Source organism: Burkholderia puraquae (assembly GCF_002099195.1).
Classification (GTDB): Bacteria; Pseudomonadota; Gammaproteobacteria; order Burkholderiales; family Burkholderiaceae; genus Burkholderia; species Burkholderia puraquae.
In genome coordinates this window covers 1-55,640 of the sequence record NZ_NBYX01000020.1, presented here as the reverse complement: position 1 = coordinate 55,640, position 55,640 = coordinate 1, and the positions used below count along the sequence as shown (strand labels likewise).

General features: G+C 67.2%; 53 protein-coding genes (1 of these 53 running past the window's edge). 39 read left to right on the top strand and 14 right to left on the bottom strand.

The window, feature by feature from the left end:
- From B7G54_RS29525 to B7G54_RS29490, 8 genes are all read left to right on the top strand, one after another.
- Positions 1–749, top strand: partial view of an SDR family oxidoreductase gene (locus B7G54_RS29525; RefSeq protein ID WP_085042310.1) — the 3' portion only. Its footprint begins 31 nt before the window's first position; the window shows 749 of its 780 coding nt (coding positions 32–780); the start codon falls outside the window, past its left edge; the stop codon is at positions 747–749.
- A 102-nt stretch (positions 750–851) separates the two neighbouring features.
- Positions 852–1,847, top strand: coding sequence for an arabinose ABC transporter substrate-binding protein (locus tag B7G54_RS29520; RefSeq protein WP_085042241.1), 996 nt, complete (start codon positions 852–854; stop codon positions 1,845–1,847).
- A gap of 67 nt (positions 1,848–1,914) precedes the next feature.
- A complete protein-coding gene (gene araG, locus B7G54_RS29515; protein ID WP_085042240.1) occupies positions 1,915–3,426 on the top strand; it encodes an L-arabinose ABC transporter ATP-binding protein AraG in 1,512 nt (503 codons plus the stop codon).
- Positions 3,427–3,495: 69 nt separating this feature from the next.
- Complete coding sequence (araH, locus tag B7G54_RS29510) at positions 3,496–4,512, top strand: L-arabinose ABC transporter permease AraH (RefSeq protein WP_085042239.1); 1,017 nt, start codon at positions 3,496–3,498, stop codon at positions 4,510–4,512.
- A gap of 29 nt (positions 4,513–4,541) precedes the next feature.
- Positions 4,542–5,357: an SDR family NAD(P)-dependent oxidoreductase gene (locus B7G54_RS29505; protein WP_085042238.1), complete on the top strand. Its 816-nt coding sequence runs from the start codon at positions 4,542–4,544 to the stop codon at positions 5,355–5,357.
- 49 nt (positions 5,358–5,406) lie between these two features.
- Complete coding sequence (locus B7G54_RS29500) at positions 5,407–6,468, top strand: aldose 1-epimerase (protein ID WP_085042237.1); 1,062 nt, start codon at positions 5,407–5,409, stop codon at positions 6,466–6,468.
- Between the two features lie 39 nt (positions 6,469–6,507).
- Complete coding sequence (pyrF, locus tag B7G54_RS29495) at positions 6,508–7,335, top strand: orotidine-5'-phosphate decarboxylase (protein ID WP_011350899.1); 828 nt, start codon at positions 6,508–6,510, stop codon at positions 7,333–7,335.
- 221 nt (positions 7,336–7,556) lie between these two features.
- A complete protein-coding gene (locus B7G54_RS29490; RefSeq protein ID WP_085042236.1) occupies positions 7,557–8,615 on the top strand; it encodes a phosphorylcholine phosphatase in 1,059 nt (352 codons plus the stop codon).
- Between the two features lie 38 nt (positions 8,616–8,653).
- Here B7G54_RS29490 and B7G54_RS29485 read toward each other — a convergent pair whose 3' ends face one another.
- Genes B7G54_RS29485 through thiL form a run of 3 tightly spaced genes read right to left on the bottom strand, consistent with a single transcriptional unit; the run spans position 8,654 to position 10,761 of the window.
- Positions 8,654–9,154, bottom strand: a complete 501-nt coding sequence (locus tag B7G54_RS29485) for a CinA family protein (RefSeq protein ID WP_085042235.1) — start codon at positions 9,152–9,154, stop codon at positions 8,654–8,656.
- 31 nt (positions 9,155–9,185) lie between these two features.
- The gene (locus B7G54_RS29480) at positions 9,186–9,740 is read right to left on the bottom strand and encodes a phosphatidylglycerophosphatase A family protein (RefSeq protein ID WP_085042234.1); all 555 of its coding nucleotides are present in this window, start codon (positions 9,738–9,740) and stop codon (positions 9,186–9,188) included.
- Entirely contained in the window at positions 9,730–10,761 is a 1,032-nt protein-coding gene (gene thiL / locus B7G54_RS29475; protein WP_106409043.1) for a thiamine-phosphate kinase, read from the bottom strand. Before thiL ends, B7G54_RS29480 begins: the two co-directional genes overlap by 11 nt.
- 100 nt (positions 10,762–10,861) lie before the next feature.
- Here thiL and B7G54_RS29465 point away from each other — a divergent pair, with 100 nt between their 5' ends.
- The 3 genes from B7G54_RS29465 to B7G54_RS29455 all read left to right on the top strand — a co-directional run bounded on the left by B7G54_RS29465 (position 10,862) and on the right by B7G54_RS29455 (position 14,592).
- Positions 10,862–13,204: an NADP-dependent malic enzyme gene (locus B7G54_RS29465; RefSeq protein WP_279628092.1), complete on the top strand. Its 2,343-nt coding sequence runs from the start codon at positions 10,862–10,864 to the stop codon at positions 13,202–13,204.
- 376 nt (positions 13,205–13,580) lie between these two features.
- Positions 13,581–14,012 carry a guanyl-specific ribonuclease gene (locus tag B7G54_RS29460; protein WP_031398890.1) on the top strand — a complete coding sequence of 144 codons (432 nt, stop codon included), beginning with the start codon at positions 13,581–13,583 and terminating at the stop codon, positions 14,010–14,012.
- A 16-nt stretch (positions 14,013–14,028) separates the two neighbouring features.
- Positions 14,029–14,592 (top strand): barstar family protein, encoded by a 564-nt coding sequence (locus B7G54_RS29455; protein WP_085042231.1) that lies wholly within the window; start codon positions 14,029–14,031, stop codon positions 14,590–14,592.
- Here B7G54_RS29455 and B7G54_RS38800 read toward each other — a convergent pair.
- From B7G54_RS38800 to speE, 4 genes are all read right to left on the bottom strand, one after another.
- Positions 14,577–15,002 carry a hypothetical protein gene (locus B7G54_RS38800; protein WP_133059232.1) on the bottom strand — a complete coding sequence of 142 codons (426 nt, stop codon included), beginning with the start codon at positions 15,000–15,002 and terminating at the stop codon, positions 14,577–14,579. The two genes, B7G54_RS29455 and B7G54_RS38800, sit on opposite strands and share 16 nt — an antisense overlap.
- 37 nt (positions 15,003–15,039) lie before the next feature.
- Positions 15,040–15,807, bottom strand: a complete 768-nt coding sequence (locus B7G54_RS29445) for a 16S rRNA (uracil(1498)-N(3))-methyltransferase (RefSeq protein ID WP_085042229.1) — start codon at positions 15,805–15,807, stop codon at positions 15,040–15,042.
- A gap of 17 nt (positions 15,808–15,824) precedes the next feature.
- Positions 15,825–16,241, bottom strand: a complete 417-nt coding sequence (locus B7G54_RS29440) for a VOC family protein (RefSeq protein ID WP_085042228.1) — start codon at positions 16,239–16,241, stop codon at positions 15,825–15,827.
- A gap of 162 nt (positions 16,242–16,403) precedes the next feature.
- Positions 16,404–17,261 (bottom strand): polyamine aminopropyltransferase, encoded by an 858-nt coding sequence (gene speE, locus B7G54_RS29435; RefSeq protein ID WP_085042227.1) that lies wholly within the window; start codon positions 17,259–17,261, stop codon positions 16,404–16,406.
- Between the two features lie 216 nt (positions 17,262–17,477).
- On the opposite strand from speE, the gene tkt reads away from it, so the two are divergent.
- A complete protein-coding gene (gene tkt, locus B7G54_RS29430) occupies positions 17,478–19,550 on the top strand; it encodes a transketolase (protein WP_085042226.1) in 2,073 nt (690 codons plus the stop codon).
- A gap of 88 nt (positions 19,551–19,638) precedes the next feature.
- Positions 19,639–20,649 carry a type I glyceraldehyde-3-phosphate dehydrogenase gene (gene gap, locus B7G54_RS29425; RefSeq protein WP_010091320.1) on the top strand — a complete coding sequence of 337 codons (1,011 nt, stop codon included), beginning with the start codon at positions 19,639–19,641 and terminating at the stop codon, positions 20,647–20,649.
- 90 nt (positions 20,650–20,739) lie between these two features.
- Here the strand turns inward: gap and B7G54_RS29420 are convergent, their stop codons facing one another.
- Entirely contained in the window at positions 20,740–21,642 is a 903-nt protein-coding gene (locus B7G54_RS29420) for a LysR family transcriptional regulator (protein WP_085042225.1), read from the bottom strand.
- A gap of 151 nt (positions 21,643–21,793) precedes the next feature.
- Here B7G54_RS29420 and B7G54_RS29415 point away from each other — a divergent pair, with 151 nt between their 5' ends.
- Both B7G54_RS29415 and B7G54_RS29410 read left to right on the top strand, forming a co-directional pair.
- The gene (locus B7G54_RS29415; protein ID WP_085042308.1) at positions 21,794–22,567 is read left to right on the top strand and encodes an SDR family NAD(P)-dependent oxidoreductase; all 774 of its coding nucleotides are present in this window, start codon (positions 21,794–21,796) and stop codon (positions 22,565–22,567) included.
- 13 nt (positions 22,568–22,580) lie between these two features.
- A complete protein-coding gene (locus B7G54_RS29410; RefSeq protein WP_085042309.1) occupies positions 22,581–23,639 on the top strand; it encodes an L-idonate 5-dehydrogenase in 1,059 nt (352 codons plus the stop codon).
- A gap of 107 nt (positions 23,640–23,746) precedes the next feature.
- Here B7G54_RS29410 and B7G54_RS29405 read toward each other — a convergent pair whose 3' ends face one another.
- Complete coding sequence (locus B7G54_RS29405; RefSeq protein ID WP_085042224.1) at positions 23,747–24,946, bottom strand: MFS transporter; 1,200 nt, start codon at positions 24,944–24,946, stop codon at positions 23,747–23,749.
- 305 nt (positions 24,947–25,251) lie between these two features.
- Between B7G54_RS29405 and cynR the strand changes: the two genes are divergently transcribed.
- Entirely contained in the window at positions 25,252–26,142 is an 891-nt protein-coding gene (gene cynR / locus B7G54_RS29400; protein WP_085042223.1) for a transcriptional regulator CynR, read from the top strand.
- 44 nt (positions 26,143–26,186) lie between these two features.
- Here cynR and B7G54_RS29395 read toward each other — a convergent pair whose 3' ends face one another.
- Positions 26,187–26,909, bottom strand: a complete 723-nt coding sequence (locus tag B7G54_RS29395) for a FadR/GntR family transcriptional regulator (protein WP_085042222.1) — start codon at positions 26,907–26,909, stop codon at positions 26,187–26,189.
- A gap of 211 nt (positions 26,910–27,120) precedes the next feature.
- On the opposite strand from B7G54_RS29395, the gene B7G54_RS29390 reads away from it, so the two are divergent.
- The 3 genes from B7G54_RS29390 (at position 27,121) to B7G54_RS29380 (ending at position 30,089) form a co-directional block, all read left to right on the top strand.
- Positions 27,121–28,443 carry a C4-dicarboxylate transporter DctA gene (locus B7G54_RS29390; protein ID WP_085042307.1) on the top strand — a complete coding sequence of 441 codons (1,323 nt, stop codon included), beginning with the start codon at positions 27,121–27,123 and terminating at the stop codon, positions 28,441–28,443.
- Positions 28,444–28,548: 105 nt separating this feature from the next.
- Positions 28,549–29,556 (top strand): allantoicase, encoded by a 1,008-nt coding sequence (gene alc / locus B7G54_RS29385; protein ID WP_085042221.1) that lies wholly within the window; start codon positions 28,549–28,551, stop codon positions 29,554–29,556.
- Positions 29,557–29,570: 14 nt separating this feature from the next.
- On the top strand, positions 29,571–30,089 hold the full coding sequence (locus B7G54_RS29380; protein ID WP_085042306.1) for an ureidoglycolate lyase: 519 nt from the start codon (positions 29,571–29,573) through the stop codon (positions 30,087–30,089).
- A 177-nt stretch (positions 30,090–30,266) separates the two neighbouring features.
- On the opposite strand, the gene fur is transcribed toward B7G54_RS29380, so the two are convergent.
- Complete coding sequence (gene fur / locus B7G54_RS29375; RefSeq protein WP_034182711.1) at positions 30,267–30,695, bottom strand: ferric iron uptake transcriptional regulator; 429 nt, start codon at positions 30,693–30,695, stop codon at positions 30,267–30,269.
- A gap of 142 nt (positions 30,696–30,837) precedes the next feature.
- Here fur and B7G54_RS29370 point away from each other — a divergent pair, with 142 nt between their 5' ends.
- From B7G54_RS29370 to B7G54_RS29330, 9 genes are all read left to right on the top strand, one after another.
- Positions 30,838–31,656, top strand: coding sequence for an outer membrane protein assembly factor BamE (locus B7G54_RS29370; RefSeq protein ID WP_085042220.1), 819 nt, complete (start codon positions 30,838–30,840; stop codon positions 31,654–31,656).
- 62 nt (positions 31,657–31,718) lie between these two features.
- Positions 31,719–32,516 (top strand): 4-hydroxy-tetrahydrodipicolinate reductase, encoded by a 798-nt coding sequence (gene dapB, locus B7G54_RS29365; RefSeq protein ID WP_085042219.1) that lies wholly within the window; start codon positions 31,719–31,721, stop codon positions 32,514–32,516.
- 17 nt (positions 32,517–32,533) lie between these two features.
- Positions 32,534–33,202 carry a MotA/TolQ/ExbB proton channel family protein gene (locus B7G54_RS29360; protein ID WP_085042218.1) on the top strand — a complete coding sequence of 223 codons (669 nt, stop codon included), beginning with the start codon at positions 32,534–32,536 and terminating at the stop codon, positions 33,200–33,202.
- 24 nt (positions 33,203–33,226) lie between these two features.
- On the top strand, positions 33,227–33,688 hold the full coding sequence (locus B7G54_RS29355) for an ExbD/TolR family protein (RefSeq protein WP_085042217.1): 462 nt from the start codon (positions 33,227–33,229) through the stop codon (positions 33,686–33,688).
- Positions 33,689–33,980: 292 nt separating this feature from the next.
- Positions 33,981–36,575 (top strand): leucine--tRNA ligase, encoded by a 2,595-nt coding sequence (leuS, locus tag B7G54_RS29350; protein WP_085042216.1) that lies wholly within the window; start codon positions 33,981–33,983, stop codon positions 36,573–36,575.
- A 38-nt stretch (positions 36,576–36,613) separates the two neighbouring features.
- Entirely contained in the window at positions 36,614–37,168 is a 555-nt protein-coding gene (locus B7G54_RS29345; RefSeq protein ID WP_085042215.1) for an LPS-assembly lipoprotein LptE, read from the top strand.
- 18 nt (positions 37,169–37,186) lie between these two features.
- Positions 37,187–38,281, top strand: a complete 1,095-nt coding sequence (holA, locus tag B7G54_RS29340; protein ID WP_085042214.1) for a DNA polymerase III subunit delta — start codon at positions 37,187–37,189, stop codon at positions 38,279–38,281.
- Positions 38,282–38,419: 138 nt separating this feature from the next.
- A complete protein-coding gene (locus B7G54_RS29335; protein WP_085042213.1) occupies positions 38,420–39,691 on the top strand; it encodes a glutamate-5-semialdehyde dehydrogenase in 1,272 nt (423 codons plus the stop codon).
- Positions 39,692–39,710: 19 nt separating this feature from the next.
- Entirely contained in the window at positions 39,711–40,133 is a 423-nt protein-coding gene (locus tag B7G54_RS29330) for a CopD family protein (protein WP_089483427.1), read from the top strand.
- A gap of 98 nt (positions 40,134–40,231) precedes the next feature.
- On the opposite strand, the gene B7G54_RS29325 is transcribed toward B7G54_RS29330, so the two are convergent.
- On the bottom strand, positions 40,232–41,080 hold the full coding sequence (locus B7G54_RS29325) for a MurR/RpiR family transcriptional regulator (RefSeq protein WP_085042212.1): 849 nt from the start codon (positions 41,078–41,080) through the stop codon (positions 40,232–40,234).
- A 282-nt stretch (positions 41,081–41,362) separates the two neighbouring features.
- On the opposite strand from B7G54_RS29325, the gene edd reads away from it, so the two are divergent.
- The 4 genes from edd to B7G54_RS29300 all read left to right on the top strand — a co-directional run bounded on the left by edd (position 41,363) and on the right by B7G54_RS29300 (position 45,965).
- Positions 41,363–43,219: a phosphogluconate dehydratase gene (gene edd, locus B7G54_RS29320; protein WP_085042211.1), complete on the top strand. Its 1,857-nt coding sequence runs from the start codon at positions 41,363–41,365 to the stop codon at positions 43,217–43,219.
- A gap of 19 nt (positions 43,220–43,238) precedes the next feature.
- Entirely contained in the window at positions 43,239–43,865 is a 627-nt protein-coding gene (eda, locus tag B7G54_RS29315; RefSeq protein ID WP_011350938.1) for a bifunctional 4-hydroxy-2-oxoglutarate aldolase/2-dehydro-3-deoxy-phosphogluconate aldolase, read from the top strand.
- A gap of 221 nt (positions 43,866–44,086) precedes the next feature.
- Positions 44,087–45,448 (top strand): GntP family permease, encoded by a 1,362-nt coding sequence (locus B7G54_RS29305; protein WP_085042210.1) that lies wholly within the window; start codon positions 44,087–44,089, stop codon positions 45,446–45,448.
- Positions 45,449–45,461: 13 nt separating this feature from the next.
- Positions 45,462–45,965, top strand: a complete 504-nt coding sequence (locus B7G54_RS29300; protein ID WP_085042209.1) for a gluconokinase — start codon at positions 45,462–45,464, stop codon at positions 45,963–45,965.
- Between the two features lie 80 nt (positions 45,966–46,045).
- Here B7G54_RS29300 and B7G54_RS29295 read toward each other — a convergent pair whose 3' ends face one another.
- Positions 46,046–46,693: a TetR/AcrR family transcriptional regulator gene (locus tag B7G54_RS29295; RefSeq protein WP_085042208.1), complete on the bottom strand. Its 648-nt coding sequence runs from the start codon at positions 46,691–46,693 to the stop codon at positions 46,046–46,048.
- Between the two features lie 277 nt (positions 46,694–46,970).
- Between B7G54_RS29295 and B7G54_RS29290 the strand changes: the two genes are divergently transcribed.
- Positions 46,971–48,392 (top strand): NAD(P)/FAD-dependent oxidoreductase, encoded by a 1,422-nt coding sequence (locus B7G54_RS29290; protein ID WP_085042207.1) that lies wholly within the window; start codon positions 46,971–46,973, stop codon positions 48,390–48,392.
- A 76-nt stretch (positions 48,393–48,468) separates the two neighbouring features.
- Here B7G54_RS29290 and purB read toward each other — a convergent pair whose 3' ends face one another.
- Positions 48,469–49,857, bottom strand: coding sequence for an adenylosuccinate lyase (gene purB / locus B7G54_RS29285; protein ID WP_085042206.1), 1,389 nt, complete (start codon positions 49,855–49,857; stop codon positions 48,469–48,471).
- A gap of 231 nt (positions 49,858–50,088) precedes the next feature.
- Between purB and B7G54_RS29280 the strand changes: the two genes are divergently transcribed.
- The 6 genes from B7G54_RS29280 to B7G54_RS29255 form a co-directional block, all read left to right on the top strand.
- The gene (locus B7G54_RS29280; protein WP_085042205.1) at positions 50,089–51,042 is read left to right on the top strand and encodes a LysR substrate-binding domain-containing protein; all 954 of its coding nucleotides are present in this window, start codon (positions 50,089–50,091) and stop codon (positions 51,040–51,042) included.
- 277 nt (positions 51,043–51,319) lie between these two features.
- Entirely contained in the window at positions 51,320–52,606 is a 1,287-nt protein-coding gene (locus B7G54_RS29275) for a Glu/Leu/Phe/Val family dehydrogenase (protein ID WP_085042204.1), read from the top strand.
- A gap of 218 nt (positions 52,607–52,824) precedes the next feature.
- Positions 52,825–53,718, top strand: a complete 894-nt coding sequence (locus B7G54_RS29270) for a glutamate/aspartate ABC transporter substrate-binding protein (RefSeq protein WP_085042304.1) — start codon at positions 52,825–52,827, stop codon at positions 53,716–53,718.
- 84 nt (positions 53,719–53,802) lie between these two features.
- Entirely contained in the window at positions 53,803–54,543 is a 741-nt protein-coding gene (locus B7G54_RS29265; RefSeq protein WP_027788374.1) for an amino acid ABC transporter permease, read from the top strand.
- The gene (gene gltK / locus B7G54_RS29260) at positions 54,543–55,220 is read left to right on the top strand and encodes a glutamate/aspartate ABC transporter permease GltK (RefSeq protein ID WP_085042203.1); all 678 of its coding nucleotides are present in this window, start codon (positions 54,543–54,545) and stop codon (positions 55,218–55,220) included. Before B7G54_RS29265 ends, gltK begins: the two co-directional genes overlap by 1 nt.
- Positions 55,217–55,640 (top strand): ATP-binding cassette domain-containing protein (locus tag B7G54_RS29255; RefSeq protein ID WP_133059231.1); only part of this gene is annotated, 424 nt, incomplete at its 3' end. The genes gltK and B7G54_RS29255, both read left to right, overlap by 4 nt.

Here is a 55,640-nt window from a genome sequence, read left to right as displayed (position 1 = left end):
TGACGGGCGCGGGCCGAGGCATCGGCGCCGCGATCGCCCGCGCGTTCGTTCGCGAGGGCGCGGCCGTCGCGCTCGTCGATCTCGACTTCCCGCAGGCGCAGCGCACGGCCGCCGAGATTGCACGTGACATCGCCGGTGCGCGCGTGTTGCCGCTGCAGGCGGACGTCGCGCGGCAGGATGCGGTGCGCGATGCACTTGCGCAGACCGAGGCGGCATTCGGCCCGCTCGACGTGCTCGTGAACAACGCGGGCATCAACGTGTTCGCCGATCCGCTGACGATGACCGACGACGACTGGCGCCGTTGCTTCGCGGTCGACCTCGACGGCGTATGGCACGGCTGCCGCGCGGCGCTGGAGGGGATGGTCGAACGCGGCCGCGGCAGCATCGTGAACATCGCGTCGACGCACGCGTTCAGGATCATCCCGGGCTGCTTTCCGTACCCGGTCGCGAAGCATGGTGTGCTGGGTCTCACGCGCGCGCTCGGCATCGAATACGCAGCGCGCAACGTGCGCGTGAACGCGATCGCGCCGGGCTACATCGAGACGCAGCTCACGCGCGACTGGTGGGACGCGCAGCCTGACCCGGCCGCCGCGCGCGCCGAGACGCTCGCGCTGCAGCCGATGAAGCGCATCGGCCGGCCGGAGGAGGTCGCGATGACGGCCGTGTTCCTCGCGTCCGACGAGGCGCCGTTCATCAATGCCGCGTGCATCACCGTCGATGGCGGGCGCGCGGCGCTGTATCACGACTGACGCAACGATTCGAAAGACCGCACGTGCGACGGCCGCGCGCACGCTGCGTCGAAACCAACAAGCGGCTGCATCCTGTTCGATGAAAACAAGGAGACACTGGAGATGAAACGCAGAACGTTCGTAACGCTGGCCGCCGCGGCCGCAGTGGTGATCGGGAGCCCGGTCGTGCACGCGGCCGATCCGGTCAAGATCGGCTTCCTCGTGAAGCAGCCGGAAGAGCCGTGGTTCCAGGACGAGTGGAAGTTCGCCGAGATGGCGGCGAAGAGCAAGGGCTTCACGCTCGTGAAGATCGGTGCGCCGTCCGGTGAAAAGGTGATGAGCGCGATCGACAACCTGTCTGCGCAAAAGGCGCAGGGCTTCATCATCTGCACGCCGGACGTGAAGCTCGGGCCGGGCATCGTCGCGAAGGCGAAGTCGCACAACCTGAAGATGATGACGGTCGACGACCGCCTCGTCGACGGCGCGGGCAAGCCGATCGAGTCGGTCCCGCACATGGGGATCTCCGCGTACAACATCGGCAAGCAGGTCGGCGACGGCATCGCGGCCGAGATCAAGAAGCGCGGCTGGGACATGAAGGACGTCGGCGCGATCGACATCACCTACGAGCAGTTGCCGACCGCGCACGACCGCACGAGCGGCGCGACCGACGCGCTGGTGGCCGCCGGCTTCCCGAAGGCGAACGTGATCGCGGCGCCGCAGGCGAAGACCGACACGGAAAACGCGTTCAACGCGGCGAACATCGCGCTCACGAAGAACCCGCAGTTCAAGCACTGGGTTGCGTACGGCCTGAACGACGAGGCCGTGCTCGGCGCGGTGCGCGCGGCCGAAGGGCGCGGCTTCAAGGCGGACAACATGATCGGCATCGGCATCGGCGGTTCCGACTCGGCGCTGAACGAGTTCAAGAAGCCGCAGCCGACGGGCTTCTACGGCACCGTGATCATCAGCCCGAAGCGCCATGGCGAGGAAACCTCGGACCTGATGTACACGTGGATCACGCAGGGCAAGGCCCCGCCGGCGCTGACGCTGACGACGGGCATGCTCGCGACGCGCGACAACGTGTCGAAGGTGCGCGACGAGATGGGGCTCGCGTCGAAGTAAGCGGCCCGCCGGCTGCTGCGGCGATGCGGCGGCCGGCGGTCGATCGATTTGGAAGTGGGGAGACGACGTGTCAGCGGCACTGCGTTTTGACAATATCGGCAAGGTCTTTCCCGGCGTGCGCGCACTCGACGGCATCTCGTTCGACGTGCATGCGGGCGAGGTGCATGGCCTGATGGGCGAGAACGGCGCGGGCAAGTCGACGCTGCTGAAGATTCTCGGCGGCGAATACCAGCCCGATGCGGGCAGCGTGCTGGTCGACGGCCAGTCCGTGCAGTTCGCGAGTGCGGCCGCGTCGATCGCGGCCGGCATCGCGGTGATTCACCAGGAGCTGCAGTACGTGCCCGACCTGACGGTCGCGGAAAACCTGCTGCTCGGCCGCTTGCCGAATGCGTTCGGCTGGGTGAGAAAGCGCGAGGCGAAGCGTTACGTGCGCGAGCGCCTCGCTGCGATGGGCGTCGATCTCGATCCGGACGCGAAGCTCGGGCGGCTGTCGATCGCGCAGCGGCAGATGGTCGAGATCTGCAAGGCGCTGATGCGCAATGCGCGCGTGATCGCGCTCGACGAACCGACCAGCTCGCTGTCGCATCGCGAGACCGAAGTGCTGTTCAAGCTCGTCGACGACCTGCGTGCGCAGGGCCGTGCGCTGATCTATATCTCGCACCGGATGGACGAGATCTATCGGCTGTGCAATGCCTGCACGATTTTCCGCGACGGGCGCAAGATCGCATCGCACGAATCGTTGGCCGACGTGCCGCGCGAGCGGCTCGTCGCCGAGATGGTCGGGCGCGAGATTTCGGATATCTACCATTACGCGCCGCGCGCGCTCGGCAACGTGCGGTTCACCGCCGAAGGCATCGATGGCCCGGCATTGCGCGAACCCGCGAGCTTCTCGGTGCGCGCGGGCGAGATCGTCGGTTTCTTCGGGCTCGTCGGCGCGGGTCGCAGCGAGCTGATGCGGCTCGTGTACGGCGCGGATCACCGGCGCGCGGGCGTGTTGACGCTCGACGGCGCGCGCATCGACGTGAAGCGCACCGGCGACGCGATCCGCCACGGCATCGTGCTGTGTCCGGAGGACCGCAAGGAAGAAGGGATCATCGCGATCGCGTCGGTCGCGGAGAACATCAACATCAGCTGCCGCCGCCATTCGCTGCGCGCGGGGCTGTTCATCAACCGCAAGGCCGAAAGCGAAACGGCCGACCGCTTCATCCAGCGGCTGAAGATCAAGACGCCGAACCGGCGCCAGAAGATCCGCTTCCTGTCGGGCGGCAACCAGCAGAAGGCGATCCTGTCGCGCTGGCTCGCCGAGCCCGACCTGAAGGTCGTGATCCTCGACGAGCCGACGCGCGGGATCGACGTCGGCGCGAAGCACGAGATCTACGACGTGATCTACCGGCTCGCGGAGCGCGGCTGCGCGATCGTGATGGTGTCGTCGGAACTGCCGGAAGTGCTCGGCGTATCCGACCGCATCGTCGTGATGCGCGAAGGCCGGATCGCCGGCGAGCTGCCGCGCGAACAGGCGAACGAACACGCGGTGCTGAACCTCGCGCTGCCGCAGACGAGCGCGGTCGAGGCGGCCTGACGCGAGACACGACATTCGAATCGAACACGCGCGGCGCGGGCCGCGCGATGCAGGAGCAGGAGAACCATCATGCAAGCCAACGAAAACCTGGCCAGCGCCGCCGTGAAGCCCACGGCCGACGCGCTGGTTCCGCAGCAGAGCGACCGCCAGAAGTGGTGGCAGCACCTGACCGAATACAGCCTGATCGCGATCTTCGCGGTGATGTTCATCACGATGTCGCTGACGGTCGATCACTTCTTCTCGATCGACAACATGCTCGGCCTCGCGCTGTCGATCTCGCAGATCGGCATGGTCGCGTGCACGATGATGTTCTGTCTCGCGTCGCGCGATTTCGACCTGTCGATCGGCTCGACCGTCGCGTTCTCCGGCGTGCTGTGCGCGATGGTGCTGAACGCGACCGACAACACGTTCGTCGCGATCGTCGCGGCGGTTGCGGCCGGTGCGGCGATCGGCTTCGTGAACGGTGCGGTGATCGCGTACCTGCGCATCAATGCGCTGATCACGACGCTCGCGACGATGGAGATCGTGCGCGGGCTCGGCTTCATCGTGTCGAAGGGGCAGGCGGTCGGCGTGTCGTCGGATACCTTCATCGCGCTCGGCGGGCTGTCGCTGTTCGGCGTGTCGCTGCCGATCTGGGTCACGTTGCTGTGCTTCATCGCGTTCGGCGTGCTGCTGAACCAGACGGTATACGGCCGCAACACGCTCGCGATCGGCGGCAACCCCGAGGCATCGCGGCTCGCGGGGATCAACGTCGAACGCACGCGCGTGTACATCTTCCTGATCCAGGGCGCGGTGACGGCACTCGCAGGCGTGATCCTCGCGTCGCGCATCACGTCGGGCCAGCCGAACGCCGCGCAGGGCTTCGAGCTGAACGTGATCTCCGCGTGCGTGCTCGGCGGCGTGTCGCTGATGGGCGGCCGCGCGACGATCTCGGGCGTCGTGATCGGCGTGCTGATCATGGGCACCGTCGAGAACGTGATGAACCTGCTGAACATCGATGCGTTCTATCAGTACCTCGTGCGCGGCGCGATCCTGCTCGCGGCCGTGCTGCTCGACCAGCTGAAGAACCGCGGCGTCCGCGACTGACCCGATCCGCACTCACGGAGACGAACCGCATGACCATCGACACTTCCGCACACGACCCGCGCACCGCGAGCCACGCGCGCTACGCACGCTACCCGAGCCTCGAGGATCGCGCGGTGCTGATCACGGGCGGCGCGACCGGCATCGGCGCAGCGTTCGTCGAACACTTCGCCGAACAGGGCGCGCGCGTCGCGTTCGTCGACCTCGACGCGGCCGCCGGCGCCGCGCTGGCAGAAAGCCTCGCGCGCGCGCCGAACGTGCGTCACGCGCCGCTGTTCCTCTCGTGCGACCTGACCGACATCGGTGCGCTGCGGCATGCGATCGATGCGATCCGCGCGCGCATCGGCGCGATCGCGGTGCTCGTGAACAACGCGGCGAACGACGCGCGCCACGCGATCGGCGACGTGACGCCCGAATCGTTCGATGCAGGCATCGCGGTGAACCTGCGTCACCAGTTCTTCGCCGCGCAGGCGGTGATCGACGACATGAAGCAGCAGGGCGGCGGCGCGATCATCAACCTCGGCTCGATCAGCTGGATGCTGAAGAACGGCGGCTATCCCGTCTACGTGATGGCGAAGGCGGCCGTGCAGGGGCTCACGCGCGGTCTCGCGCGCGACCTCGGCCCGTTCGGTATCCGCGTGAATTCGCTGGTGCCAGGCTGGGTGATGACCGACAAGCAGCGCCGGCTGTGGCTCGACGACGCGGGCCGCGCGTCGATCAAGGCCGGCCAGTGCCTCGATGCCGAACTGCTGCCCGCCGATCTCGCACGGATGGCGCTGTTCCTCGCGGCCGACGACAGCCGGATGATCACTGCGCAGGACGTGATCGTCGACGGCGGCTGGGCCTGACCGTTCGCACGACCCGCATCGTTTCTTCGACGAAGGAAAGGAGTTCACCATGACCGCCACGTCCTCGCGCGCATCGTCGTCCACCAGCCAGTCGCGCCGCGCGCGCCTGGCCGCCGCCGCGCAGCCGGTCAGCCCCGGCCCGCAGACGGCCGCGTTCGCGCAGGGCGTCGGCGCCGCGCATGGGGCGGCCGTCACGCTGTCGAACGCATCGCTGCGGCTCGACGTGCTGCCGCATCTTGGCGGCGGCATCGCACGCTTCGACTGGCGCGGCGACAACGGCGCGCTGATGCCGGTATTCCGCCGCTGCGAGCAGCCGGAGACGGCAACGGACCCGAACGAGCTCGCATGCTATCCGTTGCTGCCTTACTCGAACCGGATCGGCGACGGTCGTTTCGAATGCGACGGGCGCCGCGTCGCGGTGCCGCGCAATCGCCGCGACGAGCCGCTGCCGATCCACGGCGACGGCTGGCTCGCGCCGTGGCAGGTGGACGAGGCGACCGGCACGTCGCTGCAACTGTCGCTCGATCGCACCGCCGGCGCGCCGTATGCATTCCGCGCGATCCAGTCGTTCGAACTCGACGACACGACGCTGTCGATCGCGCTGACGATCGAGAACGCGGGGCGCGCGCGGCTGCCGTTCGGGCTCGGCGTGCATCCGTTCCTCGTGCGCGATGCCGCAACCGAACTGGCCGCGGCCGCCGGCGGGCTGTGGCTGTCGGGCGCCGATTTCCTGCCGGTGCGGCACGTGAGCGTACCGCCGGCCTGGCAGTTCGGCGTCGCGTATCCGCTGCCGGCCGCGCTCGTCAATCATGCGTTCACCGGCTGGGGCGGCCACGCGACGGTGAGCTGGCCGCGCCGCGGGCTGTCGCTGACGGTGGCGGCCGACGCCGACGCGTACGTGCTCTATACGCCGCCCGGCGAGGATTTCTTCTGCTTCGAGCCGGTCGATCATCCGATCAATGCGGTGAACCTGCCGGGCGGCGCGGCCGCGCACGGGATGACGCTGCTCGCGCCCGGCGAGCGGCTCACGCGGCGTTTCGCGTTCACCGTCGAGCGCGCCGATGCGCGCGGCAATGCCGCTTCGCGCGAGGAGCGCCGGCGACGCGGGTAAAATACGCGGTCTACCAACGGTTTGCCGCGAGTACCCGCCATGTCTTCCCCGCTTACTTTCATCGAATCGCTGCGCGCCGCGTGGCAGCGCACCAACTCGCTGCTGTGCGTCGGCCTCGATCCCGAGCCGTCGCGCTTTCCCGTGCAGTTCGACGGCCAGCCCGACGCGATCTTCGAATTCTGCCGGCAGATCGTCGACGCGACTGCGCAATACGCGAGCGCGTTCAAGCCGCAGATCGCCTACTTCGCCGCGCATCGCGCGGAAGACCAGCTCGAGCGCCTGATCGCGCACATCCACCTCCAGCATCCGGGCCTGCCCGTGATCCTCGACGCGAAGCGCGGCGACATCGGCAGCACGGCCGAGCAATACGCGCGCGAAGCGTTCGAGCGTTATCGCGCGGACGCGGTCACCGTGAACCCGTACATGGGCTACGACTCGGTCGAGCCGTACTTCGAGCACGAAGGCAAGGGCGTGATCGTGCTGTGCCGCACGTCGAACCCGGGCGGTTCCGACCTGCAGTTCCTCGACACGAACGGCCGGCCGCTGTACCAGGTCGTCGCCGACCTCGCGGCGAACAAGTGGAATGCGAAGAACGGTCAGCTCGGCCTCGTGGTGGGCGCGACGTTCCCGAAGGAAATCGAGATCGTGCGCGGGATCGTCGGCGACATGCCGCTGCTGATTCCCGGCATCGGTGCGCAGGGCGGCGACGTGCAGGCGACCGTCAACGCGGGCCGCACGGCCGACGGCACCGGCATGATGATCAACTCGTCGCGCGCGATCCTGTACGCGAGCAAGGGCGAGGATTTCGCCGAAGCCGCGGCGCTCGCCGCGCAGAAGACCCGCGACACGATCAACGCGCATCGCTGATCGGTTGCAATGGCGGTCCGGGCAGGCGCCCGTTGGGGCGGCCGGCTCCGGCGGGCCCCCATGCGCGGGCCCGGCCGCTTCCCTTCGTTATTTCCGCTCCCCCGCACTGGCGCTCGCGGACAACTTCCGGTCGCTTCCGCACCGCATCCCCGCGTGCCAATCGCGCGATGCTGCCGCTTGTCATCGATCCGTAACGAAAATGTCAAGAAAGGAGCGACGCCATGCCCAAGCTGTCCCGACGTCTTCTGAGCGCGCTTGCCGCATCGCTGTGCATGAGCTTCGCCCATGCGGCGGACCTCTCGCACTGGCCAGCCGACAGCGCGAAGGCGCTGAACGCGATGATCGCCGCGCACGCGCACCGCGGCGACTACGCGGTGTTCGACGCCGACAACACGACCTACCGCTACGACCTCGAGGAGTCGCTGCTGCCGTACCTCGAGAACCGCGGCGTGCTGACGCGCGACACGCTCGATCCGTCGCTGAAGCTGATCCCGTTCAAGGATTCAGCCGACTACAAGGAATCGCTGACCAGCTATTACTACCGGCTGTGCGAGATCGACGACCTGGTCTGCTACCCGTGGATCGCGCAGGCGTTTGCCGGGCAGTCGCTCGCCGACCTGAAGCGCCACGTCGACGCGATGCTCGCCGACGGCAAGCCGATCCCGATCCGCTACTGGCAGGGTGACAAGGTGGTCGACGGCACGGTGAACCCCCCGCGCTTCTTCCGCGGGATGCAGGAGCTGTACAACGCGCTGCGCGAGAACGGGATCGACGTCTACGTGATGACGGCCGCGCACGAGGAGCTCGCGCGGCTCGTGCTGTCCGACCCGAAGTACGGCTACAACGTGAAGCCGCAAAACGTGATCGGCGTGACGACGCTGCTGCGCAACCCGGCGACCGGCGCGCTGACGACGTCCCGGCTGCAGATCAAGGCCGGCAAGTACGACGAGGCTGCGAACCGCAGCCTGGTGATCACGCCGTTCCTGATGAACCCGATGACGTGGTACGAAGGCAAGCTCGGCTCGATCGTCGGCTGGATCGACCAGTGGAAGAAGCCGGTGCTCGTCGCGGGCGACACGCCGACGTCCGACGGCTACATGCTGCTGAACGCGACCGACGTCGCGCGCGGCGGCGTGCGCGTGTGGGTGAACAAGAAGGACAAGCAGATGGCGCAGATCCGCGCGTGGTCGGATGAATCGGCCGCGCAGCAGAAGGCGCTCGGCCTGCCGGTGACGGCGGACAAGAACTGGATCGTCGTGAAGCCCGACGCGATCCAGTAAGCGGGCAAGCGGGGGCGCGGCGCGCGCCCCCGGCTCGCTCAGCCCTCGCGCTCGTCGAGCAGCTTCAGCAGCCCGCGCAGCGCATGCGCGGCCGCCTGCGTGCGGATCTGTTCGCGGTCGCCCTTGAACACGAGCGTCTCGACGTCGGTATGGAGCCGGTTGCTCCAGCCGAACGACACGGTGCCGACCGGCTTCTTCTCGCTGCCGCCGGCGGGGCCTGCGATGCCGGTGACGGACAGCGCGACCTGCGCACGGCTGTTGCGCAGTGCGCCTTCGGCCATCGCACGCGCAACGGGCTCGCTGACGGCGCCGTGCTTGTCGATCAGGTCGGACGGCACGCCGATCATCTCGATCTTGGCCTGGTTCGAGTACGTGACGAAGCCGCGCTCGAACCACTGGCTGCTGCCGGAGATGTCGGTGATCGCCGCGGCGATCATGCCGCCGGTGCAGGATTCGGCGGTGGCGAGCGTCAGGTGCTCGTCACGCAGCTTGTTGCCTGCGCGGATCGCAAGCTGGTGGACGACGGAATCGGTTGGCATGCGCGTCGGGAAACGGGAGTCGGGAAATCGGTCAGCCGACGACGGAGCGCCACAGGGCGATCACGAGCAGCGTCATGAACGCGGCGACCAGGTCGTCGACCATGATGCCGAGCCCGCCTTTCAGGCGGCGGTCGAAATAGCGGATCGGCGGCGGCTTGAGCATGTCGAAGCAGCGGAACGCGACGAACGCCCACAGCTGGCCGACGAAGGTCGCGGGCGTGACGAACAGCATCACGAGCCAGATCGCGACGATCTCGTCCCAGACGACGGCGCCCGGATCGGCCGTGCCCATCTTCCTCGCGGTGAAGCCGGTGAGCCACGTGCCCGCCACGAAGCCGGCCGCGATCAGCGCCCACCATTCGGGCACCGTCAGGTAGCGGCTGAACACGACGAACGTGAGCCAGCCGAACAGCGAACCGAACGTGCCGGGCATGATCGGCGCGAGCCCGCTGCCGAAGCCGAGCGACACGACGTGCGCCGGGTGCGACAGCATGAAGCGCGCGGTCGCGCGCTGCGGTGGTGTGTTGCCGCCAGGTGTGGCGCCGGGCTCGGCCGCGGCGTGCGCGGGCGTCGGGTCAGTCTGCATGGAAGTGGTCGAAGCCGTGCAACGTGAGAGCGAGGGGCGCGCCGGCGGCGTCGCGCCACGCGATCGCGGGCTGCTCCGACGGGGCGGACAACGCGCGTATTGTACCGATTCGCGTGAGCGCCACGCCGGCCTTCACACCGGCCGCTTCGACCGTCGCGCGGGCCGCCGCCGGCGCGGTGAAGCACAGTTCGTAGTCGTCGCCGCCGGCCAGCGTGCAGCGGCGCTGCACGTCGGGCGGCAGTGTCGCGAGCGCGGCCGAGCGCGGCACTGCGTCGGCATCGATTTCGGCGCGCACGTTCGAGCGCGCGAGGATGTGCTGCAGGTCGCCGGCGAGGCCGTCCGAGATGTCGAGCGCCGCGTGCGCGACGCCCGCGAGCGCCAGGCCGAGCGCGATGCGCGGCTCGGGGTACTCGAGCGCGTGCCGGAACGCGGCCGCTTCGTTTGCGCCGGCCGTCCATTCGCCGCGCGCGACGCCGAGGCCGGCGCGCGCGTCGCCGAGCGTGCCGGATACCCAGACGTCGTCGCCGTCGCGCGCGGCATCGCGCCGCAGCGCCGCGTCGGGCGCGACTTCGCCGAATACGGTCACGCACAGGTTCAGCGGGCCGCTCGTCGTGTCGCCGCCGATCAGCTCGCAGCCGTAGCGCTCGGCGAGCGCGAACAGCCCGTTGCTGAACGCTTCCAGCCACGCCGCGTCGGCACGCGGCAGCGCGCACGCGAGCGTGAACGCGCGCGGCTCGGCGCCCATCGCCGCGAGGTCGGACAGGTTGACCGCGAGCGTCTTGTGGCCGAGCGCGCCGGGCGCGACGTCGGGGAAGAAGTGGCGGCCTTCCACCAGCATGTCGGTCGAAATGGCCAGCAATTTCCCGGATCGCGGCGCGATCAACGCGCAATCGTCGCCGATGCCGAGCGTCGACGCACGTGCGCCCTGCGCGGCGCGGCGCGTGAAGAAGCGTTCGATCAGCGAAAACTCGGAGAGGGCGGCTGGCACGGCGGGTATCCGAAACGGTTGAAGGAACGGCATTGTACGAGGCGAACGGCGGCGTTCCTGCACCATCCAGTACATTTTTGTCGCGGCTGTTGCACCCGAATCGCCGGTCTGGCGGCCGATGATTGGCGCTACAATGCCGTCGAAGAGTTATTCTAATCCGCCCGTCAAGAGACACATGTCCACCCAAGCCTCCTCCAAAGCCAAGCTCCGCGAAGCCGCGCTCGACTATCACGAATTCCCGACCCCCGGGAAAATCGCGATCGCCCCGACCAAGCAGATGATCAACCAGCGCGACCTCGCGCTCGCGTACTCGCCGGGTGTGGCGTATGCGTGCGAGGAGATCGTCGAGAATCCGCTCAACGCGGCGCGCTTCACCGCGCGCAGCAACCTGGTCGGCGTCGTCACGAACGGCACGGCGGTGCTCGGTCTCGGCAACATCGGCCCGCTCGCGTCGAAGCCGGTGATGGAAGGCAAGGCGGTACTGTTCAAGAAGTTCGCAGGCATCGACGTGTTCGACATCGAGCTGAACGAGTCGGACCCGCACAAGCTCGTCGACGTGATCGCCGCGCTGGAGCCGACCTTCGGCGGGATCAACCTGGAAGACATCAAGGCGCCGGACTGCTTCATCGTCGAGCGCGAAGCGCGCAAGCGGATGAAGATTCCGGTGTTCCACGACGACCAGCACGGCACCGCGATCGTCGTGGCCGCTGCCGTCACGAACGGGCTGAAGGTCGTCGGCAAGGACATCAAGAAGGTGAAGCTCGTCGCGTCCGGTGCGGGTGCCGCCGCGCTCGCGTGCCTCGACCTGCTGGTCGACATCGGCCTGCCGATCGAGAACATCCTGGTGACCGACCTGGCCGGCGTGGTCTACAAGGGCCGTACCGAACTGATGGATCCGGACAAGGAGCGTTTCGCCCGCGAAACGGAAGCGCGGACGCTGGCCGAAGTGATCGACGGCGCGGACATCTTCCTCGGCCTGTCGGCCGCCGGCGTGCTGAAGCAGGAGATGGTGAAGGGCATGGCCGAGCGCCCGCTGATCCTCGCGCTCGCGAACCCGACGCCGGAAATCCTGCCGGAACTCGCGCTCGAAGTGCGGCCGGACGCCGTGCTGGCCACGGGCCGCACCGATTACCCGAACCAGGTCAACAACGTCCTGTGTTTCCCGTTCATCTTCCGCGGCGCGCTCGACGTCGGCGCGACGACGATCACGCGTGAAATGGAAATCGCGGCCGTCAACGCGATCGCCGAGCTCGCGCAGCACGAGCAGAGCGACATCGTCGCGACCGCGTACGGCATCCAGGATCTGTCGTTCGGGCCCGAATACCTGATTCCGAAGCCGTTCGATCCGCGCCTGATCGTGAAGATCGCACCGGCCGTCGCGCAGGCCGCGATGGACGGCGGCGTCGCGACGCGTCCGATCGAGGACATGGAAGCGTACCGCGTCCACCTGCAGCAGTTCGTGTACCACAGCGGCACGACGATGAAGCCGATCTTCCAGATCGCGCGCGCCGCGCCGGAAGAGAAGAAGCGTGTTGTCTTCGCGGAAGGCGAAGAAGAGCGCGTGTTGCGCGCCGTTCAGATCATCGTCGACGAAAAACTCGCGAAGCCGATCCTGATCGGCCGCCCGTCGGTGATCGAGCACCGTATCCAGCGCTACGGCCTGCGCCTCACGCCGGGTACCGATTTCACCGTCGTCAACACCGAGCACGACGAGCGCTACCGCGACTTCTGGCAGACGTACCACAAGATGATGGCGCGCAAGGGCATCAGCGAGCAGCTCGCGCGCGTCGAGATGCGCCGCCGCACGACGCTGATCGGCTCGATGCTGGTGAAGAAAGGCGAAGCGGACGGGATGATCTGCGGCACGATCAGCACCACGCACCGCCACCTGCACTTCATCGACCAGGTGATCGGCAAGCGCCCGGGCTGCAGCGTGTACGCGGCGATGAACGGCCTCGTGCTGCCAGGCCGCCAGATTTTCCTTGTCGACACGCACGTGAACGTCGATCCGACCCCGGAAGAGTTGGCCGAGATCACGATCATGGCCGCGGAAGAAGTGCGCCGTTTCGGCATCGAGCCGAAGGTCGCGCTGCTGTCGCATTCGAATTTCGGCACGAGCAATGCGCCTTCGGCGAAGAAGATGCGCGATACGCTCGCGATCCTGCAGGAAACCGCGCCGGAACTGAAGGTCGACGGCGAAATGCACGGCGACGTCGCGCTCGACGCGGCGCTGCGCAAGGAAATCCTGCCGGAATCGACGCTGGAAGGCGACGCGAACCTGCTGATCCTGCCGAACATCGACGCCGCGAACATCGCGTACAACCTGCTGAAGACGGCCGCCGGCAACAACATCGCGATCGGGCCGATCCTGCTGGGCGCCGCGGAGCCGGTGCACGTGCTGACCGAATCGGCGACCGTTCGTCGCATCGTCAACATGGCGGCGCTGCTGGTCGCCGACGTGAACGCCGCGCGCTGAGCGAAAACGAACGCGCCAGGCCGGTCGAACCGGCGTGGCGCGTCGGGAAAATTGTAAACAAAAGCAAAAAGAGGCGTGCCCGCAATGGGCACGCCGCGGGCAGGGCGCAAACGCGCTTCCCTCAAGGAACATCAGCATCTCTCTCCACTCAGCGTAGCAGCGTGGCAAGGAGGCAGAGTCTTGCCATGGCAGAGATGCCGCTCGTATTTTATCCCATGTAAGATAAATGTAGTGTGATTTCGGTAAAAAATACGCAATTCCGAGTATCGGGAGACTTTCGATTCCCAAACGGACATTGATTCGCGCGGCCAATAACGCTACGCTAACGCCTTTGTTGGTCGTCAACTACTTGATTTAACAGCGGGAACCCTGGTTCATGGCACGCAAGTGGCTCCGCAACGGCGCGCTCGCGTCCGTCTTCGCGATGTTCGCGATGGGTATCGTCGGCACGCCGACGGGCAGTCTGGTTTCCGCCGCTTACGCACGGGAGGCCGTTCCGGCCGACGTGGCGGCGAGCGGGCTCGATACGATTCCGACCGCCCGTCTTCCGCGCGAGGCCGTGACCACGCTGGGCCTGATCGGCGCCGGCGGCCCCTATCCGTACGAGAAAGACGGCGTCGTGTTTGGCAACCGCGAGCGGATCCTGCCAAAAGCGAAGCGCGGCTACTACCATGAGTACACGGTCCCGACGCCGCGTGCCCGCAATCGCGGCGCGCGCCGGATCGTCTGTGGCGGGCCATTGCGCCGGATCGACAACTGTTATTACACGGGCGACCACTACAACAGTTTTAAACGTATTGTTGAATGACTTCGGGACGAATGGCATGAGCGACTCCATCTACGCGCACGAAACGGCGGCGGCGGAACTGTTCGCGGCCGGCGACGGCAATCTGTTTCAGCGCGTGATCCAACTGCACGCGGCGGCACAGGCTGGCGGTACGCCGGAGCAACAGGAAGCCGAGCCCGGGCTTTCATCGAACGAGGAGCCTATGAGCCTTTTCACGACCGTGCGACCCAATCTCGTGCAGTCGATCCGCGCGTTCCGCGTGCAGGATCTCGCCGACGAAGCCAGCCGGCTCGGCCAGCATTTCCTGTATGCGTATTGCGGCGCCGCGCAGTCGAAGCAGGAAGTGATGGAAACGATCGCGACGTCGTTCCTGTTCCCGAAGCATTTCGGGAAGAACTACGACGCGCTATACGACTCGCTGACCGACCTCGTCGCGAAGGCCGGCGCGCAGCCCGGTTTCGTGATCGTCCTCGAAGGGCTGCCGATCGCGCAGAAGTTCGACAAGGAAGGCCGCGAGACCCTGCTCGACGTGTTCCGCGAGGCAGCCGAATTCTGGGCCGAGCGCAAGGTCGCGTTCCGCGTGTTCTACTCGTTCGCGTAAGCGCGCGTCGGCCAGCGGCCGATTCGGCGAACACCCGTCAAAAGCCCGCCTCGAGCGGGCTTTTTTGCGTCTGCGCATGGCACACGCAGCACGATGTCGAAGTGAACCGCGCGGCCGACGCGATGCAGGCGTCGGCCGACGGCGTCGACGCGAAGAAGCGGCGATGGATCGACCTGAACACGCGGATCGATGCCGGCGGCTTCATCCAGGGCTGGAACGACACGGTGGATGCCGCGACGTTCCGGAACGACGGTCGGCCGATCAGCATCGTGCAGGCCGTCCAGATGATGATGAACCTGCGCTACCGCGGGCCGCTGATCAAGGCGATTGCGGGTTACCGCGACGACATTCGAACCCGATGCGGCCAGCATCGACGCGCTGGCGTCGGCGCTCAAGGGTTCCAGCGTCATCGACATCGAGCCGTTGAACGCGGCCCGCTGACGCGCGTCACCACCCGCCCCAGCGCGCTGCCAACGCCGCGAGCACGGCCGCGCCGGCTGTTTCGGTGCGCAGCACGCGAGGCCCGAGCGACAGCGCGGTGAACCCGCGTGCGCGTGCCGCATTTTCCTCGTCGGGCGACAGCCCGCCTTCCGGCCCGATCAGCAGCGTCACGGTCGCAGCCGGCGGCGCGTCGGGCAGCGACGCGAACGGGATGCTCGCGCGCGGCGACAGCAGCAGCCGCAGCTCTCCGTCGGCCGGCGCGGCCGGCAGCGTATCGAGCCATGCGTTGAAGCCGGCGACTTGCGCGACGTCGGGCACGCGGTTGCGCCCGCATTGCTCGCACGACGCGCGCACGACGCCGCGCCAGTGCGCGACGCGCTTGTCCGCGCGTTCGCCGGCGAGCTTCACGACGCCGCGCGCGGTCGACAGCGGCACGACCGCCGCCACGCCGAGCTCGACGGCCTTCTCGATCACCCAGTCCATCTTGTCGCCGCCGGCGATGCCTTGTGCGAGCGTCACGCGGTAGGGCGGCTCGGCTTCGGCCGGGTCGAACGCGTCGATCTGCGCGAGCGCGCTGCGCTTGTCGATCTCGACGAGGCGCGCGCGGTACTGGCCGCCGGTGCCGTCGAACAGCGCGAGCACGTCGCCGGGCTGCAGGCGCAGCACCTGCGCGTGGCGCGCGACATCGGCCGGCAACGCGAGGGTGGCGTCGGCGCGCAGTGCCGCGTCGACGAAAAAGCGCGGCACGGCCGCAGTGGTGGTGGCTTCGTTCATGCGTGTAGCGGTTTGGGTCATGCGTCGAGACGGTGTCCGAGTGCCCATCGGTAGCCGTCGAGATCCTCGATCTGCGCGAACCGGTCGCCCCAGAACTGATCCTGCGGCGGGCTCAGCGATTTCGCGCCCGCGTCGAGCGCGCGCTGCCAGGTGGCGTCGACGTCGTCGACATACAGGTAGAACGATTGCGGCGCGGTAGCGTTCGCGCTCTTCGGCGTGAGCGCGGTCGAGCCGAACGCACCCTCGGGCGCGAACATCACGATCAGTTGGCCGCGGTAGGCCATCTCGACGTGCATGATCGCGCCGTCCTCGTCGTGCATGTCGCGCAGCTCGAAGCCGAATGCGGCCTTGAAGAAATCGATGGCCGCGCGCGCGTTGCGTACGGCCAGGTAGGGCGTCAACCAAGGCACGTTGGCCGGACGTGGATCGGTCATGAAAATCTCCTGTGTGGGCGCTTCGGCACGTGCTCTGATTCCATGCTTCGGCGTTCGTTCAGGGGGCGGCGCGGCGTCCGGGGCGTTCCGCGCCGGCGCCGTGCATCACGAATCCAGCGAAGACGCGATGAAACGACGGAAGCGGGGCGGCCGCGCGGACGCTCAGCGGCGGACGCCCAGTGTATCGCGCAGCGCGCGCGGCAGGGCAAAGAGGGACGCATGCAGCCGCGCGTCGTAGTAGCGCAAGCCCTGGACGCGGCGGGCGGCGAGCCGCTCGTCGATGTCGTGCGCGAACAGCGCGGCCGCGTCGAGCGTGTCGCTCGCGATCGCCATCAGCCATTGCGAGCCGTACAGCGGCACGTGTGCGGACAACGGATCGACGACCGCGAAGCTCGCGCGCAGGTCGTCGAGCAGCGCGGCGATGCGCGCCGCGTGGAACACCGGCGAGCCGAGGTGCATCGAGATCGCGCCGCACGGCGTCAGGATCCGCTTGAGCCGCGCGTAGAACGCGCGCGTATAGAGGCCGGCCGCCGGCGAATCGGGCGGCGTGAGGTCGAACACGACGAGATCGAAATGCTCGACGGTCGACTCGACGAAATGCGCGGCGTCGCCGATCACGACCTCGACGCGCGGGTTGTCGAGCGCGCCCTGGTGCACGTCGTCGAGATAACGCCGCGCCATCCCGACCACCTCGTCGTCGAGTTCCGCGATCACGATCCGCTCGATGCACGCATGCTTGAGCAACTGGCGCGCCGCGCCGCCGTCGCCGCCGCCGAGCACGAGCGCCCGGCGCGGCGACGGATGCGCGAGCGCGGCCGGGTGCGTCATGCACTCGTGATAGACGTACTCGTCGCCGACCGACGTCATCGGCCGGCCGTCCAGCGTAAACAGGCGGCCGAGCTGCGGGGTTTCCCAGACTTCGATCTGCTGGTGCGGGGATGCGACGCGCGCGAGCCGTCGGGCGTTCGGGAAGCCGTACGTGGAGTCGGGCGTAGGGTGAAAGAGAAGGGTCGTGCTCACGGGCGGGCCGCTCAGGGCTGGCAGTTCCGACGTCTGAATTATAGGAGGCGGGCGGTTTCACGGAAAACCGTGCCGGAACACTACGCGCCGACAAGGGAAATGTCAGCCCATCTGTTAAAATGACGAGCTTTGCAGCCCCGTCCGTAGGCTCCGTCCGCTTCGCGTCCGTCAGGCGCCGCACCGCGCGCCGGGAACGATTGACGCTCGAGCTTCCGGATGCCGCCGTGCCCCCGTTTCCTCGACTCGTTCTCCGGACTCGACATGACGACTTCGTCTCCCGCCTCCACCACTCTGATGGCCAACGCGATCCGTGCGCTCGCGATGGACGCCGTCCAGCAAGCGAACTCCGGCCACCCCGGCATGCCGATGGGCATGGCCGAAATCGGCGTCGCGCTCTGGTCGCGCCACCTGAAGCACAACCCGACGAACCCGCACTGGGCAGACCGCGACCGCTTCGTGCTGTCGAACGGCCATGGCTCGATGCTGCTGTACTCGCTGCTGCACCTGACCGGCTACGATCTGCCGATCGAAGAGCTGAAGAACTTCCGCCAGTTGCACTCGAAGACGCCGGGCCACCCGGAATACGGCATCACGCCGGGCGTCGAGACGACCACCGGCCCGCTCGGCCAGGGCCTCGCGAACGCGGTCGGCATGGCGCTCGGCGAAGCGCTGATGGCCGACGAGTTCAACCGTGACGGCGCGAAGATCGTCGATCACCACACGTACGTGTTCCTCGGCGACGGCTGCCTGATGGAAGGCATCTCGCACGAAGCCTGCTCGCTCGCAGGCACGCTGAAGCTGAACAAGCTGATCGCGCTGTACGACGACAACGGCATCTCGATCGACGGCGACGTCGTGAACTGGTTCCACGACGACACGCCGAAGCGTTTCGAAGCCTACGGCTGGAACGTGATCCCGAACGTGAACGGCCACGACGTCGACGCGGTCGACGCGGCCATCGCGAAGGCGAAGCTGTCGGACAAGCCGACGCTGATCTGCTGCAAGACGGTGATCGGCAAGGGCGCGGCGACCAAGGCCGGCGGCCACGACGTGCACGGCGCGGCGCTCGGCGCGGAAGAAATCGCAAAGACGCGCGAAGCGCTTGGCTGGACCTGGGCGCCGTTCGTGATTCCGCAGGAAGTCTACGCGGCATGGGATGCGAAGGAAGCCGGCAAGCGCGCTGAAACCGAATGGGACGCGACGTTCGCGGCATATCGCGCCAAGTTCCCGGCAGAAGCTGCCGAATTCGAGCGCCGGATGGCCAACCAGCTGCCGGCCGACTGGGCCGAGAAGGCTGCTGCGATCGTTGCCGGCGCGAACGAGCGCGGCGAAACGGTGGCGACCCGCAAGGCGTCGCAACAGGCGATCGAAGGGCTGGCTGCCGTGCTGCCCGAGCTGCTCGGCGGCTCGGCCGACCTGACCGGCTCGAACCTCACCAACTGGAAGGCATCGAAGGCCGTCCGTGCGAATCCGGAAGGCCCGGGCGTCCAGCTGGGCAACCACATCAACTACGGCGTGCGCGAATTCGGCATGAGCGCCGCGATCAACGGCCTCGCGCTGCACGGCGGCCACAAGCCGTTCGGCGGCACGTTCCTGACGTTCTCCGACTACAGCCGCAACGCGCTGCGCGTGGCCGCGCTGATGAAGGTGCCGTCGATCTTCGTGTTCACGCACGATTCGATCGGCCTCGGCGAAGACGGCCCGACGCACCAGTCGATCGAGCACGTGTCGAGCCTGCGCCTGATCCCGAACCACGACGTGTGGCGTCCGGCCGACACGGTCGAGACGGCCGTCGCATGGACCCACGCGGTTGCCGCAGACCGTCCGTCGAGCCTGATCTTCAGCCGCCAGAACCTGGCATTCAACCCGCGTACCGATGCGCAGATCGCGAACATCGACAAGGGTGGCTACGTGCTGAAGGACTGGGACGAAGAGATCGTCGCGCGCAAGATCATCCTGATCGCGACGGGCTCGGAAGTCGAACTCGCGATGAAGGCCGTCGAGCCGCTCGCGCAGCAAGGCATCGCGGCACGCGTCGTGTCGATGCCGTCGACCAACGTGTTCGACCGCCAGGACGCCGAATACCGTGAACGCGTGCTGCCGCACGGCGTGCGCCGCGTCGCGATCGAAGCGGGCGTGACCGCCTTCTGGCACAAGTACGTCGGCCTCGAAGGCGGCGTCGTCGGGATCGACACGTTCGGTGAATCGGCGCCGGCCGGCGTGCTGTTCAAGCACTTCGGCTTCACCGTCGAGCACGTCGTCGAGACCGCCAAGGCCGTGCTGGCCTAAAGACATACGCGACGCGCGCTGCCCCTCGCGCGCGTCGCACCGTGAAGCTGCACGTAACTAATTTTTTTCAGCCATCAGGAGATAGACCATGACGATTCGCGTCGCAATCAACGGCTACGGCCGCATCGGCCGCAACACGCTGCGTGCGTTCTATGAAAACGGCAAGAAGCACGATCTCGAGATCGTCGCGATCAACGACCTGGGCGATGCGAAGACCAACGCGCACCTGACCCAGTACGACACCGCGCACGGCAAGTTCCCGGGCGAAGTGTCGGTCGACGGCGACTACCTCGTCGTGAACGGCGACAAGATTCGCGTGCTGGCGAACCGCAACCCGGCCGAACTGCCGTGGGGCGAGCTGGGCGTCGACGTCGTGATGGAATGCACGGGCTTCTTCACGACGAAGGAAAAGGCGAGCGCGCACCTGAAGGGCGGCGCGAAGAAGGTGATCATCTCGGCACCGGGCGGCAAGGACGTCGACGCAACGATCGTCTACGGCGTGAACCACAACGTGCTGAAGGCCGAGCACACCGTCATCTCGAACGCATCGTGCACGACGAACTGCCTCGCGCCGCTCGTCAAGCCGCTGAACGACAAGATCGGCCTCGAAACCGGCCTGATGACGACGATCCACGCGTACACGAACGACCAGGTGCTGACGGACGTCTATCACGAAGACCTGCGCCGTGCGCGTTCGGCCACGCACAGCCAGATCCCGACGAAGACGGGCGCTGCTTCGGCCGTCGGCCTCGTGCTGCCGGAACTGAACGGCAAGCTCGACGGTTACGCGATCCGCGTCCCGACGATCAACGTGTCGATCGTCGACCTTTCGTTCATCGCGAAGCGCGACACGACGGTCGAGGAAGTCAACGCGATCATGAAGGAAGCATCGGAAGGCGCGCTGAAGGGCATCCTCGGCTACAACGACGCGCCGCTCGTGTCGATCGACTTCAACCACAACCCGGCTTCGTCGACGTTCGACGCCACGCTGACCAAGGTGTCGGGCCGCCTGGTGAAGGTGTCGAGCTGGTACGACAACGAGTGGGGTTTCTCGAACCGCATGCTGGATACGGCTGTCGCATTCGCGAACGCAAAGTAATCCCGCACGTTGCGCGGCCGCCGCAAGGCGGCCTGCGTAGCGAACGAGCCCGGCCCGGGTTTTCCGGCCGGGCTTTTTTATTGCCTGCCGTTATTGCCCGCGGTTGTTGCTTGACGCTGCCGTCACCTGCTCGAGCGCGGCGGCGAACGCGCGTTTCAGCGCACTGTCGAGATCGGTCCATGCGAGGCCGATGCCGGTGCGGTGCTCGGCCAGGTCGAGCGGCCGCGCGAGCACGTTCGGCGGCAGCGCGCTGGCGGCTTCCGCCGGAATCAGCCCGATTCCCATCCCCGCCGCGACGAGCGCAAGCATCGTCGTAAATTCCCCGAACTCCTGCGCGATCTCGAGCGTCGTGCCCGCGCGGCTCAGTGCGAGCAGCATGTCGTCGTGAAAGCCGGGCGCGTAGCGGCGCGCGAGCACGAACGCGGGCTGGCCGCGCAGCGGGGCCGGCGAAATCGCATCGTGGGCGGCAAGCGGATGGTCGAGCGGTAGCGCGACGACGAACCCTTCCTCGAGCACCACGCGCGTGTCGATGCCCGCATACGCGGCCGGCAGCCGGATCATCCCGAAATCGATCCGCCGGTCGCGCAGCGCGGCGATCTGGTCGGGCGTCGGCATGTCCTTCAGTTCGAGCGTGATCAGCGGATAGCGCTCGCGCATCGTGCGCAGCACGGCCGGCAGCAGCGTGGGCAGCACCGACGACACGAACGCGATCCGCAGCGTGCCGATCTCGCCGCGGCTCGACAGCCGCGCCATCTGTTCCGCGCGCGCGGCCTGCTGCAGCGTGGCACGTGCCTCGGGCAGGAACACGCGGCCCGTATCGCTCAATTCGACCTTGTGCCGGTCGCGCTCGAACAGGCGCGCGCCGAGCTCCTCCTCGAGCGCCTTGATCTGCATGCTCAGCGCGGGCTGTACGATGAACAGGCGCTGCGCGGCGCGCCCGAAATGCAGCTCTTCCGCGAGCGTGACGAAGGCGCGCAATTGCTTGAGTTCCATGGGCGGCGGGCAGGCGAGGGCGGTAATCAGATTTCATGATAACCGGATCAAAAAAGACCATTGGCGCGGCGCCCGGCCGGCAGCCGAAGATACCGTCGACGCGAGACCGGCCGCGATGGGCCGCCGGCTCGACTGGCACGAGGAGACACACATGACCAACGCGCTTGACCGGTTCCGCCTCGACGGCCGCCGCGCACTGATTACCGGTTCCGGACGCGGGATCGGGCTGACGCTCGCCCGCGGGCTGGCCGAAGCAGGAGCGGCGATCGTCATCAACGATCGCAATGAGGAGAAGGCCGCGACGCTCGTGCGCCGTTTCCGCGACGAAGGTTTTGCTGCCGACCATGCGGTGTTCGACGTCGCCGAGCACGCGCAGGTGCGCGCGGCGATCGATGATTTCGAGGCGCGCGTCGGCGCGATCGACATCCTCGTGAACAACGCGGGCATCCAGCGCCGCGCGCCGCTCGACACATTCGAACCGGACGACTGGCATGCGCTGATGCGCGTGAACCTCGACGGCGTGTTCAACGTCGCGCAGGCCGTCGCGCGGCACATGATCGCGCGCGGCCACGGGAAGATCATCAACATCTGTTCGGTGCAGAGCGAACTCGCGCGGCCGACGATCGCGCCGTATGCGGCGACCAAGGGCGCGGTGCGGATGCTGACGAAAGGGATGTGCGCCGACTGGGCGCGCCACGGCATCCAGGCGAACGGCCTCGCGCCCGGCTACTTCGAAACCGAACTGAATCGCGCGCTGGTCGACGACGCGGCGTTCTCGGACTGGCTGTGCAAGCGCACGCCGGCCGGCCGCTGGGGGCGCGTCGATGAGCTGTGCGGTGCGGCGATCTTCCTCGCGTCGGCCGCGTCCGATTTCGTGAACGGCCAGACGCTGTTCGTGGACGGCGGGCTGACCAGTGCCGTCTGACAAGGAGCGTGTCATGCGTATGCGTTGCATGTGTGTCGTGATCCACGGGCCGAACGACCTGCGGGTGGAAGAGCAGGATGCGGGCGAGATCGGCCCGGGCCAGGTGCGCGTCGATGTCGCGATGGGCGGCATTTGCGGCTCCGATCTCCATTACTTCCGGCATGGCGGCTTCGGTGCGATCCGGCTGCAGCAGCCGATGGTGCTCGGCCACGAGGTGGCCGGCACGGTCGCGGAAGTTGCGCCGGATGTCACGTCGGTGAGGGTCGGCGATCGCGTCGCGGTCAATCCGAGCCGTCCGTGCGGCGCGTGCCGCTACTGCCTCGAAGGGCTGCCGAACCAGTGTCTGGACATGCGCTTCTACGGCAGCGCGATGCGGATGCCGCACGTGCAGGGCGCGTTCCGCAACGCGCTCGTGTGCGACGCGGTGCAGTGCGTGAAGGTTGCCGATCACGTGCCGCTGTCGCTTGCGGCGCTCGCCGAACCGTTCGCGGTCGGGCTGCATGCGGTGTCGCGCGCGGGCCCGCTGATCGGCAAGCGTGTGCTCGTGTCGGGCTGCGGGCCGATCGGCGTGCTGGCAGTCGCGGCGGCGCGCGTGCACGGCGCGGCGGAGATCGTCGCGACCGACGTCGTCGAGGCGCCGCTGGAAGTGGCGAGCGCGCTCGGCGCCGACCGCACGATCAATGCGGCGGCCGATGCCGGATGGGTCGAGCGTTACGGCGCCGACAAGGGCACGTTCGACGTGATGATCGAATGCTCGGGCAATGCGCGTGCGCTGCGCGACGGGCTGGACGTGATGCGTCCGCGCGGGGTCGTCGTGCAGCTCGGGCTCGGCGGCGATGTCAGCCTGCCGCAGAACGTCGTGGTCGCGAAAGAGCTGTCGATCTGCGGATCGTTCCGCTTCCACGCGGAATTCGCGCTCGCGGTGCAGCTCATCAACGCGGGACGCGTCGACCTGCGGCCGGCTGTCACGCGCGTGTTCCCGATGCGTGACGCGAACCTCGCGTTCGAACTGGCCGGCGACAGGCAGCGCGCGATGAAGGTGCTGATCGACTTCGCGGACGAGGCCGCGTAACGGTCGCGCGCGAGCGCACGACGGTCTCGTCACCATCAGGAAAAGGCGCGCCCCGCAATTCGCGGGGCGTGCCTTTTTTCATGGGGACGAGGAAACGACTTGTTGCATTACTGCGTGATCTGCCGCACGCCAACGCGCTGCGACGCAAGCCACAGCGCGATCAGTACGCCCGCGAGCGCCGCGCCCGCGATGCACACGCCGCGCCAGCCGTCGACGCCGTACGCAACGCTCGCCGCGAACGACCCGAACGCACCGCCGATGAAGTAGCTCGTCAGGTAGATCGTCGTCACGCGGCTGCGCGCGTTGCCGGCCAGCGCATAGATCACGCTCTGGTTCGAGATGTGCATGCCCTGCACGCCGACGTCGAGCAGCAGGATGCCCGCGATCAGCGCCGCGAGCGAGTGCGCGCCGGTCGCGATCAGCGCGAACGACGCGAGCACGGCCGCCGCGAACAGCCCCGTCGCCGCATTGCCGTGGCCGCGATCGACCAGCCGGCCGGCCGACGTCGCCGCGAGCGCGCCCACCGCGCCGACGATCCCGAACAGGCCGATCTGCCCTTCGGAATAGCTGTACGGCGGCTGGCTCAGCAGGAACGTGAGGCCCGTCCACAGCAGGCTGAAGCACGCGAACACGAGTGCGCCGTAGGTGGAGCGCAGTGCGATCAGCGGTTGCGCGCGCACCAGTGCGACGAGCGACTTCATCAGCGCCGCATAGTCGAGGCGCGCATCGCGGCGATCCTTCGGCAGCTTCGCGGCGAGCACGGCGGTCAGCGCGAGCACCATCGCCGCGGCGATGCCGTACACCGCACGCCAGCCGAACCCGTCGGCGATCGCACCGGCCGCGACGCGCGCGAGCAGGATGCCGAGCAGCAACCCGCTCATCACGGTGCCGACCGCGCGGCCGCGCGAGTGCGCGTCGGCAAGCGATGCCGCGAACGGCACCAGCAGCTGGGTCGAACAGGTGACGAAGCCGACCGCGACGTTCGCGACGACGAACATCGTGAAGTTCGTGCTGAACGTGACCGCGACCAGCGCGACGACGTTGAGCATCAGCAGCCGCACGATCAGCGTATGACGGTTGACCGCGTCGCCGAGCGGGACGATCAGCAGCAGGCTCGCCGCATAGCCGAGCTGCGTCAGCGTGACGAGATAGCCGAGCTCGGTCGGCGCGCGCCCGAAGCTGCGCGCGATCGCGGCAAGCAGCGGCTGCGCATAGTAGATGTTGCCGATGACGATGCCGCACGCGCAGGCGAACAGCAGCGTCATGCCGCGGGTCAGGGGAGGATGGGTGTCGTGATGCGGTTCCATGGTCGCGAAAAACGGCGGCGCCGGCCGGCGGCACGGAGCCGTCGGTTGCGCGGGGTGACGGAAATCGGGGCCGGCGTCAACGGATCGGCGGTGAACCGATGCGCGCCGGACGGATCGCGGCCGGGCCCGGATCGGGCGGGCGGCGGATCGTCGTGCGGCGGCAGGGCGGGCCCGGGCGGGCCGTTCCGGTGCGGTCACAGGGGCGCTGCACGGGAACGGATGTGCGTATGATGCGGGAATCGAGCCATAGCGTCCAAGACTAGGTCGTTATGGTCTCCATTGGTAGAACCAATACGTTGGCCGTCATGCTACTTCGCCACATCCGCTATTTCCTGGCCGTCGCCGAGCAGCGCAGCTTCACGCGCGCGGCCGACGCGCTGCATGTATCGCAGCCGACGCTGTCGCAGCAGGTCCGCCAGCTCGAGGAAACGCTCGGCGTGCAGTTGTTCGACCGCTCGGGCCGCACGGTGCAGCTCACCGAGTTCGGCGAGGTCTATGCGCGCCACGCGCGCGCCGCGCTGCACGAGCTCGATACGGGGCAGCGCGCGTTGCACGACGTCGCTGATCTCGGCAGCGGGTCGCTGCGGCTCGCGATGATGCCGACCTTCGCGGCCTACTTGAGCGGCTCGCTGATCGACGCGTTCCATGCCGACTATCCGAACGTCGCGCTGGCGATCGACGCGATGCCGCAGGAACGCATCGAGGCGTTGCTCGCCGACGACCGGCTCGACGCGGGCTTCGCGTTCATGCCGCCGCGCGCGCCGGATATCGACGCGCTGCCGCTGTGGGACGAGCCGCTCGCGCTCGTGACGGGCCGCACGCATCGTCTCGCGCAGCGTCACCGGGCACTGACGCCGGCCGAGCTCGGCGGCGAGCCGCTGGTGCTGCTGAGCCGGGTGTTCGCGACGCGCGAAAGCATCGACCGGTATTTCATCGAGCATGGCGCGCAGCCGAAGATCGCGATCGAGACGAACACGATCAGTGCGGTGCTGGCGCTCGTGCGATGCGGCCGGCTCGCGACGGTGCTGCCCGACGCGATCGCGCGCGAGAGCGGCGACCTGTGTGCGCTGGAGATCGATCCGCCGCTGCCCGTGCGCACTGCTGCGCTGCTGACGCGCAAGGGCGCGTACCGCAGTGTCGCGGCGCGCGCGTTCATCGAACGTGCGCTCGCGTATCGCGATCCGTCGAGAGGTTGACCGGTACGACCGGGCGGCGCCGCGCGCGACGGCCGCCCGGGTCGTCATGCGTGCGGTGTCGGGAAGAAGACGCCGGCGCGCTGCGCGGCGTTTGCAATGTGCGTTTCGATCGCGGTGCCCGCGGCGGCCGCATCGCGCGCGATCAGCGCGTCGACGATCGCGCGGTGCTCGTGCCACGTCGACAGCAGCAGCTCGCGCCGGTAGAACGGCATGCGCTGGCTTTCCTTCATGATGTCAGCGCTGCTGCGCAGCACCGATTCGATCGCCGCGTTGCCGGCCAGATGGATGATCCGCATGTGGAAGTCGAAGTCGAGCTGCGACGCTTCGTCGATCGCGTTTTCGGTGAGCGCGACGTGCAGGTCGGCGAGGTTGTCCTCGAACCATGCGATGTCGTCATCGCTGACGACGTGCGCGGCCATCCGCGCGGCGAACCCTTCGAGCGCATAGCGCATCTGGTACGTGTCGGGCGGCGACGACTGCTCGGCAAACCGCCATGCATGCGCGGCCGTGGCCTGCGCGCTTTCGACATACACGCCCTTGCCGGCGCGGATGCGCAGCATCCCGAGCGCCTCGAGCGTCGACAGCGCCTCGCGCAGCGACGCGCGGCTGATCTCCAGCTCCTCGGAGAGCTGGCGCTGGGCCGGCAGCAGGCTGCCGACCGGATACACGCCTGCCTCGATCCGGTCGCGGATCGTCGCGATGGCGGCGTCGGTCACGGTATGCGGAACGTTTTTCATGAGGTGAACTTTGGCCGGTCTGACCGGCATTGTAATCCGCACGCAGGCGGTGCATGGCCGCCCTACGGGAAAGCCACGATCCGCCGCTGTCCAGTGCATCGAAACCGGGTAGCAGGGGCGGGAAATCCCTATTTTGTCCGTCCTTGACTCCACTATATCGGCTTCCTACTATCCACCATAACATCACTGGTCTTACCAGTATGAACAGACGAAACTGCAACCGTTGGATCGGGAGAGCGCCGTGTCGAAATTCCTCAATTCGTTGTTTGGCCGGGTAGTCGTCGCACTTATTCTAGGGATCGCGCTGGGCGCGTTCTTCCCGCATTTCGCCGAGTCGTTGCGGCCGCTCGGCGACGGCTTCCTGAAGCTCATCAAGATGGTGATCGGGCCGATCGTGTTCTGCGTCGTGGTCAGCGGGATGGCCAACGCGGGCGACCTGAAGAAGGTCGGCCGGGTCGGCCTGAAGGCCGTCGTCTACTTCGAGATCATGACGACGCTCGCGCTCGGCATCGGCCTCGTGCTCGCGTGGCTCACGCGTCCGGGCGTCGGGATGAACATCGACCTGCGCTCGCTCGACGCATCGTCGCTCGCGTCGTACGCGAAGAACGCCGAAAGCCTGAAGGACACGGCCGGCTACCTGATGAAGATCATCCCCGAGACCGCGATCGATGCGTTCGCGAAGGGCGACATCCTGCAGATCCTCGTGTTCGCGGTGCTGTTCGGCTCCGCGCTGTCGCTGCTCGGCGACAAGGCGCAGCGCGTCAACTCGCTGATCGAGGAACTGTCGCACGTGTTCTTCCGGATCATCGGCTTCATCATCAAGCTCGCGCCGCTCGGCGTGCTCGGCGCGATCGCGTTCACGACCGGCAAGTACGGCGTCGCGTCGCTCAAGCAGCTCGGTTACCTGGTCGCGGTGTTCTACCTGAGCTGCTTCGTGTTCGTCACGGTCGTGCTCGGCGCGGTGATGCGGCTCGCGGGCTTCTCGGTGTTCAAGCTGATCCGCTACCTGCGCGAGGAACTGTCGATCGTGCTCGGCACGGCGTCGTCGGACGCGGTGCTGCCGCAGGTGATGCGCAAGCTCGAATACATGGGCGTGAAGGATTCGACGGTCGGCCTCGTGATCCCGACCGGCTATTCGTTCAACCTCGACGGCTTCTCGATCTACCTGACGCTCGCCGTGCTGTTCATCGCGCAGGCTACCAACACGCCGCTGTCGACGCATGACCTGATCGTCGTGCTGCTCGTGTCGCTCGTCACGTCGAAGGGCGCGCACGGGATCCCGGGCTCGGCGATCGTGATCCTTGCGGCGACGCTGTCGGCGATCCCGGCGATTCCGGTGCTCGGCCTCGTGCTGATCCTGCCGGTCGACTGGTTCGTCGGCATCGCCCGCGCGCTGACCAACCTGATCGGCAACTGCGTCGCGACGGTGGTCGTCGCGGTGTGGGAGAACGACATCGATCGTGCCCGCGCGAAACGCGTGCTGAACCGCGAGCTGCGCTACGTGCCGGCCGAAGAGGAAGACCGCGCGGCGCCGGTCGCCGGCGACCAGGCTCACGCGCTCTGAGCGCAACCCCGCGCGGGGCGGCTTCCCCTGGCCGTCCCGCGCAACTGCAATTCACGCGGCCGGCGCCTCGATGCGCCGGCACGTCATCAAACATCAGGAGACGACATGGCAGCCCCCATCCTCGATCCGAACGCGCCGGCCTTCACGCGGCGATACATGAACCTCGCCGACCCGCGCCTCGGGGCACAGGCGCTCTTCGCCAGCGACGAATTCTTCGCGCCGAAGGAGCGCATGCTGAATCCCGAGCCGGCCGTGTTCATTCCCGGCAAGTACGACGACCACGGCAAGTGGATGGACGGCTGGGAAACGCGCCGCAAGCGTACGACAGGCCACGACTTCTGCGTGGTGCGGCTCGCGCGGCCGGGTGTGATCCACGGCGTCGATCTCGATACGAGCCACTTCACCGGCAACTTCCCGCCGGCCGCGTCGATCGACGCGTGCATCGCCGAAGGCGACACGCCGCCCGATAACGCCGAATGGCATCCGCTCGTCCCGGCGACGACGCTGCAGGGCAATTCGCATCACTACGTGAGCGTCGACGATGCGCAGCCCTATACGCACCTGCGCGTAAACCTGTACCCGGACGGCGGCCTCGCGCGGCTGCGCGTGTACGGCCAGCCGCAGCGCGACTGGCGCCAGGTGCCGGCCGGCGAGCTCGTCGATCTTGCGGCGATCGAGAACGGCGGTTACCTGGTGGCCGCGAACAACCAGCACTTCGGTCCGGCCTCGCAGATGCTGATGCCGGGGCGGGGCGTGAACATGGGCGACGGCTGGGAAACGCGGCGGCGCCGCGAGCCCGGCAACGACTGGGCGATCGTCGCGCTCGCGCGGCCGGGCATCATCCGGCGCGTCGAAGTGGATACCGCGTTCTTCAAGGGCAATTTCCCCGACCGCTGCTCGCTGCAGGCCGCGCAGGTCGCGGGCGGCACCGACGATTCGCTCGTCACGCAGGCGATGTTCTGGGCCGAACTGCTCGGCGAGCAGAAGCTGCAGATGGACCACGTCCACACGTTCGACCAGCTTGCCGCGCTCGGCCCCGTCACGCACGTGCGCTTCAACATCTTCCCGGACGGCGGCGTGTCGCGCCTGCGTCTGTGGGGCGAGCCGGCTTGAAGGAGGGCAACGGCATGAGCGGATCCCACATCCTGCGCGTCGAGCGCCTGACCCGCGAAGCGTTCGCGCCGTTCGGCGACGTGATCGCGCTCGAAGGCGCGCGGCATTTCCCGATCAACGGCGGCACGACCGAGCGCTTCCACGACCTCGCGACGATCGACGTGTGTGCGGACGGCGGCCGCCCGCTCGTCAGCGTGTTCCGCGCGCAGCCGCGCACGCTGCCGGTCGCGGTCACGCTGATGGAGCGCCATCCGCACGGCAGCCAGGCGTTCATCCCGCTCGCGGCCGTGTCGCGCTACGCGATCGTCGTCGCGCCGGCCGGCGAATTCCGGCCCGACGCGATGCGCGCGTTTCTCGCGGAAGGCTGGCAGGGCGTGAACTATGCGAAGGGCGTCTGGCACCATCCGCTGCTCGCGCTCGACGCGGTCAGCGATTTCGTGATCGTCGATCGCGGTGGGCCCCAGCCGAACTGCGACGAGATCCCGCTCGAGCATGCATGGGCGCTCGAGTTCGAGCCGGCCTGCACGGCCTGACGCAGGCGCGACGCCCGGTTCAGGTTGCCCGATGGCAGCCCGGGCGGGCGTGCCGCAGGGTTTTTGAAAGCCGGGGCGCACGGCTGGTGCGGCAGTGCGCTGCCACCACCCCGAAAAGAACACGGCCCGGGCGGCGAGATGCCGGCCGGGCCGTGCTGCGTGCGCGGAGCGCGCGAATCAGTGCTTGCGGTGCGGGCAGTTCTCGGTCGTGCAGGAACCGTACATCGCGAGCGAGTGCTCCTGGAGCCGGAAGCCGCGCTCCTTCGCGATCGCCTGCTGGCGGCCTTCGATCTCGGCGTCGAAGAATTCCTCGACACGGCCGCAATCGAGGCACACGAGGTGGTCGTGGTGCGAGCCTTCGTTCAGTTCGAACACGGCCTTGCCGGATTCGAAGTTGCTGCGCGAGAGCAGGCCGGCCTGCTCGAACTGCGTCAGCACGCGGTAGACGGTGGCCAGCCCGATGTCGAGCTGCTCGTTGAGCAGGTTCCGGTAGACGTCTTCTGCCGTCAGGTGGCGCACCGGGCTTTGCTGGAAGATCTCGAGAATCTTGAGGCGCGGTAGGGTGGCCTTTAGCCCGATATTCTTGAGATCCGTCGGATTGGTCATGGCTAGGCATCCCTAGAGTACAATGCAGGGCTTCAATGTTACCGGCTTTTCGCCGTTCCAGAAACACGCGCGGCCTGCGATGCGGGCCTGCACGGTGAGGGAAATGATTCCAGAATCTCTTTCGCACTTTCAGAGGAGCCGCATGCGGAGTGTCATCATCGCTGCCGCCGCCGTTGCCGCGCTGGCTGGTTGTTCGTCGTACGACAGCGTGACGCAGCGCATCGCGCAGAGCATCACCCCCTACCGGATCACCGTCGTGCAGGGCAACTTCGTGTCGCAGGAGAAGGCCTCGCAGCTGCAGGTCGGCATGTCGCGCGAGCAGGTGCGCGCGCTGCTCGGCACCCCGCTGCTGGCAGACATGTTCCACGCCGACCGCTGGGATTACCTCTTCTACTTCAAGCGCGGCTCGACGGCAGTCGTCCAGCAGCGCGATCTCGTCGTGACGTTCTCGGGCGACCGCCTGGCGGGCTGGACGGGGGCGGACAACCTGCCTTCGGAACTCGACCTGCTGGCCGACATCGACGGCGACCGCGGCGGCAAGAAGGCGAAGGCGGCCGCAGCGGCGAAGAAGGCCGCCGAGGCTGCCGCCGCCGCGAGCGCTGCGCAAGCGGCCGCGAGCGCGCCGGCGCCGGAGGCTGTCGCCAGCCCGTCCGCCGTGCCGGCGTCCGGCGCGGTGGTCGACCAGGATGCGAACGCGCAGGCCGCCCGTGCGGCGAACCGCGCGACCAACCAGGTGTCGGGCCAGGGCACGGCCGCACGTCGGTTCGCGCCGTCCACGCAGGCTGCCGGCGGTGCGCCGGTGCCGGGCGGCCAGCCGCCGGGCGCGGTTCCGGCGATCCAGCCGCAGTTCCAGTTCCATCGTCCGCCGCAGCCGAACGTGTCGAACGAGGCGTCGCCGCCGGTCGGCCCGCAAGGCTCGGATACGCTGCAGAACCAGCCGCTCACCGTGCCGGCGCAGTAAGTCCGCGTGCGGAAACCGGGCGGCGTGCGCCGCCCGCTTTTAGACCTGTCGTGTAGAAAGCCATGAAGATTGCGATTGCCGGCGCATCGGGCCGTATGGGCCGGATGCTGATCGAAGCCGTTCTCAACGATTCCGACGCGCAGCTCGTCGGCGCGCTCGACCGCGCCGATTCGCCGTTCCTCGGCCAGGACGCCGGCGCGTTCCTCGGCAAGGAAACCGGGGTCAAGCTGACCGCCGACCTCGACGCCGTGTTCGCGCAGGCCGACTACCTGATCGATTTCACGCGTCCGGAAGGCACGATGGCCCATATCGAGGCCGCGCTGCGCCACGACGTGAAGCTCGTGATCGGCACGACCGGCTTCACCGCCGAGCAGAAGGCCGGGTTGCAGGCCGCGGCGGGCAAGATCGGCATCGTGTTCGCAGCGAACATGAGCGTCGGCGTGAACGTCACGCTGAAGCTGCTCGAATTTGCGGCGAAGCATTTCTCGCACGGCTACGATATCGAGATCATCGAGGCACATCACCGCCACAAGGTCGACGCACCGTCGGGCACCGCGCTGATGATGGGCGAAGCCGTCGCCGGCGCGCTCGGGCGCTCGCTCGACGATTGCGCGGTGTACGGCCGCCATGGCGTGACGGGCGAACGCGATCCGTCGTCGATCGGCTTCGCCGCGGTGCGCGGCGGCGACATCGTCGGCGATCACACCGTGCTGTTCGCCGGGATCGGCGAGCGCATCGAGATCACGCACAAGTCGTCGAGCCGCGTGTCGTATGCGCAGGGCGCGCTGCGCGCGGTCCGCTTCCTGTCGGCGCGCGGCGCCGGCCTGTTCGACATGCAGGACGTGCTCGGCCTGCGCTGACCCACGGGGAAACTCCGATGGCGATACCCACCGGCGTTGTCCACTACCTCGAAAGCGGCGATGCGATCACGCATGCCGTCGCCTATGTGCTGCTGGCGATGTCCGTCGCCAGCTGGTGCTTCCTCCTCATGAAAGCCTGGCTGCTCGTCCGCGCGAAGCGGCAGGGGCCGCGCGCGCTCGCCGCGTTCTGGCGCGCGCCGTCGCTCGACGCGGGCATCGCCGCGCTCGCCGGTGCGGATCGCGAGCGCGTGTTCGTGCCGCTCGCCGAAGCCGCGCGCGACGCCGCCGACGACCACGACCCGGCCGCACTGGCCGCGCGCGTCGAGCGCGGCGAACGCGTGCTGCGCGCGTTGCGGCACGCGATGCTGCGCTCGCAGCGGCGTCTCGAATTCGGCCAGGTGCTGCTCGCGTCGATCGGCAGCACCGCGCCGTTCGTCGGGCTGCTCGGCACCGTGTGGGGCATCTATCACGCGCTCGGCAGCATCGCCGCGAGCGGGCAGGCACAGATCGAGAACGTCGCGGGGCCGGTCGGCGAGGCGCTGATCATGACCGCGTTCGGGCTCGTCGTCGCGATTCCGGCAGTGCTGGCCTACAACATCCTCGGGCGGCTCGTCCGGCAGCTCGCCGAGGAACTCGACGGTTTCGCGCGCGACCTGCATGTGTTCGTGTGTGCGGAAGGCGCCTGACTCAAGGCCCCGGGAGGAACGACCATGGCATTCGGCGGGCTCGAGCACCACAAGACGTCCGCGCCGATGGCGGAGATCAACATGACCCCGCTGATCGACGTGATGCTGGTGCTGCTCGTCATCTTCATCATCACCGCGCCGCTGATGACGCACGCGATCCGGCTCGACCTGCCGAAGGTGGCGGCCAGCGTCGCGCGCGACACGCCGCAATCCGTCACCTTGTCGATCGACGACGCGGGCCAGCTGTACTGGGACGACGCGCCCGTGGCGCTCGACGCGCTGCCCGCGCGCTTCCGGGCCGCCGCCGCGGGCGGCGCGCCGCCCGAGCTGCGGCTGCGCGCGTCGCGCGCGACCCGCTACGACGTGATCGCGCAGGTGATGGGCGCCGCGCAGGCCGCCGGCCTCGTGCGGATCGGCTTCGTGACCGACGTGCCGCCGCAGGCGGGCGGTTCCGCGGCGGCGCCTGCCGTGCCGGCCAACCGCTGAACGGATCCGGCGGGCCCATCCCTGCCGCGGGATCGGGCCGCATGCCGCAAGACCGGTCGAATGGGCCGGCGCGGGCGGTATAATCAACGTTTTTCCCGGTTGGCAGGCTTTTCTCAGGTAACCCGGAATTTTCCAGGCTACCCGGGCATGCTGCGGGTTACCCGGCAAATTCCCGGAAACCGTGAGCAGGTCAGGCAACAGCGAACCTGCAGGTCCGCCGGGCAAGCACGATTTTCGATCCACTCCTGCGCGCGCGCCGTCGCGCCGCTTAAAGCCTAGTCCGAACCACACCATGCACGAGAGATACGTACCCGCCGACGTCGAAGCCGCCGCCCAGGGCGACTGGCGCGCAGCCGATGTCTACAAGACGCAGGAAGATTCGCAGAAGCCGAAGTTCTACTGCGTGTCGATGCTGCCGTACCCGTCCGGCAAGCTGCACATGGGTCACGTGCGCAACTACACGATCAACGACGTGATGTACCGCTATCTGCGGATGAACGGCTACAACACGCTGATGCCGATGGGCTGGGACGCGTTCGGGATGCCGGCCGAGAACGCCGCGATGGCGAACGGCGTGCCGCCCGCGAAGTGGACCTACGACAACATCGACTACATGAAGGGCCAGATGCAGTCGATGGGCCTCGCGATCGACTGGTCGCGCGAAATCGCGACGTGCAAGCCCGACTACTACAAGTGGAACCAGTGGCTGTTCCTGAAGATGCTCGAGAAGGGCATCGCATACAAGAAGACGGGCACCGTGAACTGGGATCCGGTCGACCAGACCGTGCTCGCGAACGAGCAGGTGATCGACGGCCGCGGCTGGCGTTCGGGCGCGCTCGTCGAGAAGCGCGAGATCCCGATGTACTACCTGCGCATCACGCAGTACGCGGATGAGCTGCTGAACGATCTCGACGGCCTCGGCTGGCCCGAGCGCGTGAAGATCATGCAGCAGAACTGGATCGGCAAGAGCTTCGGCGTGAACTTCGGCTTCCCGTACGAACTCGACGGCGAGAAGAAGCTGCTGCGCGTGTTCACGACGCGCGCCGACACGATCATGGGCGTCACGTTCTGCGCGATCGCGGCCGAGCATCCGCTCGCCACGCGTCTCGCGCAGGACAAGCCGGAACTGCTCGCGTTCATCGACGAATGCAAGCGCGGCGGTGTCGCCGAGGCCGACGTGGCGACGATGGAGAAGAAGGGCGTGGCGACGGGCTTCTCGGTCACGCATCCGCTGACCGGCGAGCCGGTCGAGGTGTGGATCGGCAACTACGTGCTGATGAGCTACGGCGAAGGCGCGGTGATGGGCGTGCCGGGCCACGACGAGCGCGATTTCGCGTTCGCGAAGAAATACGACCTGCCGATCAAGCAGGTGATCTCGGCCGAAGGCCAGCAGTACTCGCTCGACGCCTGGCAGGAGTGGTACGGCGACAAGGAAGCCGCGATCTGCGTGAACAGCGGCAAGTACGACGGCCTGCACTACGCGGAAGCCGTCGACGCGGTCGCGGCCGATCTCAACGCCGGCGGCTTCGGCGACAAGCAGGTCACGTGGCGCCTGCGCGACTGGGGCGTGTCGCGCCAGCGCTACTGGGGCACGCCGATCCCGATCATCCACTGCCCGTCGTGCGGCGACGTGCCGGTGCCCGAACAGGACCTGCCCGTCGTGCTGCCGGAAGACCTCGTGCCGGACGGCTCGGGCAACCCGCTCGCGAAGTCGGAAGCGTTCCTGAACTGCGCGTGCCCGAAGTGCGGTGCGGCCGCGAAGCGCGAAACCGACACGATGGACACCTTCGTCGATTCGTCGTGGTATTTCTCGCGCTACACGGCGCCGGACGCCGAGACGATGGTCGACGCGCGCACCGATTACTGGATGCCGATGGATCAGTACATCGGCGGCATCGAGCACGCGATCCTGCACCTGCTGTATTCGCGCTTCTGGACCAAGGTGATGCGCGACCTCGGCCTCGTGAAGTTCGGCGAGCCGGCGAAGAACCTGCTCACGCAGGGGATGGTGCTGAACGAGACGTTCTATCGTGAAGACGCTTCCGGCAAGAAGACCTGGTACAACCCGGCCGACGTGACGGTCACGCACGACGACAAGGGCCGCCCGGTCGGCGCGACGCTGAACACCGACGGCCAGCCGGTCGTGCTCGGCGGCATCGAGAAGATGTCGAAGTCGAAGAACAACGGTGTCGATCCGCAGGTGCTGATCGACCAGTACGGCGCCGATACCGCGCGCCTGTTCACGATGTTCGCCGCACCGCCCGAGCAGCAGCTCGAGTGGTCGGGTGCGGGCGTCGAGGGCGCGAGCCGCTTCCTGCGCCGAGTGTGGAGCTTCGGTGCGACGAACCGCGAAGCGCTGGCCGCGCGCGCGGGCTTCGATGCGGCCGCGCTCGGCGAAGCCGACAAGGCGCTGCGTCGCGAGATCTACAGCGTGCTGAAGCAGGCCGATTTCGACTACCAGCGCCTGCAGTACAACACGGTCGTGTCGGCTGCGATGAAGATGCTGAACGCGATCGACGGCGCGAAGGGCGCGACGCCCGGCGTGCTGCGCGAAACGTACGGCGTGCTGCTGCGCGTGCTGTACCCGGTCGTGCCGCACGTCACGTTCGAGCTGTGGAAGGCGCTGGGCTACGCGGACGAATTCGGCCCGCTGCTCGACGCACCGTGGCCGAAGGTCGACGAGGCCGCGCTCGAGCAGGCCGAGATCGAACTCGTGCTGCAGGTGAACGGCAAGGTGCGCGGCGCGCTGAAGGTGGCGAAGGACGCGAGCCGCGAGGCGATCGAAGCCGCGGCGGTAGCCGACGACGCGTTCGCGAAGTTCAGCGACGGCAAGCCGGCGAAGAAGATCGTCGTCGTGCCGGGCCGCCTCGTGAACATCGTCGTCTGACGGCCGCGGGCCGTCGGACGTACCCAGAAGGAGCGAAGGTGATCCGCAGATCGTTTTTGATGCTCGCCGTCGGCAGCGCGGTCGCGCTGTCGGCATGCGGCTTCCAGTTGCGCGGCCAGCAGGACTACGCGTTCAAGCACCTGCTGGTGGCCGGCGCGCCGGCGCCCGTCGAGGCGCGCCTCGTGCGCCTCGTCGAGGCCGGCAGCGATACGAAGATCGTCAAGTCGGCGGACGACGCCGACGCCGTGCTGCGCATGTGGGAGTCGCGCGGGCAGAACACGCTGACGCTCAACAAGTACGGCTCGGCGCAGGAATATGCGCTGTTCTACACGTTGAACTACACGCTCACGAGCAAGGACGGCACCGTGCTGATCCCGCCGAGCGCAATCGCGTTGAACCGTGCGATGACGTACAGCGACCAGTACACGAACGCGAAGGCGCAGGAAGCCGACATCCTGTACGGCGACATGCAGAACGACGCGGTCGACCAGCTGATGCGGCGTCTCGCGATCGTCCACTCGCTGACGCCGGCGCCGGAAGACGTGGTGCCGGGCGTTGCACCGCGTGCGCCGCTGCCGCCGCCGCCGCTCTGATCGACGGCGCACGTATCGATGCAACTGCGACTTGATGCGCTGGAGCCGCACCTCGCGAAGGGGTTGGCCGGGCTCTATACCGTCTACGGCGACGAGCCGCTGCTCGCGCAGGAAGCGTGCGACCGCATTCGTGCGGCCGCGCGCGCGGCCGGCTTCACCGAACGTTCGGTGCATACGGTCGAGCGCGGCTTCGACTGGAGCGTGCTGCTCGGCGCAACCCAGGCGATGTCGCTGTTCGGCGAGCGTCAGCTGATCGAGCTGCGCATTCCGTCGGGCAAGCCCGGCAAGGAAGGCGCCGATGCGCTGAAGACGCTCGCGGCCACGCCCAATCCCGACGCGCTGATGCTCGTCACGTTGCCGCGTCTCGATGCGGCCACGCAGAAATCCGCGTGGTTTACCGCGCTGCAGAACGGCGGCGTCGCGCTGAAGATCGATCCGGTCGACCGCGCGCAGTTGCCGAACTGGATCGGCCAGCGTCTCGCGATGCAGGGCCAGCGCGCCGCACCCGGCGACGACGGGCGGCGCGCGCTGCAGTTCATCGCCGAGCGCGTCGAGGGCAACCTGCTCGCCGCGCACCAGGAAATCCAGAAGCTCGGGCTGCTGTATCCGCAAGGCGCGCTGTCGTTCGAGCAGGTGCACGACGCGGTGCTGAACGTCGCGCGTTACGACGTCTTCAAGCTGAACGAAGCGATGCTCGCCGGCGATGCCGCACGGCTCGCGCGGATGATCGACGGGCTGAAGGGCGAGGGCGAGGCGATCGTGCTCGTGATGTGGGCCGTCGTCGAAGAGTTGCGCACGCTGCTGCGGATCAAGCGCGGCACGACCGCCGGCAAGCCGCTCGCGACGCTGCTGCGCGAGAACCGCGTATGGGGGCCGCGCGAGCGGCTGATCGGCCCCGCGCTGAACCGCGTATCGGAAGCCGTGCTCGAGAAGGCGCTCGCGTTTGCCGCGAAGCTCGACCGGCAGGTCAAGGGGCTCACGGCCGTCGCGCCGGGCCGCCGCACGCAGGACGAACCGCCGCCCGATCCATGGGACGGCCTGTTCCAGCTCGCGATGACGGTGGCCGGTGCCCGCGGCGAACGACCGCCGCCCGCGGGTCGCGTGCGACGCTAAGTCCCGTGCGGGTCTTCAGCGCGCGCTGCGCAACCCGCTTACAATGTTTCGATGGCTGGCGCGGCTTTCCGGCCGCCGCCGCCCACGCTTCCCCACGAATTCATGCCGCCCAGCGCGGCGCGCTTCTCGAGTCACACGATGGATATCGATCAGTACATGACCGACCTGGGCCGTCGCGCCCGGCACGCTTCCCGCGCGATGGCGCGCGCCAGCACGGCCGCGAAGAACGCGGCGCTCGACGCCGTGGCTCGCGCGATCGAACGCGACGCGCAGGTGCTGAAGGACGCGAATGCACGCGATGTCGCCCGTGCCCGCGAAAAGGGGCTCGATGCGGCGTTCGTCGATCGCCTGACGCTGTCGGACAAGGCGCTGACGACGATGGTCGAAGGCTTGCGTCAGGTGGCGTCGCTGGCCGATCCGATCGGCGAGATCGGCAACCTCAAGTACCGCCCGAGCGGTATCCAGGTGGGCCAGATGCGTGTGCCGCTCGGCGTGATCGGCATCATCTACGAATCGCGCCCGAACGTGACGATCGACGCGGCTGCGCTATGCCTGAAGTCGGGCAACGCGACGATCCTGCGCGGCGGCTCCGAAGCGCTCGAATCGAACGCGGCGCTCGCGAAGCTGATCGGTGAAGGGCTTGAAGCAGCCGGCCTGCCGCAGGATGCGGTGCAGGTCGTCGCGACGGCCGATCGCGCGGCGGTCGGCAAGCTGATCACGATGACCGAGTTCGTCGACGTGATCGTGCCGCGCGGCGGCAAGAGCCTGATCGAGCGCCTGATCAACGAGGCGCGCGTGCCGATGATCAAGCACCTCGATGGCATCTGCCACGTGTACGTCGACGATCGCGCCGATCTCGCGAAGGCGCTGACCGTGTGCGACAACGCGAAGACGCACCGCTACGGCACCTGCAACACGATGGAGACGCTGCTCGTTTCGAGTGGTGTCGCGGCGAAATTGCTGCCGCCGCTCGGCAAGCTGTATCGCGACAAGCAGGTCGAACTGCGCGTCGATGCGGCCGCGCGCGCGGTGCTCGCCGATGCGGGCGTCGGCCCGCTCGTCGAAGCTACCGAGGAAGACTGGCACACCGAGTATCTCGCGCCGGTGCTCGCGATCAAGGTCGTCGACGGCCTCGACGCCGCGATCGAGCACATCAACCATTACGGCTCGCACCACACGGATGCGATCGTCACCGAGGATCACGACCGCGCGATGCGGTTCCTGCGCGAGGTCGATTCGGCGAGCGTGATGGTCAACGCGTCGACCCGTTTTGCGGACGGCTTCGAATTCGGCCTCGGCGCGGAAATCGGCATCTCGAACGACAAGCTGCACGCACGCGGCCCCGTCGGCCTGGAAGGGCTGACGTCGCTGAAGTACGTCGTGCTCGGGCACGGCGAAGGCCGCCAGTAAAAAGCGAGGCACACAACCGATGGCGATGCTCTGGGTCAAGACGTTCCATATCGTACTGATCGCCGCGTGGTTCGCGGGGCTGTTCTACCTGCCGCGTATCTACGTGAACCTGGCCATGGAAACCGATCCGGCCGCCGTGCGGCGCCTGCTGCTGATGGCACGCAAGCTGTTCCGCTTCATGACGATGATCGCGGTGCCGGCGCTCGCCTGCGGCCTGTGGCTCTGGCTGTCGATCGGCATCGGGCAGGGGCAGGGCTGGATCCACGCGAAAGTGACGGTCGTGCTGCTGCTCATCATCTATCACGCGTACTGCGGGCACCTGTTGCGCGTGTTCGAGCGCGGCGAGAACCGCCGCACCGACAAGTGGTACCGCGTGTTCAACGAGCTGCCGGTGCTCGGCATGCTCGCGGCGGTTGCGCTGGTCGTGATCAAGCCGTTCTGAGTGGCATGGCCGGCGAAGTTGCCGGCGCCGCCTGATGCGCAACGGCGCCCCGCGGGGCGCCGTTCGTCGTTTACGCGCGGGGTCGGCGCGGTGCCTGCTCAATCCTTCGCGCCGTCGTCGATCCGGCGGCGCGTGATCGCCTCCTTCGCGCGGCCGACCCGTTCCATCAGCGCGGGGCCGCGCGACAGCGCGACACCGACCGCGAGGATGTCGCCGATCGCGAGATGCGACATTCGCGACGTCATCGGCGAGAACACGTCCGTTTCCTCCGCCACGTTCGACGCGAGACTCACCGTCGCGAGCTTCGCGAGCGGCGAATGGCTCTGCGTGATCGCGACGACTTTCGCGCCGCATGCGAGCGCGGAGCGCGCGGCATCGACGATGTCGCGCGTGCGGCCGGTGTTCGAGATCGCGACGACGACGTCGTGCGGCCCGAGCAGCGCCGACGACATCGAGAACGTGTGCGGATCCGAATACGCGACGCTCGGCACGCCGAGCCGGAAGAACTTGTGCTGGATGTCCTGCGCGGCGATGCCCGAGCCGCCGGCGCCGTAGAACTCGATCCGCGATGCGTTCGACAGCAGCGCGATCGCATCGGCGACGCTGCCCGCCGACAGGCTGTTGCGCACCTCGATCAGTGCGCCGATCGTGCGGTCGAACACCTTGCCGATGATGCCGGGCGCCGGTTCGTTGGGCTCGACGTCGCGATAGACCGACGACACGCCCGGCGCGATGCTCTGCGCGAGCCGGATCTTGAACTCGCGAAAGCCGCTGCAGCCGAGCGCCTGGCAGAAGCGCGCGATCGTCGGCTGGCTGACGCCCGCGCGCGTCGACAGCTCGGTCATCGCGAGGTCGAGCACCTCGCGCGGTGCGGCGAGGATGTAGTCGGCGAGCTTGCGCTCGGAGGGGCGCAACTCGGTGCGGATCGCTTCAATGCGGGGCAGCATGGGACGGCAGGCAGAAATCGGGTTCGGATGAGCGAGTGTATCGCAATCAAATTGTAGAAAATCTACAAGAAAATACTAGCGCCGGTGTGGGGCTTTCGCCGAGAAGAATTAGGGTTTTCACTAGGTATCGCCTTACTGGTAGCGGGAATGAGGGTTGCGGGTCGATGAATCCGCATTGCATGCTTGTAGTTTTTCTACTAGACTGGCTTCGTTCTGTCGACGCGTTCGACCGTCCCCACGATTCCAACCGCCGGTGTCGGCCGGCATACAGGAGCGCCCAGCATGACGTCGCTGCACCCCACTCTGGCGAAGGTCACCGAACGCGTGATCGCCCGCAGCCAATCGACCCGTTCCGCCTATCTGCAGCGCATCGACGGCGCGCAGGGCAAGTTCCCTGCACGCGGCGCGCTGTCGTGCGCGAACCTCGCGCACGGTTTCGCGGGCCTCGAGGGCAATGACAAGTTCTCGATCAAGGCGATCCGCGAGCCGAACATCGGCATCGTGTCCTCGTACAACGAGATGCTGTCCGCGCATGCGCCGTACAAGGATTTCCCCGAGATCATCAAGGCGGCCGCGCGCGAGAACGGCGGTGTCGCGCAGTTCGCGGGCGGCGTGCCGGCGATGTGCGACGGCGTCACGCAGGGCAACCCGGGGATGGAGCTGTCGCTGTTCTCGCGCGAGGCGATCGCGATGGGCACGGCGATCGCGCTCACGCACAACATGTTCGACGCGGCGCTCTGCCTCGGCATCTGCGACAAGATCGTGCCGGGTCTGCTGATCGGCGCGCTGCAGTTCGGCCACCTGCCGACGATCTTCGTGCCGGCCGGCCCGATGACGAGCGGCCTGTCGAACGACGACAAGGCGAAGATCCGCCAGCAGTTCGCGACCGGCCAGGTTGGCCGCGACGCGCTGCTCGAAGCCGAATCGGCCGCGTATCACGGCCACGGCACCTGTACGTTCTACGGCACCGCGAACAGCAACCAGATGCTGATGGAGCTGATGGGGCTGCACCTGCCTGGCTCCGCATTCGTTCATCCGCACACGCCGCTGCGCACCGCGCTGACGGCCGAGGCGGCGCGCCGCGTGCTCGACCTGACCGTCGAGCGCGGCCACTACACGCCGATCGGCCATGTGATCGACGAGAAGGCGATCGTCAACGGGATCGTCGCGCTCCTCGCGACGGGCGGCTCGACCAACCACACGCTGCACCTCGTCGCGATCGCACGCGCGGCCGGCATCCTGATCGACTGGAACGACTTCGACGAGCTGTCGGCCGTCGTGCCGCTGCTCGCGAAAATCTACCCGAACGGCAAGGCCGACGTGAACCATTTCCACGCGGCAGGCGGTGTTGCCTTCCTGGTGCGCAACCTGCTCGAAGGCGGGCTGCTGCACGAGGACGTGACGACGGTCGCCGGCAAGGGCCTGTCGCACTACACGAAGGAGCCGAAGCTGATCGACGGCAAGCTCACGTGGGTCGACGGCGCGGCCGAGAGCCACGACACGAAGGTGCTGCGCGGCATTCGCGAGCCGTTCCAGCCGGACGGCGGCCTGCGCCTGATGCAGGGCCGCCTCGGCCGCGGCGTGATCAAGATTTCGGCGGTCGCGCCTGAGCACCGCAAGGTGACCGCGCCGGCGATCGTGTTCGATTCGCAGGAAGCCGTGCAGGCAGCGTTCGATCGCGGCGAGCTGAAGCGCGACTTCGTCGCGGTGGTGCGCTTCCAGGGCGCGCGCGCGAACGGCATGCCTGAGTTGCACCGTTTGACGCCGCTGCTCGGCGTGCTGCAGGATCAGGGCTTCCACGTCGCGCTCGTCACCGACGGCCGCATGTCGGGCGCGTCGGGCAAGGTGCCGGCGGTGATCCACGTGTCGCCGGAGGCGCTGCTGGCCGGCCCGCTCGGCAAGGTGAAGACGGGCGATACGCTCGTGATCGACGCGGAAGCCGGCGTGCTCGACATCGAGGTCGACGCCGCCGAGTGGCAGGCGCGCCCGGTCGCGCAGCCGCTGCACCAGGCCGAGAACGAGGTCGGTTTCGGGCGTGAACTGTTCGGCGTGTTCCGCGCGGCCGCCGCGCCGGCCGAGCAGGGCGCATCGGTTTTCGGCGCGTTGGTCGGCGAAACGGCCGCCCACGTCGCCGCATGAATTTCAAGGAGCCAATTCAATGAAGACGATTGCTGAAATCGTGAAGCTGGGCCCGGTCATCCCGGTGCTCGCATTCGACTCGGTCGAGCAGGGCGAACACGTGTCGCGCGCGTTGCACGCGGGCGGCGTGAAGGTGCTCGAGATCACGCTGCGCACGCCGGCCGGCCTGGAGGCGATCCAGCGTGCGAGCCAGCTCGCGGACGACATCGTCGTCGGCGTCGGCACGATCACGAAGCCAGAGCATTGCGAGCAGGCGAAGCGCGCGGGCGCGAAGTTCGGCGTGTCGCCGGGCCTGACGAAAGAGCTGCACCTCGCGTCGCTCGACGCGGGCCTGCCGCTCCTGCCGGGCGTGATGACGCCGAGCGACATCATCCAGGCGCTCGAATTCGGCTACGAGATCGTGAAGTTCTTCCCCGCGCAGCAGGCGGGCGGCGTGCCGATGCTGCAGGCGTTCCACGGCCCGTTCCCGGCGCTGAAGTTCTGCCCGACCGGCGGCATCACGGTCGAAACCGCGCCGAATTTCCTGAAACTGCCGAACGTCGTGTGCGTCGGCGGCTCGTGGCTCACGCCGAAAGCCGCGCTCGCCGCGCAGGACTGGGCCGAAGTCACGCGCCTCGCGCAAGCCGCGAGCCAGCTTCCCCGTTAAGACTTGTACGGAATGACGGTTTGACCCTCGGAAAGCAGGCGCTTAGTGCTTGTTTTACCGAGGGTTTTTGCTGATGGAACCGGTTCTATCCGCGGGCCGTAAAGATAAGTAAAATTCAGCGTCCTGACGGGGTGGGTACCCCCCCGTGTTTCGGAGACCTGCATAGCCGGGCATACTCGCAACAACTCGCCCGGTTCGAACAATTCAAGGAGGAGTGCCACATGGGGGCTGTCCAAGGCAGCATGCTGCTCGTATTCACGCTGATCGCGATTGCCGCGCTGATCCTGATGATCGCGCGCTACAAGATCTACCCGTTCCTGGTGCTGATCATCGTTTCGCTCGGCCTCGGCCTCGTCGTCGGCATGCCGATGGACAAGATCGTCAAGTCGTTCGAGACGGGCACCGGCGGCACGCTCGGCCACATCGCGATCGTCGTCGGCCTTGGCACGATGCTCGGCAAGATGATGGCCGAATCGGGCGGCGCCGAACGGATCGCGACCACGCTGATCGACTGGTTCGGTGAAAAGAACATCCACTGGGCGATGATGTTCGTCGCGATCATCGTCGGTCTGCCGGTGTTCTTCGAAGTCGGCTTCGTGCTGCTGATCCCGATCGCGTTCAACGTCGCGAAGCGCACCGGCAAGTCGCTGCTCGTCGTCGGCCTGCCGATGGTGGCCGGCCTGTCCGTCGTGCACGGGCTGATCCCGCCGCACCCGGCCGCGCTGCTGGCCGTGCAGCAATACGGCGCCGATATCGGCAAGACGATCGCGTTCGGCCTGATCGTCGGCGTGCCGACCGCGATCATCGCGGGCCCGCTGTTCGCGCTGACGATCTCGAAGTTCGTGAAGCTGCCGGACAACAACCCGCTCGCCGCACAGTTCGTCGATACGCACGCGGATGGCCGCAAGCGCGAACTGCCGAGCTTCGGCATCACGCTGTTCACGATCCTGCTGCCCGTCGTGCTGATGCTCGTCGGCAGCTGGGCCGACCTGCTGTTCACGCCGAAGTCGCTGCCGAACAACCTGCTGCGCTTCGCCGGCAACTCGGACGTCGCGCTGCTGATCGCCGTGCTCGTGAGCTTCTTCACGTTCGGCAAGCTGCAGGGCTTCAACCGCGACCAGATCCAGAAGTTCTGCGGCGAGTGTCTGGCGCCGATCGCCGGCATCACGCTGATCGTCGGCGCGGGCGGCGGCTTCGGCGGCGTCCTGCGTGACAGCGGGATTTCGCAGCAGATCGTCGAGACCGCGAAGCATGCGCACCTGTCGCCGCTGCTGCTCGGCTGGTTCGTCGCCGCGCTGATGCGTCTCGCGACGGGTTCGGCGACGGTCGCGATGACGACGGCCTGCGGCATCGTCGCGCCGATCGCGGCGGCGTCCGGCGCGGCGGTCAGCCCGGAACTGCTGGTGCTCGCCACGGGCTCGGGCTCGCTGATCTTCTCGCACGTGAACGACGGCGGCTTCTGGCTGATCAAGGAATACTTCGGGATGACGGTCGGTCAGACGTTCAAGACCTGGTCGTTGCTCGAAACGATCATCTCGGTGCTCGGCCTCGGCTTTACACTGCTGCTGAGCATGGTTCTGTAACAAGGGGTAGGTAATGATTCTGATCGCAATGGGCGTGTCGGGCGCGGGCAAGTCGCGAATCGGCGAAATGCTGGCGGAACGCCTGTCGTGCAGCTATACCGATGGCGACGCGTTTCACAGCGCGGCGAACAAGGAAAAGATGCACCACGGCATTCCGCTGACCGACGACGACCGCTGGCCGTGGCTGCGCACGATCCGCGCGGCCATCGAGGAAAAGCAGCGTGCCGGCGAGACGGCCGTGTTCACGTGCTCGTCGCTGAAGCGGTCGTACCGCGACGTGCTGCGCGGCACCGACACCGATGTGCGGTTCGTGTATCTGAAGGGTTCGTTCGAGGTGTTGCACGAGCGCCTGAAGAGCCGCACCGGCCATTTCTTCGATCCGTCGCTGCTGAAGAGCCAGCTCGACACGCTCGAGGAGCCGGGCCCGGACGAAGCGATCGAGGTCAGCATCGAGCTGACGCCCGAGCAGATCGTCGATCAGGTCATGGTGAAGATCGGCCTCGCGCAGCAGCACTGAGCGCGGTTCGCGGCAATCGTCATGCAAAAGGCGCCCCTCGGGGCGCCTTTTTCGTTGGTGGAGGGCGGCCCGCGGGCGGGTCAGGCCGCGGGCGCCTGCTTCGCGATGCCGTCGAGCAGCACGTCGAGCATCGTGTCGTGCACGGCCGACGGATCGAGCTGCGCATAGAGCGGGGCGGCCGCCTTGACGAGCGGATGCGCGGCGTCCGACAGTGCTTCCATTTCCGCAAGCTCGACGTCGTTCGCGGCGCGCGTGAGGCCACCCGCTTCGGCGGCGGCAAGCCCGATCACGCTTGCATACCAGCCGACGCACACCGACGGCAGCGATGCGCTCGGGATGCCGGCATCGGCCAGCGCGCGATGCACGGCTTCGATGTGCGCGAGATCGGCGGGCCCCGTGCTCATGTGCCGCTGCAGCAGCGCGAACGCGGCCGGGTAGCGCAGCGCGAGCGCGCGGTACTGGCGGGCAAGGTCGCGCAGCCGTTCGCGCCACGGCAGCGCGGCGTCGACCGGCACGAGCGAGCGCGACAGCGCGTTCGCGATCGCGCGGCTCAGGCCTTCCTTCGACTTGAAGTGGTACAGCACGCTCATCGGGTCGCAGCCGATCGACTGCGCGAGCTTGCGCACGCTGAACGCGGCTTCGCCGACGTCTTCGAGCAGCGCGAGCGCGGCCGCGACGATCGCGTCCTTGTCGAGGCCGCGCGGGCCCTGGGCGGGTTTGTCTTTCATCGATGCGAGCCGGCTTGCCGGTGCGGCGCCGGCTGTAAACTTGACGAAAGCTTATTCTACACTGTAGAATTATTTCTGCGGTGTAGAAATTGGGTGTCCCGGCACCTTTCAATACGTGCTTTCGCACAGTCCGGGATCCAGGCGGCACGAGCGTGCCTGCCGTCAACACGGGCTATCGCGCCCCTTTATCTCGTTGACACCCATGTGGAACCGGCTGCCCCACCCGCGAAGCCAGAAGGCTATTCGACAGGCGGCCCAAGACCATGCAAGTGCAATCATGACTTTCAACAATCCACCCCTGATCCAGGGGGAATCGCGTTTCGAGCAAACGCAACTGAACATCGAAAAGGACAACTGGAACTGGTGCGACCCGGCCCGCTACGACGGCGAGCGCCCGGCGAACTGGTACGAGGCGTCGCTGTCGCGTCACGCGAACAGCGCGCCGCTTGCGCACGACGCCGTATGCGACGTGCTCGTGATCGGCGCGGGCCTGCTCGGCGCGTCGGCCGCGCTGCATCTCGCCGAGGCGGGCGTCGACACGATCCTCGTCGACAAGCACCACGTCGGCTCGGCCGCGTCGGGCCGCAACGGCGGGCAGCTCACGCCCGGCCTCGCGCGCTGGGAAGCCGCCGACATGATCGACCACCTGCCGCACGACGACGCGAAGCGGCTGTGGCGCTTCGCATCGGCCGAATCGATGGACCTGATCGATGCGATCGGCGCGCGTTACGCGCTCGAGCTCGACCGCAAGCGCGGCCACATTACGGCGGCGGTCCATCCGGGCCACATGAGCGCGCTGCTGGACGGCGCGGATGCGCGCCGCCATCTCGGCGACGCGGGCGTGACGCTCGTCGGCCGCCATCAGCTGCACGACGAATACGTGCGCTCGGGGCTGTATCACGGCGCGGCGATCGATGCGATCGGCGGGCAGATCCATCCGCTCGCGCTGGTGCGCGGCCTCGTGCACGGCTTCCGGCTGAACGGCGGCGCGCTGTTCGAGGGCACCGAGGTGCTCGAACTCGACGAGACGCCGGCGGGCGTCGTCGCGACGACGCCGGGCGGCACGATCACCGCGCGCAAGGGGGTCGTGCTCGCGCTGCACAACACGACGTTCCGGCTGCTCGACGACGGCACGGCGACCACGGTGCCGTTCTTCACGTACGTGAGCGTGACGGCGCCGCTCGACGTCGATGTCGCGACGCTGATGCCGGCCGGCATGCCCGTGTACGACACGCAGTTCCAGATCGACTACTACCGGCCGGTGCGCGGCAACCGGTTGCTGTTCGGCGGGCAGGGTACCGGCAGCTGCTGGGCGCAGCCCGACGTCAACGCGTATCTGCTGACGCGGCTGAACACGGTGTTTCCGCAGGCCGACGGCAGCTTCGCGCTCGACTACTGCTGGAGCGGCGTCAGCGACTTCACGCTGAACGGCGCGACCGACAGCCGCAAGACCGACGGCCGCGTGCCGATGTACATGGTGCAGGGCTGGAGCGGCCACGGCGTCGCGCAGACGGTGCGGATCGGCAAGGCGATCTGCGACGATTTCGTCGGCCGCAACGACGATTTCTCGATGCTGACCGGCATCGACCATCGTGCGATTCCGCTCGGCCGTCAGTTGTCGCCGATCGCGATTCCCGCTGCGAAGGCCGCGATGAGCGTGATGAGCGCGCTCAACCCGGGGCGGATGATCTCGTTCTGACGGACTGCGGCAGGCAATGAAAAAGCCCGATGCGATCGCTCGCATCGGGCTTTTCTACGTGCGGAGACGGCGGCGCTTACGCGATCCGCTTCGCGAGCTCGACGGCCTTGCCGATGTACGACGCAGGCGTCATCGCGAGCAGGCGGTCCTTCGCATCTTGCGGGATCGCGAGCGTACCGACGAATTCCTGCAGCGCTTCGCGCGTGATGCCCTTGCCGCGCGTCAGTTCCTTCAACTGCTCGTACGGGTTCTCGATGCCGTAGCGGCGCATTACCGTCTGCACCGGCTCAGCGAGCACTTCCCAGCAGTTGTCGAGGTCTTCGTTCAGGCGCTGCGGGTTCACTTCGAGCTTGTCGAGGCCGCGGATCAGCGAGTCGTACGCGAGCAGCGAGTAGCCGAGCGCGACACCCATGTTGCGCAGCACCGTCGAGTCGGTCAGGTCGCGCTGCCAGCGCGACACCGGCAGCTTGTCGGCGAGATGGCGCAGCGTCGCGTTCGCGAGGCCGAGGTTGCCTTCCGAATTCTCGAAGTCGATCGGGTTGACCTTGTGCGGCATCGTCGACGAGCCGATTTCACCGGCCTTCGTCTTCTGCTTGAAGTAGCCGACCGAGATATAGCCCCACACGTCGCGGTCGAGGTCGAGCAGGATCGTGTTCGCGCGCGCCACGGCGTCGAACAGCTCGGCCATGTAGTCGTGCGGCTCGATCTGGATCGTGTACGGGTTGAACGTGAGCTTCAGGCGGTTCTCGATCACGTCGCGCGAAAACGCTTCCCAGTCGAATTCCGGATACGCCGAAAGATGCGCGTTGAAGTTGCCGACCGCACCGTTCATCTTGCCGAGGATCTCGACCTTCTCGATGCGCGTGATTGCACGGGCGAGGCGGGCCGCGACGTTCGCGAGTTCCTTGCCGAGCGTCGTCGGGCTGGCCGGCTGGCCGTGCGTGCGCGACAGCATCGGCTGCTCGGCGTGCGCGTGCGAGAGTGCGACGAGGCGCTGGTAGACCGTGCGCAGCGCCGGCAGGATCACGTGCTCGCGCGCGCCGGCGAGCATCATCCCGTGCGACGTGTTGTTGATGTCTTCCGACGTGCACGCGAAGTGGATGAATTCGCTGGCCTTTTCGAGTTCTTCCTGGCCCTTGACCGATTCCTTCAGCCAGTATTCGACGGCCTTCACGTCGTGGTTCGTCACGCGCTCGATTTCCTTGATGCGGGCGGCATCGTGCGCGGTGAAGCGCTCGGCGAGCTGCAGCAGGAACTGTTCGGACGCATCGGAGAAGCGCGGGACTTCCGCGAAGCCGGCGCGCGACAGCGCGATCAGCCAGTGCACCTCGACGGTGACGCGGTGGCGCATGAAGGCGGCTTCGGAGAGCCAGTCGCGCAGCGCTTCGGTCTTGCTGGCGTAGCGGCCGTCGATGGGCGAGAGCGCGGTGAGGGCGAAAAGCGTATCGGGACGAGTGTCGGACATGATCGGGCGGGCCTTGGGGCCGGGTCGAGCGAGGGGAGGGAGAATCCGGCATTTTACCATTGGCGCGGGACGATCCCGGTCGCGCGCGGCCGGCAGGCGCCAGCGCGTGCGGAAGCCGCGCCGCCACCCGTCCGCGGCAGGGCGCCGAGCCGCTCGCCGCGCCGCCGGTGGGGCCCGCCCGCCGGTAGAATGCAGGCTTCCTCCCGACCGCCGCCCGCCGCGCCCGCCTGCATGGAACTGAAATGGCTCGAAGACTTCGTTTCGCTCGCGGAAACGCGCAGCTTTAGCCGGTCCGCCGAGCTGCGGCACGTGTCGCAGCCGGCGTTTTCGCGGCGCATCCAGGCGCTCGAGGCATGGCTCGCGACCGAACTGATCGATCGTTCGGTCTATCCGACACGGCTCACGCAGGCCGGGCAGATCTTCTACGAACAGGCGCTGACGATGCTGTCGCAGGCGCACGAGGCGCGCACGCTGCTGCGCGGCCATGTCGGCGCGCCGGTGCCGACGATCGAGTTCGCGGTGCCGCACACGCTGTCGCTCACGTATTTCCCGCGCTGGCTGCAGCGGATCGAGGCGAAGATGGGCCAGGTCCACACGCGGCTGCGCGCGCTGAACGTGCACGATGCGGTGCTGTCGCTCGTCGAGGGCGGCTGCGATCTCGTGATGGGCTACCACCACCCGAGCCATCCGGTCGCGCTCGACCCGGCGCGCTACGACATGCTGATCCTCGGCAGCGAGCCGATCAGCCCGTTCTCGGCGCCGGGCCGCACCGGGCGGCCGCGCTATACGCTGCCCGGCACGGCCGACGCGCGCGTGCCGTACCTGTCATATACGCCGAACGCGTATCTCGGCCGGATGACGGAGGTCATTGTCGCGAACGCGCCGACGCGGCTGTTCCTCGATCGCGTCTATGAAACCGACATGGCCGAAGGGTTGAAGGCGATGGCGCTCGCGGGTCACGGCATCGCGTTCCTGCCGCACAGTGCGGTCGAGGATGCGGTCGCGGGCGGCCGCCTGCTCCGGCTCGACCGGTCGGTGCGTGGCGGCGCGTACCCGTTCACGCTGACGATGGAAATCCGGCTGTACTGCGACAAGCTCGCGCTGCAGGGCGACGATCCGCGGCAGAAGCTCGTGCGTGCGCTGTGGGACGTCGTGCGCGACGAACTGCGCGAAACCGCAGGTTAACCGTGGGCGGTTAACCGTCGAGCGGCCGGGCCGGCCGGCTGTCGTCGAGCTTGCGGCACCTGTCGGCCGGCTGTCCGGCGGCTGTCCCGCACCCGGGAAACACGATTTTTCACGCACCCGATGCACGACCGATCGCGTGCGTTCTTGCGCAAATCGACCGCAGATTTGCGAAAAATCGCGGTCATGCAAGAAACGCATAATCGAATAAGCAAACGGCATTGGATAAAAAAAACGGGTTTTTCGACAATGTGCGCACCTGTTGACCGTTGGAGCATCCATGTCTTCGCAATTGCAGTCCATCCCGTCCTACCTGCACGCCGACGATCTCGGCCCGTGGGGCAACTACCTTCAGCAAGTCGATCGCGTCGCGCCGTACCTCGGCTCGCTGTCGCGCTGGCTCGAAACGCTGAAGCGCCCGAAGCGCATCCTGATCGTCGACTGCCCCATCGAGCTCGACAACGGCACCGTCGCGCACTTCGAAGGCTATCGCGTGCAGCACAACGTGTCGCGCGGCCCCGGCAAGGGCGGCGTGCGCTACCACCAGGACGTGACGCTGTCGGAAGTGATGGCACTGTCCGCATGGATGTCGGTCAAGAACGCAGCCGTGAACGTGCCGTACGGCGGCGCGAAGGGCGGTATCCGCGTCGACCCGCGCAAGCTGTCGCGTGGTGAGCTCGAGCGCGTGACGCGCCGCTACACCAGCGAAATCGGCATCATCATCGGCCCGAACACCGATATTCCGGCGCCGGACGTCAACACCAACGAACAGGTGATGGCGTGGATGATGGACACGTACTCGATGAACCAGGGCCAGACGTCGACCGGCGTCGTGACCGGCAAGCCGATCGCGCTCGGCGGTTCGCTCGGCCGCAAGGAAGCAACGGGCCGCGGCGTGTTCGTCGTCGGCTGCGAAGCGGCGAAGAAGAAGGGCCTCGAGATCGAAGGCGCACGCATCGCCGTGCAGGGCTTCGGCAACGTCGGCGGCATCGCGGCGAAGCTGTTCCAGGAAGCGGGTTCGAAGGTGATCGCGGTGCAGGATCACACGGGCACGATCTACCAGCCGGCCGGCCTCGATTCGAACAAGCTGCTCGACCACGTTGCCCGCACGGGCGGCGTCGCGGGCTTCGAAGGCGCGGAGCCGATGCCGAACGACGAGTTCTGGACGGTCGAAACCGATATCCTGATCCCGGCGGCACTGGAAAACCAGATCACCGAGAAGAACGCAGCGAAGATCCGCACGAAGATCATCGTCGAAGGCGCGAACGGCCCGACGACGACGGCGGCCGACGACATCCTGACCGCGAACGGCGTGCTCGTGATCCCCGACGTGATCGCGAATGCGGGCGGCGTGACCGTGTCGTACTTCGAATGGGTGCAGGATTTCTCGAGCTTCTTCTGGACGGAAGACGAGATCAACCATCGTCTCGAACGCGTGATGCGCGAAGCGTTCTCCGGCGTGTGGGCGGTCGCGGAAGAGCACAAGGTGTCGGTGCGCACGGCAGCGTTCATCGTTGCGTGCAAGCGCATCCTGATGGCGCGCGAAATGCGTGGCCTCTACCCCTGATCGTTGACTATGATCAATTCATGACGCAATCCACCCGATTGCGGATATGAACCCTCGCGGGCGATGCCGGATCCGGCATCGCCCGCGCGCGCATTCGGGCGCCCGGAGCCGGGAGGAAGGCTTCGCACGGGGCGATTCGTAGTGCGGTAAACAACCAGTACTTTCAAAAATATTACTTTGATACACTGGCGCGGGTTTTAGCCAAGGAGATGACCAAAATGAAATACCACAAGGCAGTCCTGATGGTCGCGGCGCTTTGCGCGTTCGCAAGCGGCGCGCACGCTCAGGAGACGGGCACGCTGAAGAAGATCAAGGACACGGGCGTGATCGCGCTGGGCCATCGCGAATCGTCGATTCCGTTCTCCTACTATGACCAGAACCAGCAGGTGGTCGGCTATTCGCGCGAATTCCAGCTGAAGGTGGTCGACGCGGTGAAGAAGAAGCTGAACCTGCCGAACCTGCAGGTGAAGAACATCCCCGTCACGTCGCAGAACCGCATTCCGCTGGTGCAGAACGGCACGGTCGATATCGAGTGCGGCTCGACGACCAACAACACCGAACGCCAGCAGCAGGCTGCGTTCTCCGACACGATCTTCGTGATCGGCACGCGCCTGATGACGAAGAAGGATTCGGGCGTCAAGGATTTCGCCGACCTGAAGGGCAAGACGGTCGTGACCACTGCCGGCACGACGTCGGAGCGCCTGCTGCGCAAGATGAACAACGACAAGCAGCTCGGCATGAACATCATCAGCGCGAAGGATCACGGCGATTCCTTCAATACGCTGGAATCGGGCCGCGCGGTCGCGTTCATGATGGATGACGCGCTGCTCGCGGGCGAGCGTGCGAAGGCGAAGCAGCCGGGCGAGTGGGTGATCGTCGGCACGCCGCAATCGGAAGAAGCCTACGGCTGCATGATGCGCAAGGGCGACGCCGACTTCAAGAAGGTCGTCGACGATGCGATCTCGCAGGTCGAGAAGTCGGGCGAAGCCGCGAAGATCTACGCGAAGTGGTTCGAGAACCCGATCCCGCCGAAGGGGCTGAACCTGAACTTCCCGCTGTCCGATTCGATGAAGAAGCTGTACGCGAACCCGAACGACAAGGCGCTCGACTGACCGCACGGCCGTTGATGCAGAAATGACGCTAATGAGACGGAAGAGGCCACGCTTCTTCCGTCTCTTTTTGCTGGAGTCTTGCCCATGTCTTACCACTGGAACTGGGGCATCTTCCTGAGCCCCGTGTCGACCGGCGAGCCGACGACTTATTTCGGATGGCTGATGTCCGGCTTCTGGGTGACGATCGAAGTGTCGCTCGTCGCCTGGGTCATCGCGCTGATCGTCGGTTCGCTGTTCGGCGTGCTGCGCACCGTGCCGAACAAATGGCTGTCCGCGATCGGCACCGTGTACGTGTCGATCTTCCGGAACATTCCGCTGATCGTGCAGTTCTTCGTCTGGTATCTCGTGATACCCGAACTGCTGCCTGCGTCGATCGGCACCTGGATCAAGCAGTTGCCGCCCACCACGCAGTTCTTTACCGCGTCGATCATCTGTCTCGGCCTGTTCACGGGCGCGCGCGTGTGCGAACAGGTGCGCTCGGGGATCAACGCGCTGCCGAAGGGCCAGCGCGCGGCCGGCCTCGCGATGGGTTTCACGCAATGGCAGACGTATCGCTACGTGCTGCTGCCCGTCGCGTACCGGATCATCGTGCCGCCGCTTACGTCGGAATTCCTGAACATCTTCAAGAACTCCGCCGTCGCGTCGACGATCGGCCTGCTCGACCTGTCCGCGCAGGCGCGCCAGCTCGTCGACTACACCGCGCAGACCTATGAATCGTTCATCGCGGTGACGCTCGCGTACGTGATCATCAACCTCGTCGTGATGGCGTTCATGCGCTGGATCGAAGGCCGTACGCGGCTGCCCGGCTATATCGGAGGCAAGTGATGCATCAGTTCGACTGGAGTAGTATTCCCGGCGCGCTGCCGACGCTGTGGACGGGGGCGATCGTCACGTTCAAGATCACGCTGATCGCGATCGTGGTCGGCATCGTCTGGGGCACGCTGCTGGCGCTGCTGCGGCTGTCCGGCGTGAAGCCGCTCGCGTGGTTCGCGAAAGCGTACGTGACGGTGTTCCGCTCGATTCCGCTCGTGATGGTGCTGCTGTGGTTCTTCCTGATCGTGCCGCAGCTGCTGCAGGGCGTGCTCGGGTTGTCGCCGACGATCGACATCCGCCTCGCGTCGGCGATGGTCGCGTTCTCGCTGTTCGAAGCCGCGTATTATTCCGAGATCATCCGCGCCGGCATCCAGGCGGTGCCGCGCGGGCAGGTGAATGCCGCGTTCGCGCTCGGCATGAACTACGCGCAGGCGATGCGCCTCGTGATCCTGCCGCAGGCGTTTCGCGCGATGATCCCGCTGCTGCTCACGCAGGCGATCGTCCTGTTCCAGGATACGTCGCTCGTGTACGTGATCAGTCTCGCGGACTTCTTCCGCACGGCGGCCAACGTCGGCGATCGCGACGGCACGACCGTCGAGATGGTCCTGTTCGCCGGCGCATGTTATTTCGTGATTTGCTCGTTGGCGTCTGCTCTCGTCAAGGGTCTCCAGAAAAAGGTCACAAGATGATTTCCATCAAGAACGTTTCGAAGTGGTACGGCCAGTTTCAGGTCCTCTCCGACTGCACGACCGAGGTCAAGAAAGGCGAAGTGGTCGTCGTGTGCGGCCCGTCGGGCTCGGGCAAGTCGACGCTGATCAAGACCGTGAACGGCCTCGAGCCGTTCCAGCAGGGCGAGATCCTCGTGAACGGCCAGTCGGTCGGCGACAAGAAGACGAACCTGTCGAAGCTGCGCTCGAAGGTCGGGATGGTGTTCCAGCATTTCGAGCTGTTCCCGCACCTGTCGATCACCGAGAACCTGACGCTCGCGCAGGTCAAGGTGCTCGGCCGCGGCAAGGACGAGGCGAACGACAAGGGCATGAAGCTGCTCGATCGCGTCGGCCTGAAGGCGCATGCGCACAAGTTCCCGGGCCAGTTGTCGGGCGGCCAGC

What these genes read in the sequence shown, in the direction of transcription:
- B7G54_RS29290 (WP_085042207.1), top strand. Translation starts at nt 46,971, where the DNA reads ATGACTTTCAACAATCCACCCCTGATCCAGGGGGAATCGCGTTTCGAG.
- B7G54_RS29410 (WP_085042309.1), top strand. Translation starts at nt 22,581, where the DNA reads ATGCGTATGCGTTGCATGTGTGTCGTGATCCACGGGCCGAACGACCTG.
- B7G54_RS29305 (WP_085042210.1), top strand. Translation starts at nt 44,087, where the DNA reads ATGGGGGCTGTCCAAGGCAGCATGCTGCTCGTATTCACGCTGATCGCG.
- holA (WP_085042214.1), top strand. Translation starts at nt 37,187, where the DNA reads ATGCAACTGCGACTTGATGCGCTGGAGCCGCACCTCGCGAAGGGGTTG.
- gap (WP_010091320.1), top strand. Translation starts at nt 19,639, where the DNA reads ATGACGATTCGCGTCGCAATCAACGGCTACGGCCGCATCGGCCGCAAC.
- B7G54_RS29265 (WP_027788374.1), top strand. Translation starts at nt 53,803, where the DNA reads ATGTCTTACCACTGGAACTGGGGCATCTTCCTGAGCCCCGTGTCGACC.
- B7G54_RS29460 (WP_031398890.1), top strand. Translation starts at nt 13,581, where the DNA reads ATGGCACGCAAGTGGCTCCGCAACGGCGCGCTCGCGTCCGTCTTCGCG.
- B7G54_RS29405 (WP_085042224.1), bottom strand. Translation starts at nt 24,946, where the DNA reads ATGGAACCGCATCACGACACCCATCCTCCCCTGACCCGCGGCATGACG.
- B7G54_RS29420 (WP_085042225.1), bottom strand. Translation starts at nt 21,642, where the DNA reads ATGGAACTCAAGCAATTGCGCGCCTTCGTCACGCTCGCGGAAGAGCTG.
- B7G54_RS38800 (WP_133059232.1), bottom strand. Translation starts at nt 15,002, where the DNA reads ATGACGCTGGAACCCTTGAGCGCCGACGCCAGCGCGTCGATGCTGGCC.
- leuS (WP_085042216.1), top strand. Translation starts at nt 33,981, where the DNA reads ATGCACGAGAGATACGTACCCGCCGACGTCGAAGCCGCCGCCCAGGGC.
- B7G54_RS29485 (WP_085042235.1), bottom strand. Translation starts at nt 9,154, where the DNA reads ATGCCAACCGATTCCGTCGTCCACCAGCTTGCGATCCGCGCAGGCAAC.
- gltK (WP_085042203.1), top strand. Translation starts at nt 54,543, where the DNA reads ATGCATCAGTTCGACTGGAGTAGTATTCCCGGCGCGCTGCCGACGCTG.
- purB (WP_085042206.1), bottom strand. Translation starts at nt 49,857, where the DNA reads ATGTCCGACACTCGTCCCGATACGCTTTTCGCCCTCACCGCGCTCTCG.
- B7G54_RS29465 (WP_279628092.1), top strand. Translation starts at nt 10,862, where the DNA reads ATGCCGTCGAAGAGTTATTCTAATCCGCCCGTCAAGAGACACATGTCC.
- B7G54_RS29355 (WP_085042217.1), top strand. Translation starts at nt 33,227, where the DNA reads ATGGCATTCGGCGGGCTCGAGCACCACAAGACGTCCGCGCCGATGGCG.
- thiL (WP_106409043.1), bottom strand. Translation starts at nt 10,761, where the DNA reads ATGCCGTTCCTTCAACCGTTTCGGATACCCGCCGTGCCAGCCGCCCTC.
- B7G54_RS29275 (WP_085042204.1), top strand. Translation starts at nt 51,320, where the DNA reads ATGTCTTCGCAATTGCAGTCCATCCCGTCCTACCTGCACGCCGACGAT.
- B7G54_RS29455 (WP_085042231.1), top strand. Translation starts at nt 14,029, where the DNA reads ATGAGCGACTCCATCTACGCGCACGAAACGGCGGCGGCGGAACTGTTC.
- B7G54_RS29415 (WP_085042308.1), top strand. Translation starts at nt 21,794, where the DNA reads ATGACCAACGCGCTTGACCGGTTCCGCCTCGACGGCCGCCGCGCACTG.
- B7G54_RS29380 (WP_085042306.1), top strand. Translation starts at nt 29,571, where the DNA reads ATGAGCGGATCCCACATCCTGCGCGTCGAGCGCCTGACCCGCGAAGCG.
- B7G54_RS29395 (WP_085042222.1), bottom strand. Translation starts at nt 26,909, where the DNA reads ATGCCGGTCAGACCGGCCAAAGTTCACCTCATGAAAAACGTTCCGCAT.
- B7G54_RS29295 (WP_085042208.1), bottom strand. Translation starts at nt 46,693, where the DNA reads ATGAAAGACAAACCCGCCCAGGGCCCGCGCGGCCTCGACAAGGACGCG.
- pyrF (WP_011350899.1), top strand. Translation starts at nt 6,508, where the DNA reads ATGTCTTCCCCGCTTACTTTCATCGAATCGCTGCGCGCCGCGTGGCAG.
- B7G54_RS29280 (WP_085042205.1), top strand. Translation starts at nt 50,089, where the DNA reads ATGGAACTGAAATGGCTCGAAGACTTCGTTTCGCTCGCGGAAACGCGC.
- B7G54_RS29360 (WP_085042218.1), top strand. Translation starts at nt 32,534, where the DNA reads ATGGCGATACCCACCGGCGTTGTCCACTACCTCGAAAGCGGCGATGCG.
- dapB (WP_085042219.1), top strand. Translation starts at nt 31,719, where the DNA reads ATGAAGATTGCGATTGCCGGCGCATCGGGCCGTATGGGCCGGATGCTG.
- B7G54_RS29445 (WP_085042229.1), bottom strand. Translation starts at nt 15,807, where the DNA reads ATGAACGAAGCCACCACCACTGCGGCCGTGCCGCGCTTTTTCGTCGAC.
- eda (WP_011350938.1), top strand. Translation starts at nt 43,239, where the DNA reads ATGAAGACGATTGCTGAAATCGTGAAGCTGGGCCCGGTCATCCCGGTG.
- B7G54_RS29490 (WP_085042236.1), top strand. Translation starts at nt 7,557, where the DNA reads ATGCCCAAGCTGTCCCGACGTCTTCTGAGCGCGCTTGCCGCATCGCTG.
- B7G54_RS29270 (WP_085042304.1), top strand. Translation starts at nt 52,825, where the DNA reads ATGAAATACCACAAGGCAGTCCTGATGGTCGCGGCGCTTTGCGCGTTC.
- cynR (WP_085042223.1), top strand. Translation starts at nt 25,252, where the DNA reads ATGCTACTTCGCCACATCCGCTATTTCCTGGCCGTCGCCGAGCAGCGC.
- tkt (WP_085042226.1), top strand. Translation starts at nt 17,478, where the DNA reads ATGCCGCCGTGCCCCCGTTTCCTCGACTCGTTCTCCGGACTCGACATG.
- B7G54_RS29335 (WP_085042213.1), top strand. Translation starts at nt 38,420, where the DNA reads ATGGATATCGATCAGTACATGACCGACCTGGGCCGTCGCGCCCGGCAC.
- B7G54_RS29370 (WP_085042220.1), top strand. Translation starts at nt 30,838, where the DNA reads ATGCGGAGTGTCATCATCGCTGCCGCCGCCGTTGCCGCGCTGGCTGGT.
- B7G54_RS29330 (WP_089483427.1), top strand. Translation starts at nt 39,711, where the DNA reads ATGGCGATGCTCTGGGTCAAGACGTTCCATATCGTACTGATCGCCGCG.
- araH (WP_085042239.1), top strand. Translation starts at nt 3,496, where the DNA reads ATGCAAGCCAACGAAAACCTGGCCAGCGCCGCCGTGAAGCCCACGGCC.
- fur (WP_034182711.1), bottom strand. Translation starts at nt 30,695, where the DNA reads ATGACCAATCCGACGGATCTCAAGAATATCGGGCTAAAGGCCACCCTA.
- B7G54_RS29325 (WP_085042212.1), bottom strand. Translation starts at nt 41,080, where the DNA reads ATGCTGCCCCGCATTGAAGCGATCCGCACCGAGTTGCGCCCCTCCGAG.
- edd (WP_085042211.1), top strand. Translation starts at nt 41,363, where the DNA reads ATGACGTCGCTGCACCCCACTCTGGCGAAGGTCACCGAACGCGTGATC.
- B7G54_RS29300 (WP_085042209.1), top strand. Translation starts at nt 45,462, where the DNA reads ATGATTCTGATCGCAATGGGCGTGTCGGGCGCGGGCAAGTCGCGAATC.
- B7G54_RS29480 (WP_085042234.1), bottom strand. Translation starts at nt 9,740, where the DNA reads ATGCAGACTGACCCGACGCCCGCGCACGCCGCGGCCGAGCCCGGCGCC.
- B7G54_RS29440 (WP_085042228.1), bottom strand. Translation starts at nt 16,241, where the DNA reads ATGACCGATCCACGTCCGGCCAACGTGCCTTGGTTGACGCCCTACCTG.
- B7G54_RS29520 (WP_085042241.1), top strand. Translation starts at nt 852, where the DNA reads ATGAAACGCAGAACGTTCGTAACGCTGGCCGCCGCGGCCGCAGTGGTG.
- B7G54_RS29500 (WP_085042237.1), top strand. Translation starts at nt 5,407, where the DNA reads ATGACCGCCACGTCCTCGCGCGCATCGTCGTCCACCAGCCAGTCGCGC.
- alc (WP_085042221.1), top strand. Translation starts at nt 28,549, where the DNA reads ATGGCAGCCCCCATCCTCGATCCGAACGCGCCGGCCTTCACGCGGCGA.
- B7G54_RS29505 (WP_085042238.1), top strand. Translation starts at nt 4,542, where the DNA reads ATGACCATCGACACTTCCGCACACGACCCGCGCACCGCGAGCCACGCG.